39 protein-coding genes are annotated in these 42065 nt (G+C 62.2%); 11 read left to right on the forward strand and 28 right to left on the reverse strand.

Annotation, left to right across the window (positions count from 1 at the left end):
* Positions 1–289: 289 nt before the first annotated feature.
* Positions 290–1879: a calcium-binding protein gene (locus AA309_RS32455; RefSeq protein ID WP_052954958.1), complete on the reverse strand. Its 1590-nt coding sequence runs from the start codon at positions 1877–1879 to the stop codon at positions 290–292.
* Between the two features lie 395 nt (positions 1880–2274).
* Between AA309_RS32455 and uvrA the strand changes: the two genes are divergently transcribed.
* On the forward strand, positions 2275–5244 hold the full coding sequence (uvrA, locus tag AA309_RS24080) for an excinuclease ABC subunit UvrA (protein ID WP_047191575.1): 2970 nt from the start codon (positions 2275–2277) through the stop codon (positions 5242–5244).
* A gap of 134 nt (positions 5245–5378) precedes the next feature.
* Here uvrA and AA309_RS24085 read toward each other — a convergent pair whose 3' ends face one another.
* The 3 genes from AA309_RS24085 to AA309_RS24095 form a co-directional block, all read right to left on the reverse strand.
* Positions 5379–5789 carry a hypothetical protein gene (locus AA309_RS24085; protein ID WP_150117726.1) on the reverse strand — a complete coding sequence of 137 codons (411 nt, stop codon included), beginning with the start codon at positions 5787–5789 and terminating at the stop codon, positions 5379–5381.
* A gap of 290 nt (positions 5790–6079) precedes the next feature.
* Positions 6080–7150: an NAD(P)H-dependent flavin oxidoreductase gene (locus tag AA309_RS24090; protein WP_047191577.1), complete on the reverse strand. Its 1071-nt coding sequence runs from the start codon at positions 7148–7150 to the stop codon at positions 6080–6082.
* A gap of 143 nt (positions 7151–7293) precedes the next feature.
* Positions 7294–8070: a bestrophin-like domain gene (locus tag AA309_RS24095; RefSeq protein ID WP_047191578.1), complete on the reverse strand. Its 777-nt coding sequence runs from the start codon at positions 8068–8070 to the stop codon at positions 7294–7296.
* 345 nt (positions 8071–8415) lie between these two features.
* Between AA309_RS24095 and AA309_RS24100 the strand changes: the two genes are divergently transcribed.
* Positions 8416–9225, forward strand: coding sequence for a class I SAM-dependent methyltransferase (locus AA309_RS24100; protein ID WP_047191607.1), 810 nt, complete (start codon positions 8416–8418; stop codon positions 9223–9225).
* 73 nt (positions 9226–9298) lie between these two features.
* Here AA309_RS24100 and AA309_RS24105 read toward each other — a convergent pair whose 3' ends face one another.
* Together AA309_RS24105 and AA309_RS32460 are read right to left on the reverse strand one after the other, a co-directional pair.
* Positions 9299–10138, reverse strand: coding sequence for a DUF2628 domain-containing protein (locus AA309_RS24105; protein WP_084731583.1), 840 nt, complete (start codon positions 10136–10138; stop codon positions 9299–9301).
* 291 nt (positions 10139–10429) lie between these two features.
* Positions 10430–11290, reverse strand: a complete 861-nt coding sequence (locus AA309_RS32460) for a GGDEF domain-containing protein (RefSeq protein ID WP_160310539.1) — start codon at positions 11288–11290, stop codon at positions 10430–10432.
* 500 nt (positions 11291–11790) lie between these two features.
* Here AA309_RS32460 and AA309_RS24115 point away from each other — a divergent pair, with 500 nt between their 5' ends.
* On the forward strand, positions 11791–12342 hold the full coding sequence (locus AA309_RS24115) for a DUF2231 domain-containing protein (RefSeq protein WP_052954960.1): 552 nt from the start codon (positions 11791–11793) through the stop codon (positions 12340–12342).
* Between the two features lie 43 nt (positions 12343–12385).
* On the forward strand, positions 12386–12670 hold the full coding sequence (locus tag AA309_RS24120; protein ID WP_047191580.1) for a porin: 285 nt from the start codon (positions 12386–12388) through the stop codon (positions 12668–12670).
* A 185-nt stretch (positions 12671–12855) separates the two neighbouring features.
* Here the strand turns inward: AA309_RS24120 and AA309_RS24125 are convergent, their stop codons facing one another.
* Together AA309_RS24125 and AA309_RS24130 are read right to left on the reverse strand one after the other, a co-directional pair.
* On the reverse strand, positions 12856–13170 hold the full coding sequence (locus tag AA309_RS24125) for a hypothetical protein (protein ID WP_047191581.1): 315 nt from the start codon (positions 13168–13170) through the stop codon (positions 12856–12858).
* Between the two features lie 234 nt (positions 13171–13404).
* Positions 13405–14214: a hypothetical protein gene (locus AA309_RS24130; RefSeq protein ID WP_047191582.1), complete on the reverse strand. Its 810-nt coding sequence runs from the start codon at positions 14212–14214 to the stop codon at positions 13405–13407.
* Between the two features lie 248 nt (positions 14215–14462).
* On the opposite strand from AA309_RS24130, the gene AA309_RS24135 reads away from it, so the two are divergent.
* From AA309_RS24135 to AA309_RS33485, 3 genes are all read left to right on the forward strand, one after another.
* Positions 14463–15347, forward strand: coding sequence for a calcium-binding protein (locus AA309_RS24135; protein ID WP_052954961.1), 885 nt, complete (start codon positions 14463–14465; stop codon positions 15345–15347).
* A gap of 204 nt (positions 15348–15551) precedes the next feature.
* Positions 15552–16670 (forward strand): mechanosensitive ion channel family protein, encoded by a 1119-nt coding sequence (locus AA309_RS24140; RefSeq protein WP_047191583.1) that lies wholly within the window; start codon positions 15552–15554, stop codon positions 16668–16670.
* A 150-nt stretch (positions 16671–16820) separates the two neighbouring features.
* Entirely contained in the window at positions 16821–16976 is a 156-nt protein-coding gene (locus tag AA309_RS33485; protein WP_084731585.1) for a DUF1127 domain-containing protein, read from the forward strand.
* Between the two features lie 218 nt (positions 16977–17194).
* On the opposite strand, the gene AA309_RS24145 is transcribed toward AA309_RS33485, so the two are convergent.
* Entirely contained in the window at positions 17195–17953 is a 759-nt protein-coding gene (locus AA309_RS24145) for a glucose 1-dehydrogenase (RefSeq protein ID WP_047191584.1), read from the reverse strand.
* A gap of 85 nt (positions 17954–18038) precedes the next feature.
* Here AA309_RS24145 and trmFO point away from each other — a divergent pair, with 85 nt between their 5' ends.
* Positions 18039–19457, forward strand: coding sequence for a methylenetetrahydrofolate--tRNA-(uracil(54)-C(5))-methyltransferase (FADH(2)-oxidizing) TrmFO (trmFO, locus tag AA309_RS24150; protein ID WP_047191585.1), 1419 nt, complete (start codon positions 18039–18041; stop codon positions 19455–19457).
* Positions 19458–19604: 147 nt separating this feature from the next.
* Here trmFO and AA309_RS24155 read toward each other — a convergent pair whose 3' ends face one another.
* The 5 genes from AA309_RS24155 to yajC form a co-directional block, all read right to left on the reverse strand.
* A complete protein-coding gene (locus AA309_RS24155; protein WP_047191586.1) occupies positions 19605–20447 on the reverse strand; it encodes a phytoene/squalene synthase family protein in 843 nt (280 codons plus the stop codon).
* A 1-nt stretch (position 20448) separates the two neighbouring features.
* Positions 20449–20835, reverse strand: coding sequence for an Mth938-like domain-containing protein (locus AA309_RS24160; RefSeq protein WP_047191587.1), 387 nt, complete (start codon positions 20833–20835; stop codon positions 20449–20451).
* Between the two features lie 4 nt (positions 20836–20839).
* Positions 20840–21778: a protein translocase subunit SecF gene (gene secF / locus AA309_RS24165; protein ID WP_047191588.1), complete on the reverse strand. Its 939-nt coding sequence runs from the start codon at positions 21776–21778 to the stop codon at positions 20840–20842.
* 12 nt (positions 21779–21790) lie between these two features.
* Complete coding sequence (secD, locus tag AA309_RS24170) at positions 21791–23398, reverse strand: protein translocase subunit SecD (protein ID WP_047191589.1); 1608 nt, start codon at positions 23396–23398, stop codon at positions 21791–21793.
* A 91-nt stretch (positions 23399–23489) separates the two neighbouring features.
* Entirely contained in the window at positions 23490–23825 is a 336-nt protein-coding gene (yajC, locus tag AA309_RS24175) for a preprotein translocase subunit YajC (protein WP_244470474.1), read from the reverse strand.
* Between the two features lie 224 nt (positions 23826–24049).
* Between yajC and AA309_RS24180 the strand changes: the two genes are divergently transcribed.
* Positions 24050–24925, forward strand: coding sequence for an ATP-binding protein (locus tag AA309_RS24180; RefSeq protein ID WP_047191591.1), 876 nt, complete (start codon positions 24050–24052; stop codon positions 24923–24925).
* Between the two features lie 96 nt (positions 24926–25021).
* Here the strand turns inward: AA309_RS24180 and AA309_RS24185 are convergent, their stop codons facing one another.
* The 14 genes from AA309_RS24185 to AA309_RS24250 all read right to left on the reverse strand — a co-directional run bounded on the left by AA309_RS24185 (position 25022) and on the right by AA309_RS24250 (position 39262).
* Positions 25022–26056, reverse strand: a complete 1035-nt coding sequence (locus AA309_RS24185; protein ID WP_244470475.1) for a M23 family metallopeptidase — start codon at positions 26054–26056, stop codon at positions 25022–25024.
* 172 nt (positions 26057–26228) lie between these two features.
* On the reverse strand, positions 26229–26909 hold the full coding sequence (locus AA309_RS24190) for a protein-L-isoaspartate O-methyltransferase family protein (protein ID WP_047191593.1): 681 nt from the start codon (positions 26907–26909) through the stop codon (positions 26229–26231).
* 7 nt (positions 26910–26916) lie between these two features.
* Positions 26917–27678, reverse strand: a complete 762-nt coding sequence (gene surE, locus AA309_RS24195; protein WP_047191594.1) for a 5'/3'-nucleotidase SurE — start codon at positions 27676–27678, stop codon at positions 26917–26919.
* 7 nt (positions 27679–27685) lie between these two features.
* Positions 27686–29041: a serine--tRNA ligase gene (gene serS, locus AA309_RS24200; RefSeq protein WP_047191595.1), complete on the reverse strand. Its 1356-nt coding sequence runs from the start codon at positions 29039–29041 to the stop codon at positions 27686–27688.
* Between the two features lie 101 nt (positions 29042–29142).
* Positions 29143–29946, reverse strand: coding sequence for a twin-arginine translocase subunit TatC (gene tatC / locus AA309_RS24205; RefSeq protein WP_047191596.1), 804 nt, complete (start codon positions 29944–29946; stop codon positions 29143–29145).
* Complete coding sequence (gene tatB / locus AA309_RS24210; protein ID WP_047191597.1) at positions 29946–30500, reverse strand: Sec-independent protein translocase protein TatB; 555 nt, start codon at positions 30498–30500, stop codon at positions 29946–29948. The genes tatC and tatB overlap by 1 nt, the downstream gene beginning before the upstream one ends.
* A 62-nt stretch (positions 30501–30562) precedes the next feature.
* The gene (locus AA309_RS24215; protein ID WP_047191598.1) at positions 30563–30802 is read right to left on the reverse strand and encodes a twin-arginine translocase TatA/TatE family subunit; all 240 of its coding nucleotides are present in this window, start codon (positions 30800–30802) and stop codon (positions 30563–30565) included.
* 56 nt (positions 30803–30858) lie between these two features.
* Positions 30859–31983 carry an ABC transporter ATP-binding protein gene (locus tag AA309_RS24220; RefSeq protein ID WP_084731589.1) on the reverse strand — a complete coding sequence of 375 codons (1125 nt, stop codon included), beginning with the start codon at positions 31981–31983 and terminating at the stop codon, positions 30859–30861.
* The gene (gene scpB / locus AA309_RS24225; protein WP_047191612.1) at positions 31980–32711 is read right to left on the reverse strand and encodes an SMC-Scp complex subunit ScpB; all 732 of its coding nucleotides are present in this window, start codon (positions 32709–32711) and stop codon (positions 31980–31982) included. Before scpB ends, AA309_RS24220 begins: the two co-directional genes overlap by 4 nt.
* Complete coding sequence (locus AA309_RS24230; protein WP_047191599.1) at positions 32711–33520, reverse strand: segregation and condensation protein A; 810 nt, start codon at positions 33518–33520, stop codon at positions 32711–32713. Before AA309_RS24230 ends, scpB begins: the two co-directional genes overlap by 1 nt.
* A 39-nt stretch (positions 33521–33559) precedes the next feature.
* On the reverse strand, positions 33560–34579 hold the full coding sequence (gene nagZ, locus AA309_RS24235; protein ID WP_047191600.1) for a beta-N-acetylhexosaminidase: 1020 nt from the start codon (positions 34577–34579) through the stop codon (positions 33560–33562).
* A 58-nt stretch (positions 34580–34637) separates the two neighbouring features.
* Positions 34638–36077 (reverse strand): SPOR domain-containing protein, encoded by a 1440-nt coding sequence (locus AA309_RS24240; RefSeq protein ID WP_047191601.1) that lies wholly within the window; start codon positions 36075–36077, stop codon positions 34638–34640.
* 106 nt (positions 36078–36183) lie between these two features.
* Positions 36184–37944 (reverse strand): arginine--tRNA ligase, encoded by a 1761-nt coding sequence (gene argS / locus AA309_RS24245; RefSeq protein ID WP_047191602.1) that lies wholly within the window; start codon positions 37942–37944, stop codon positions 36184–36186.
* Between the two features lie 109 nt (positions 37945–38053).
* Entirely contained in the window at positions 38054–39262 is a 1209-nt protein-coding gene (locus tag AA309_RS24250) for a deoxyguanosinetriphosphate triphosphohydrolase (protein WP_047191603.1), read from the reverse strand.
* 251 nt (positions 39263–39513) lie between these two features.
* On the opposite strand from AA309_RS24250, the gene erpA reads away from it, so the two are divergent.
* Together erpA and AA309_RS24260 are read left to right on the forward strand one after the other, a co-directional pair.
* A complete protein-coding gene (gene erpA / locus AA309_RS24255) occupies positions 39514–39840 on the forward strand; it encodes an iron-sulfur cluster insertion protein ErpA (RefSeq protein ID WP_047191604.1) in 327 nt (108 codons plus the stop codon).
* A gap of 194 nt (positions 39841–40034) precedes the next feature.
* On the forward strand, positions 40035–41888 hold the full coding sequence (locus AA309_RS24260) for a hypothetical protein (protein ID WP_047191605.1): 1854 nt from the start codon (positions 40035–40037) through the stop codon (positions 41886–41888).
* The last annotated feature ends 177 nt before the right edge of the window (positions 41889–42065 follow it).

Consider the following 42065-nt stretch of genomic DNA (forward strand, 5'->3'; position numbering starts at 1 on the left):
AATATCACCTTGTTCACACTGCCTGCCATCGGGCCCACTCCTGTTCACGTGAGGGCTGTTGTGGATCTGGAGGAAAGGCAGGACAAGCCATGGGCAGGGTTCTGCACAGACCTGTCCCCAGTTTTAGGCCGCACCGCTTGTTCGCCCGCCCTCCGAGAAAATGCCGCTCTTCTTCGAATATCAATGTGACACGGGAGCGATTTGGATCAGATAATGTCGAAAACCGCTCCCTGACTGCATTATGGAGGGCCGCTCGACGCGGCTCTTTCTTCATCCGTCTTATGTCTCATCAGATGATGGTGAACTCCGAGTAGGTGAGAGCGGCCTTGTTGGTGAACTGGGCGATCAGCACCTTCGCGGCCGCGCCCGAGCCGTCGGCATCGTAGTAGAGACAGCCCTTGGCCTTGTCGTAGATCAGGTGATCATCGGCATCCTTCGCCGCGCTGCCGAGCACGAACTTTGCGCTGCTCAGGCGGCCGGCTGCTCCCAGCTTGCTCATGTAGCGGTTGTCGAGCTGGAGCGAGTCATAGGTTCTGTTGTAGTCGGTGATCGTGTCAACGTTGGCGCTGCCGAGCCGGTCCCTGAACACGAAGGTGTCGTTGCCCGCCCCGCCTGTGAGCACGTCCTTGCCATAGCCGCCGTCGAGCGTGTTGTTGCCGGCATTGCCCCTGAGCGTGTTGGCGAGCGTGTTGCCGATGAAACGGTCGTGGCCTGCGCCGCCGGAGAGGTTCTCGATGCCGATCAGGATATCGGAGCCATAGGCGGTGGTCTGGGCAGAGGTGAGCGCGAGACTGATCGTGGCCCCTGCCGAACCGGAGAAGCTCACGGTGTCGATGCCGCTGCCGCCGTCGAGAACGTCGTTGCCGTCATTCTCTTTCTGATTCAGGACATCGTTGCCGGCATTGCCGCTCAACCTGTTCGCGTTGTTGTCTCCGGTGAAGATGTCGTTGCCTGACCCGCCGAATAGGTTCTCGATCCCGATCAGCGTATCGAAACCATAGCCGTGCGTATCCTGCCCTTGGCCTTGCAGCTCCAGGCTCACAACGGCAGCGGCGCTGCCGGTGTAGCGGGCCGTATCCTCGTCGTTGCCACCGTCAAGAATATCGTCCCCAAGCCCTCCCTCGAGGATATCGTTACCTCCGTTGCTCGTCAGCACATTATCCGCATTGCTGCCGATGAGAGTGTCACCCGCGGCTCCAAAACTCGTCACATTCTCGATGTTGATGAGCCGATCAGATCCGGTGGCCGCACTTGTCAGCTGCCAGCCTGTATTGCGAAGATCGACTGTGACAGCCTCGCTTGTGCTGTAAAGCGCCGTATCGATACCTGCGCCGCCATCAAGATAATCATCTCCTGCATCACCGCGGAAAGTTTCGGATCCGGACCCGCCATAGGCTTTGTCATTCCCATTCCCCAGCCGGACCTCGCCGATGATGAGGCCTGCTTCTCCATGATAAATATCCTCTCCGCCGCCGAGACTTAACGCGACAGGAAGAAGGCCATTGCTCTGGATCAAGCCTGAATTAACAATTTCATCATTCCCGGTTCCACCAAAAACAGCTGTCCCATCGGCAATCATAGTACCTGTATTGATGATCTTCAGGCGGTCTGCAGCAGCCACAATGGTGCCCGCCCGGATCGTGCCCGCATTGGTGAGGGTGTTGAGTCCCTCTACAGATGCTACTACAGCAGTTCCGACCGCGCTGATGAGCCCGTCGTTAATGACCTTGTTGCCGCTGCCCTGAAGATGAATGGCCGGCTGACTAACGCTGTGAAGAGTCGCCGACGGTGTCAGCGTAATACTGGAATCCGCATTACATATAATGCCTGCGGATTGCGTAAAAATCGTGCTGCCGATCTCGATATTGTTGTTACCCATAAGAACAATGCCATTATAAGATGTGTAGGCAGCGGAAGATAAATTTAAAGTTGCGCTGCCTGTAAGGAATGCATAGTCAAATGCTTGGATTAAAAGGGCCTCTGAAGCGTTCGCTGGAGGCGTAATGGACTGATCATAGACGAAGTAAGGCATGCGGGTTTCTCTTTGAACTGGAGCTTTCGGACCGACGAGGCATAAGAATCTCTAGGCCTAATGTTCTTAAATAACATAACTTTTAATTTGCGCATGTCCATTGTCATTGCCCTTCGTACCCTCTTTGTTCTAGGATTTGAGACCTGGAATCATCCGCCGCATTGCATCGGCTGGTGCGACATCACATATCGGGAGCCGGCCGCACAGGGCCGGTCCCCTCCTTTTGAAGGCTCGCTTAAGCCATGGCTAAACTCGACGATCTGTTCAACCGCGCCAAGGCGGGCGATCCGAATGCGCGCGTGATCTCCGTGCGCGGCGCGCGGGAGCACAATCTCAAGAACGTCGACCTCATGGTACCGCGCGATAAATTCGTGGTGTTCACGGGGCTGTCGGGCTCAGGAAAATCATCGCTCGCCTTCGACACGATCTATGCCGAGGGGCAGCGGCGCTATGTGGAATCCCTCTCCGCTTACGCCCGCCAGTTCCTGGAGATGATGCAGAAGCCGGATGTGGACCAGATCGACGGCCTCTCGCCTGCCATCTCCATCGAACAGAAGACCACCTCGAAGAACCCGCGCTCGACCGTGGGCACGGTCACCGAAATCTACGACTACATGCGCCTGCTCTGGGCGCGTGTCGGCATTCCCTACTCCCCCGCAACGGGCCTGCCCATCGAAAGCCAGACGGTCAGCCAGATGGTGGACCGGGTGCTGGAGCTGCCGGAGAAGACCCGCCTCTACCTGCTGGCCCCCGTGGTGCGCGGCCGCAAGGGCGAGTACCGCAAGGAGATCGCCGAGTTCCAGAAGAAGGGCTTCCAGCGCCTGAAGATCGACGGTGAGTACTACGCCATCGACGAGGCCCCTGCCCTCGACAAGAAGTTCAAGCACGACATCGACGTGGTGGTGGACCGTATCGTGGTGCGCGCCGACATCGCCGCACGTCTGTCGGAATCCTTCGAAACCGCGCTCGAGCTGACCGACGGCATCGCCGTCATCGAATATGCGGACGAGAAGGACGACAAGGGACAGCCGAAGCGCATCGTCTTCTCCTCCAAGTTCGCTTGCCCGGTCTCCGGCTTCACGATTCCCGAGATCGAGCCGCGCCTGTTCTCGTTCAACAATCCCTTCGGCGCCTGCCCCACCTGCGGCGGCATCGGCCACGAGATGCGCATCGATCCCGCGCTCGTGGTGGACGAAACGCTCTCGTTGAAGCGCGGCGCCATCATGCCCTGGGCAAAATCCACCTCGCCCTATTACGGCCAGACGCTCGAAGCGATCACCAAGCACTACAAGGCTTCCATGACGAAGCCCTGGACGGAGCTTCCGGAAAAGGTGCAGGACGTCATTCTTTACGGCTCGGATGGCGAGTCCATCCGCATGGCCTATGACGACGGGCTTCGCGCCTATGAGGTGAGGAAGCCCTTCGAGGGCGTGATCCCGAACCTGGAGCGCCGCTACAAGGAAACCGAGAGCGACTGGGCCCGCGAGGAGATCGGCCGCTTCATGAGCGAGACGCCTTGCGAAGAGTGCGGCGGCAAGCGCCTGAAGCCCGAGGCTCTTGCAGTAAAGATCGCCGACTTCGACATTGGCGACGCCACGGCGCTTTCCGTGAAAGACGCGCATGAGTGGTTCGGCGGCCTGTCGAAGAAGCTCAATAAGAAGCAGAACGACATCGCGGGCCGTATTCTCAAGGAGATCCGGGATCGCCTCACCTTCCTCGTCGATGTGGGCCTGGAATACCTGACGCTTGCCCGCTCCTCCGGCACGCTCTCCGGCGGCGAGAGCCAACGCATTCGTCTCGCCTCGCAAATCGGCTCAGGACTGACCGGTGTTCTCTACGTGCTCGACGAGCCCTCCATCGGCCTGCACCAGCGCGACAACGAGCGCCTGCTCGTGACCCTCAAGCGCCTGCGCGATCTCGGCAACACTGTGATCGTGGTGGAGCATGACGAAGACGCGATCCTCCACGCCGATTACGTGTTCGATATCGGTCCCGGCGCCGGCATCCACGGCGGCAAGATCGTCGCCGAAGGCACGCCTGACGAGATCATGGCGAACTCGAAATCGCTGACGGGCAAGTATCTCACGGGCGAGATGTCCGTGAAGGTGCCCGCGCAGCGGCGCAAGCGCGATCCGAAGCGCATGCTGAAAGTCGTGGGCGCGAAAGGCAACAATCTTAAAGATGTGACGGCAGAAATCCCGCTCGGCACCTTTACCTGCATTACCGGCGTCTCCGGCGGAGGCAAGTCCACGCTCGTCATCGACACGCTCTACAAGGCGGTGGCGCGCAAGCTCAATGGCGCGCTGGAGCACCCGGCTCCGCATGAGCGCATCGAGGGCCTGGAACATCTCGACAAGGTCATCGACATCGATCAATCGCCCATCGGCCGCACGCCGCGCTCGAACCCGGCGACTTATGTCGGCGCCTTCACGCCGATCCGTGAGTGGTTCGCAGGGCTCCCCGAGGCGAAGGCGCGCGGCTATCAGGCGGGACGCTTCTCCTTCAACGTGAAGGGCGGACGCTGCGAGGCCTGCTCGGGCGACGGCGTGATCAAGATCGAGATGCACTTCCTGCCCGACGTCTACGTCACCTGCGACGTGTGCAAGGGCAAGCGCTACGACCGCGAGACGCTGGAGGTGAAGTATCGCGACAAGTCCATCGCCGACGTTCTCGACATGACGGTGGAGGAAGCCCGCGACCTCTTCAAGGCCGTGCCCTCGATCCGCGAGAAGATGCAGACGCTCGCCCGCGTCGGTCTCGATTACGTGCATGTGGGCCAGCAGGCCACCACGCTCTCCGGCGGTGAGGCGCAGCGCGTGAAGCTCTCGAAGGAGCTCTCCAAGCGCGCGACCGGCCGCACGCTCTACATCCTCGACGAGCCCACCACGGGCCTGCACTTCCACGATGTCGCGAAGCTCCTTGAGGTGCTGCACGAGCTGGTGGACCAGGGCAACACGGTCGTGGTGATCGAGCACAACCTCGAGGTCATCAAGACCGCCGACTGGGTGATCGACATGGGCCCCGAAGGCGGCAGCGGCGGCGGCCAGATCGTGGCGCAGGGCACGCCGGAGGACATCGCCAGGTCCAAGGAAAGCCACACCGGCCGCTTCCTCAAGGAAGTGCTGGAGCGCAGACCTCTGAAGAAAGAATCTTCCGGCAAGGAGGCAACGAAAAAGGCCAAGAAGGTCACGCGTCAGGAGGCGGCGGAGTAACGCGAAGGCCTTGCTGGCGTTCTGTTTCGGCAAAGAGCGTTTGGAACATCCTGCGAGCCCCTGCAGCCTGATATCCACAGAGGCTCGCGACAATCATCCCAGCATCGCTGCCGACACTTCGGACCCTTGCCCGATCAGGGGCAGGAGAACGGCAGTTCGTGCCATTCGACGACAGACCGGCCGCCGACCTTGATGAGGTAGACCCCGTTGGCCGGATAGCCGTCGGAGCACAGCTCACGGGCATAGATCCAGCCGCGCTCGCCCCCAAGGTAGCCGTAATCGCCATTGGCGTAATGAACCGTGCTCCCCGCCGAGCCGCCGCGGATGAAATCGATGTCATGCCGATAGCTGTCCTTCGGAGGCAGCGGGTTGTGGATCGTCGATCCAGGCGACGAAGTGTGTCCGGACGATGCCGGCGCCTTGGGCTCGGACCGGGTTCCGCCCGCGATGGGGCCCTGCACCAAGTTCGTGCCTCCATACCAAACGCCTCCCCCGCCTGAATTGTCGAAGAACTCGTCCATTGCCTGTTGAAGTGAAAACGCCATCTTGACCTCTTTCTGGCTTTGACGCGTGACGTTATTAAATCACGCTAAAGCTTAGGTAGGCGGGCGGATCCCCTTTCAAGCAGAATGGGCAAAATTCTCTATCGCGGATCCTGATCTGAAAAGATCCTTGTGTTCCAACGACATCGCAGATCCGCCCAAGACCCATGCCTGTTCGACAAGGAGACGTCAGGCGCGATAGTGCACACGGAGAGGTAGCCAAATGCCGGTTGCACAGGCGGTACAGGCAGTAATGGTGACATGTCAGTCGGCGGAGCAAGCCTGCTGCAGCCTCAGCGCGACGAGAGGCTTACCAGGACTTCCTGCGCCAGACGCTTCGTGAGCTCGCCAGCAGGAAGCTCGCGGCTCAGCCGCGCCGCTTGGCCTGACCAGAGAGGCATGAAGTCGCCCGACCCGAGCGGCTCGGATTTCTGACGCAGAGGTGCAAGTGCACCGCCAGCGAGCGGGAACGCCGGAGCAAGCTGAGAAATCGGGCCTGCCTCGCGCATGATCCGGTTCACGATGCCTCGTGCGGGACGCCCGGTGAAAAGGTTGGTCAGCGCCGTCTGGTTGTCCTTGGCATTCCGGAGCGCCTGCCTGTGGACCGGCGATATCGTGGCTTCCGGGGTGAACAGATAGGCCGTTCCGATCTGCACCGCCGATGCCCCCAGGGCAAAGGCCGCGACGACGCCGCGCGCATCGGCAATTCCGCCCGCAGCAATGATGGGCACCTTCACTGCGTCAGCCACCTGTGGCACCAGCGCCATGGTGCCGACCTGCGTCGAGAGGTCGTCGGTCAGAAAGATGCCACGATGGCCGCCGGCTTCGAAGCCTTGCGCAATGATGGCATCACACCCCTCGCCCTCGAGCCAGCGCGCTTCGTCGACCGTCGTTGCGGATGACAGCACTTTGGCACCCGTATCCTTCACACGCTTCAGCAGGCTCTGCTGCGGCAGCCCGAAATGGAAGCTCACGACCTCCGGCCTGAACTCCTCCACGAGGCTCAGGAAAGTCTCGTCGAAAGGGGCACGGGTCGAGGGTGGCGTCGGCATGTCCGGGTCGAGCCCGAACTCCAGATAATAATCCTTCAGGCGCTGTTTCCACGCAGCTTCCCGCTCCGCATCGAAAGCCGGCGATCGGTGGCAGAAGAAATTGACGTTGATTGGCTTCGAGGTTTTCTGCCGGATCCTGGACAGTTCTTCCCGGGCCTTGTCGTGGCTCAGCAGCGCGCAAGGCAGCGAACCGAGACCTCCGGCTTCCGAGACGGCGATGACCATGTCGGACAAGTTGGCCCCGGCCATGGGGGCCTGAATGATTGGAATCTCGATTCCCACGAGATCAAGAATTCGCCGGTCTTTCCACATGGCTGCTGCCTTTCCTGCCGTAGGAAGACACGAGTGCTAGAGCATCGGACGAGAAAAGTGGAAACCACTTTTCGGATCACCTGTGCTCCACTCCCCGTATCGTTTGGTACAGAGATCCGGAACCACGTTCTAAACGCACGACGCTAGGGTGTCTTCAGCTCATCTTTCAGCACCATCGTATAAGCCGATGTATCGATAGCGGCCGGGCCTGCATAGGGATGGCTCAAGGCCAGGATGAAATAGAGCGCAAGTCCCGTATAGGCTCCGTAGATGGAGAGAATGACGATGTGCACGGGAGTGACCGGGAACACAAGGAAGCACCCGGCGATAATGCCGAAGCCCGTCAGGGCCATCCACCAGAACAGGCTGGGCAGGCCACGATGGAACAGCGACAACCGCGCCTTGCGGTGGTCCTGGAGGTCGTCCATGTTCGCGATCATGCGGCCGCGAAGGGATTGCTGCTGTGGGGTTTCGGCTTTCAGGTTGAGGATGCCGGCGTCGAGATTGTTATAGGCCCGCGCTGCTTCCCTGCTGCCGCTCAGGCGGGTGGAGGGCTGCCATTCGCTTTGCAGCACGGCCGCGATGTAGGCTGCGAGCTGCTGGCGGAGCGCATCCTCCTCGGACCCGTTCCATTGATCCAGCTGCAGCGCGATGTGCTCGATGGTCGCTACTTCCTTCGAGACGTCCTGCTGCAGACTCGTATGGGCCGACTGCGCCTCCGCGAAGACAAGAGCAAGGATGAGGCCATGGACGGTGCCGATGCGAACGGCGACCGTTTCGACGACATCGCGTGTCCGGGTCGTCAGTTCGTCGCTCAGCCAACCGCGGACTAGGACGAAAGGAAGAACCGAGGCGGCGATGGTGGCGAGCATGGCTAGAATGCCGCCGAGCCAGCCTGGAAGCTGCAAAATCGCTGCCATGCTCTCCTCCTGAAGCACCGGACGTGAAAAGTGGAATCCGCTTCTGGGACCCATCCGATGCTTCCTCTTTCAAGCAGAGCATCGTTCGGTGCGGAAAACCGGGTCCACTTTTCCACACGATGCTCTAGCTCGTGTCCTGTCCCACTCTCGACGCTGCCGGCTCCGCATAGGAGAGCACGTCCTGCTCTGCCACACCACGGCTTTTCAGGTGTATCCGGGCACAGTCCGCCTTCGATCTCCTCAGGATTGCCAGGCAATCAAAGCCGACATCCTACCCTTTTGAGACTATTGCCCGCCCGTGCCATCGGCAGGATGATGGCGCGCTTTTTTGCGGTGGAGGAGACCATGAGCGCCACCGATGCAGCCTTTGCCGGCTCGATCCCTGCCATTTACGAGCATTATCTCGGTCCCCTTCTTTTTGAACCCTTTGCCGAAGACCTGACCGCGCGGCTTGAGGGTGTCACTTCCGGCAGAGTTCTGGAGACGGCGACGGGAACGGGCATTGTCACCCGCGCCATGGTGAAAGTCCTGCCGCCCGAAATCGAGATTGTCGCGACCGATCTCAATCAGGCGATGCTTGATCTGGCGCAGACCAAGCTCCACGCGTCGAATGTGACCTGGTGCCAGACGGACGCGCAGACGCTCCCCTTCGAGGATAGCTCCTTCGATGCCGTTGTGTGCCAGTTCGGCGTCATGTTCTTTCCCGACAAGCCTGCGGCCTATCGGGAAGCGCTGCGCGTGCTCAAGCCCGGGGGGCGCTTTCTGTTCAATGTCTGGGACAGTCTGGACGCGAACCTGACGAGCAAGGTCGTGTCCGACCAAGCGATTGAAATGTTCCCCGAGGACCCGCCCCGGTTCATCGAGCGAACGCCCTTCGGCTATTTCGACGAGGACCGCATCGAGGGCGAACTTCAGTTGGCGGGGTTCGAAAACGTCACCATCGAGCCTGTCGACAAGGTGAGCCATGCCACCTCTGCGCGCCACGTCGCCATAGGCCTGACCCAGGGAACGCCGTTGCGCGGAGAGATCGAAGCCCGTGCGCCGGGCCGTCTCAACGAAGTCACGGACAAGGTGACGCAAACCCTCACGGAACGGTTCGGTGAAGGGAGCTTTGAGAACCGCATGCGGGCGCTTGTCGTTACGGCCCGGCGGTAAATCTGCAGCCAAAAGACAATCCAAAAGACAACGGCCGCTCTCACGGCCGTTGGTTTGGAAGAGCGCCATCACTTTAGAGTGGTCTGACGAAGGTCAAATAGCCCTCGAACCGGTCGTTGATGGACAGGTTCAGAGATGAGCGTTCGCCATCACCCAACTGCCGCAGTGTCCAAACCTGGTTTGCCGTATCCGGCTTCATGAGGATGGTGCGGTCTGCCTTTTCCACTTTCCTGATCTGCACCTGTACGGTCTGCTGTGCAATCGTGATCTGCTTCACCTCATTATCGAGAGAAATCTCTACGATGGTGCCCTCATCATCTCGCCATACACCACTGAACTCAGCCTGAAGATCGCCGCCAGGCAGAATGCCGTCGAAAGAGATGCTGCCCATCTGGAAATTGCTCAGTGCCTTCTCGCCAAGCGTCAGAGTTGCGATCGGCAGAACGAGACAAGCCAGTGCAAAGGTCGCAGCGACCCAAACCTGCCGGAAGGGCCTGAACGGCTCCCACATCGTCACCAGCTTCACCTTGAACATGTAGTAATCGTAAGAGGCGAGCGACGCGCACAGGGCGGCCGTTGGAATGTAATAGAGGAAAGGCGGCAGCGTCTTGTTGATCAGGATCTCGACGAGGGCAAACACAAACGAAAAGAGGAAGCCGGAACCGAGAAGGACGAATCCCTTCTGGTGCATGCCTTTGAAGAAGTAATAGAAAGGCCCGAAGAAGAAGGCGAGGACACTGAAGCCGACACTGAATCTCTCGCTCAAATCGAGCTGGGAACCGTTCCTGTAACCAAAGGCCCCGATATTCCCGGCCTTCTCGATGATGCGAAAGCGCTTCTTCCAAGTCTCGCTGACATTCAGAACGTCGATAGGACCTTTCTCCGACCCCGCACCCATCATTGATGTTGTCATTGTTCAACCCCCGTTGAAGAAGCCGGGACACTGGCACAAAACAGGACAACTGCGAAGCTGCTCCCGCTCTCAACGTCCCTTCCTCAAGCCTGTTTGGATCCAAGGCTGATGCGTTTTTGACAACCGCGTCATCGATGCAACAGCGCACAACCCTTCAGCGCACGCCAGAGCTGAAGCTCTCGCCTCAACTCCCGCTGCAGATGCGGCAGGACATCTTCCTCAAAGGCTGCTCAGGGTTGCGAGGATCAGCCCACACGGGACGATGGCTGCCGCCGGAGAAGCACCTGAAGGCTATTGAGGATTGGTCAAGGAAAAGGCTGAGATGACGACGTTCCTGCCGTGATCCTTCGCCCTGTAGAGGGCAAGGTCCGCCTCCTGAAGCAGAGCCTCTGTGGTTGCGCTGGCTGATGCGGAGCATCCCACACTGACGGTCACTTGTGTCTGAGGGCCGAGCATGGTCTTGCCGGCTTTGGAGAAGGCAGACCTCACGGCTTCGGCGAGCTTTGTGGCCTCCTCCATCTCCATCGGCAGGATGGCCGCGAACTCCTCACCGCCCAATCGGCCAAAGGATTGGTTCGGAAGATGCTTGGCCAGGATCTGCCCGAAGAGGACGAGGATATCGTCGCCCACATCATGGCCGTAGCAATCGTTGATGCTTTTGAAGTTGTCCAAATCGAAGACAAGGCAGCTGACCGACTTGCCGCCCGTGGCCCCGACAAGCCGGGCCGCGTTTTGCATGAAGGCGCGTCGGTTGGGGACGCCCGTCAAAGGATCGATGAAGGCCGCACGCTTATAGCCCAGCTCCACGCTTTCCTTGGCCATGGACAGGAAGATGAACGCCAGGGTCGGAGTATAAACCACCAGGAACAGGGCCATTTCGGAGGACCAGCGGTGGGCGAAAGCATCGATCCACGCAATCGAGGTCAGCGAGATCGCAAGGCCGCCTCGCATGAAATTGAAAAACGCCAGCAGGCACAGGAGGGCAATGGCGAAACGCTGGGAGGCAAGAGGCTGCACGGCATGGCGCCCCAGCTCCCACGCGCAGGCAAGGGAATAAGCACCGGTTGTCAGCGCAACCAGGATCAGCCGGTATTCAGGCTTGTCATAGATGAATGGGAAAGCCGCGACCCAAAGCACGACACCCGTCATCATGAAAGGGACGAATCCCGTACGGCTGTTGAAGGCTCTGCAGCCGGCGTAAAGACTTATGTAAGACAGCAACCCCAGGACATTGCCTAGCAGCAAGGCAGGGTAGGAACCGGCCGTCCTGCCCAGGTTCGCGACGCCGAAGCCCAGCGCGATGAGACAAAAAGCGGCTCCCCACAACGAGAGTGCCCGGACACTTCGATTGATGATCCAGGCAAACAGCAATAGGCAGCCGAGAACAACCGCAAGCAGGATAAAGGCAACATTGAGAGTGGCTGGGTCTAGGGTCATCGAAACGGCGGCAAGAGAGCTCGGCTAATCTGCTGCAGTAGTAAAGGAGCTCTTGCGCAACCCTTACCCAAAGGGAATATTTATCCTTGCTATCTTCGATAAGCCTTCGGATGTCCAGCCCTGTCCTGAATAATGTTAAGGCATGAGAGGATCGGGCCCGGAACGAAGCCCAGGTGGCGGCATTCTCCTTCATATTGTTTCGTCGGGAGGGTCTCATGGGCCGCTATCACCGCCATGGAGTCGAGAGCACGGCCGCCATTGCCGGGCATCCGCTCCACCACATGCTCGTCGTCTTTCCGGTTGCCTTTCTGATCGGTGCTTTAGGGACCGACATCGCCTTTGCAAGCACAAGCAATCCCTTCTGGGCCGAGGCCTCCTATTGGTTGCTGATCGCAGGCATCGTCACCGCTCTGGTCGCAGCGATCCCTGGCCTCATCGACTTCGTGAGCATCGATCGGGTGCGCAACCTCTGGATCTCCTGGACGCACATGATCGCGAACCTGGTGGTCGTCGGCGTCGCCCTTGTGAATGTCGGCGTTCGTCTGGACGATCCCGCAGCGGGCGCTCAGGGTTGGGGCCTCTGGCTCTCAGCCCTTCAAACCCTGCTGCTGCTCTTCAGCGGCTGGCTCGGAGGAGAAATGGCCTACCGCTATCGCATTGGCGCAATCCAGGATGAGAGTCCTCAAGTCGAGCAGTTCCATGTGGAGGTCGACCGCAGCGGAGTCGCTGAATCCTACGACCGCCGCAGCGGCTCTGGCCGTCGGTAATCGTCCTTTTCCTGCGGGCTCCCAAGCGCTACACTGGGAGCCCATGAACCGCACGCTTCTGACCCTCTCTGCTGCCTTAATGGCGATGGGCGGCTCTGCCCTGGCAGCTTCGCCCTGCCCGCCCGGGTTCGCGCAGCTTCAGAATTCGGACACTTGCGTGCGCATCAGCGGCCGTGTCCGGGCGGAGACCATCGTCGGTTCATCCCGCAGCCGTACATCCGACAGCGTGACGAGCCACGCGAGCGGGCGCATTCAGATGGACGTGAGAAAGCAGACGGAATACGGACCACTGCGCGCGGTCATCGCCGTGGACGGGATCGGGCGCTAGAGCATCGGACGAGAAAAGTGGACTCCACTTTTCTCGTCCGATGCTTCCTTCTTGAAGCAGCGCATCGTCTAGAGCGGAAAAACCGGGTTCACTTTTCACTGACGCGGCCCTTCGAGTCCGCACGATGCGCTAGCCTCTCCCGTCCTAATGAAAGGGCGCCAGAAGGCGCCCTGTTTGTTTCCGGATCAGTACCCGTAATCGTAATACTCTTCGCGGTAATAGCTCCGTCTCGGAGCTTCGTAATAGCGGTAGGACGGCTCATACGTGCGATAGGTCGGGCGGGCTGTCGCGCCGAGAACGCCGCCGACAATGGCACCCGTTACACCCGCCGCGATAGCAGCATTGTTATTGCGCCGCCTCACGACATAAGCCTGAGCCTTGCCATTCTTGTAATGGCCATAGGCGTACCCTTTGCTTTTTCCGGGGCGGGCGTCAGCCGCGCCGGAAAAAGACGTGGCCGCCAGAAGCGCCACGCTCATTGCCAACAGAAGCTTCTTCATCAGTCGAACTCCGATATCAAACTGGGAAGGATAAGACCGTTTATCGGCTGCGGTTCCGATTTTGTCTATTGCTGAATTGTGCTGCGGCAGGGTGCAACAGATCGACAGTATTGAACTGGTCAATACGAAAGATGTGCTTTGAATACACTGAGTGACGCCCATCATTGATCTTTTTGGCGCGATCAAAACAAAAGGGGCCGATTTCCGGCCCCTTTCTTTACGCGAAAGAAACGCTTACTGCTGCGTCGAGCTGCTGCCCTGCGTATTGCCCTCGGAAGACGAGCCCCCCTGCTGCGGGATCGGCAGCTTCTTGGTGGACGTCGTCGCATTGCTCCTCTCGGACGACGTGTTGCCGCTCGAGGTGCCTCGCGTCGAGACCGAGCCGGTCGTCGACGGCGAGTTCGAGGTGTTCACGTCGGTCGAGGTGCGGGTGGAACTGCGGCGCTGTTCAACCGAGACGCCGACATCCGGCGACGTATCGCGGGTGCGAACCGTCGTACGGCGGTTCACGGACACGCTCGGCTCGTTCACTTCCTCGTAGCGGCGCACCGTGCGGCGACGAACCTCCACCGGCTCATCGACAACCTGATAGCGGCGCTTCTTCACCGCAACCTTGTTGGTCTTCTTCTTCACCGCCACCTTCTTGCTGGAAGGCTTCTTCTTGATCACCGTGCGGCGAACCTCGGTATCCGGCTCTTCAATGGCCGTCACGCTGCGACGGCGGGTGACGGAGACGCTCGGCTCTTCAACCTCGCGCACGGTACGGGAGCGCACCGACACGCCCGTGCGCTCGCGGGTTTCAACGCCCACGCCGACACGCGTGCTGCCCTGCTCGCGGGTCGTCACGTCGGACTGAGACGACTGTGAAGACCGGGTCGTCGTGCTGCCGGTCGCCTGCTCCCTGTCGCCTGATTGCTGCTTTTTGGGCAGCATCATCTGGGTGTCGGAGGTCGAGGACGAGGAGGTATTCGAGTTCGTTGTCGTCTGCGCGTAAGCCGTGCTGCTCAACAGCAGAAGGGCCGCGCCAAGCGCGATCTTCTTCATGGTTTCATCTCCACTTAACTATAATGTGAAGTGAGAACGCGCACCCTAAATTCCTGTTCCCTATTCTTTCAGTAGTAGAGGAACACAATACTCTCGGTGTCTTTATGAATACCTGTTCATACTGCAACATCCTCTCGTCGGTTACGAAACATTAACGCTGTCGAGCCTTTCGCGAAACTGTGCAGCTTAAATTCAGATTCACTCGTGTAAGCTGAGGTTATTAAGTTACTCAGTGGGGATGCGCCGCCATGGCTATCTTTCAAGCGTTCAATGCCGCCGGTGTTGGCTTCAACATGTCGGGCACCAATCCGTCCGGCTGGTCCTTCGTCAGCGCCAATCCTTATATCGAAACGGTCATGACCTATGACGATGGCTTCGTTGCCGATTTCGATGTGTTCGGCAGCTCCCTGATTGACGCGTATAGCGTCTGGTATGCCAGCAACGGGTACGACATCGTCATCGACGACCTGCTCTACGAGAATTACGGCAACGCCGTTCTGTCGATCAAGAATCTCAACCTATATACGACGGTTGAAGACTTGTACGCCTACGATTGGTATGTCGCTCTCAACCGCGGCCATGACACCTTCTACGGCAACGACTATGCGGATGTGATCCGCGGCGGTTATGGGAATGACCTCATCTACTCCTATGGTGGCCATGACACCCTTTTCGGCGATGCCGGCAACGACAAGCTCTACGGTCTTATCGGAGATGACGATCTCTATGGCGGGACCGGCCGTGACTTGGTGAACGGTGGATCCGGCAGCGATTATCTGAGTGGCGGCCTTGATATCGATACGTTGACTGGCAGCACTGGACGCGACTACTTCGTCTTCGACTCCACCGCCTCGATCTACAACGTCGATACGATCACGGATTTCACCCCCGCCGACGATACGATCATGCTCGACAATGCAATCTTCACCCGCGTCGGGCCGAATGGCTGGCTCTCCGGCGCGGCGTTCCGGGTCGGCAGAGCCGCCGCGGATTCGACGGACCGTATCATCTACAACAAGGAAACGGGCGCCCTGCTCTATGACCAGGACGGCTATGGCGGCTACGGCGCCGTCAAGGTCGCCCAGCTGAAAGCGTGGCTGCCGGTTACGAAGTACGATTTCTACGTCCTCTGAACGCGACGGCATGTTCATGCCTTAAGCCCTGGCCCAATAGCATCGGACCCAAAAGTGGATCTCACTTTTGGGTCCGATGCTCATTTTTCTCAGTCAGCGCATCGTCTGTTGCGGAAAACCGGGTCCACTTTTCCGCAACAGACGATGCGCTAGCCGGGGCTTTTCTTTTGGGGAACACGTCGTCCCGCTTGGCGTTGCGTTCCCATGCAGGACATCACGATCTCTCTCACCAACGCTCTCGAGCGATGGCAGAGCTTGTGGCCGAATTGGTTGGTCACCCTCGCTTTTCTCGCTGTCGCAACCCTTCTCCTTCTCTTTCTTCATTCCCTCCTCCTCAATGCTTTGAGGTTGGCGTTGCGAGGGAGGCTGGCGGAGTTCGGGCGCAAGCTGCTGCGCAGGATCGGCCCACCCACGAGGCTCGGCATGCTGGTGCTTGGCCTTGGTGTCGTGATCCAGGCTCTGCCACGGCGCGGAGCGAGCTATAATCTGATCGAGTGGGGGCTGCTCTTCGGCTTCATCATTTTCCTTGGCTGGAGCGCGATCACCATCGTCAACACGGCCTCGGAGATCTATCTCCGCCGTGCCTTGAAAGGCTCCGAGGACAGCGTGCTGAGCCGCAAGCTGCTGACCCAGGTGCGCCTGCTGCGCCGGACGATCGTGCTCGGCCTCGGCTTTCTCACCCTCTCCGCGATCCTCATGACGATCCCCTCGGTGCGGCAATACGGCGTGAGCCTTTTCGCCTCCGCCGGTGTCGCGGGTTTGGCAGTCGGCCTGGCCGCCCGGCCGGTCCTCTCTAACCTCATCGCGGGCGTGCAGCTTGCCATTGCGCAGCCGATCCGGCTGGGCGACGAGGTGCTGCTGGAGGGCGAATTCGGCACCGTTGAAGAGATTCAGACCACTTATGTGGTGCTCCGCCTCTGGGATTGGCGTCGCATGGTCGTACCCCTCTCCTACTTCATGGAAAAGCCTTTCCAGAACTGGACCCGGCAATCGAGCTCCATCCTCGGCTCGGTGTTCTGGTACCTGGACTACGCGACGCCTATCGACGAGGTCCGGGCCAAGTTCATGGAGATCCTGAGAGGCTCTAAGCTCTGGGACGGTCAGGTCGGCGTGCTGCATGTCACCGATGCCAAGGAAAGCACGCTTGAGATCCGGGGTCTCATGAGCGCCGCCTCCTCGGGCGCCTCATCGGATCTCCGCAACGAGGTCCGCGAAAAGCTCATAGCTTGGCTGCGGGAAACCTATCCCCAGGCGCTCCCCCGCACACGGACCGAGGTTCTCGGCACCTCTCCTGGGGCCATTCCTGGCGCTCAGGTCCATTAACTTGGCCTTAACTTGCTATGCTACTAAAGCATAACTGACCTACATTATTACCGCTCCTCTTTTGCGCCGCACAGGCATATATGCTGCATCGCACACAGCAAGAACAAAGGCCGCCGACCATAGGGGGTCGGCAACTGATAGGAGCTTCCAATGTTCGTGTCCTACATCCTCTCTAAAGTCCGCGCTTATATGCGTTATCGCGAAACCGTCCGCGAGCTCTCCCTGCTTTCGGACCGCGAGCTCGACGATCTCGGCATCTCCCGCTTCCAGATCGAGAGCATCGCCCGCGAGCACGCCGTCGCGTAAAAATGAGCTGCACCGCAGCAAAGGTCTAGCCCGCTTCCAGCGGGCTTTTTCCTTTTCAACTCTAGCGGACCGTGCGGAACCGGGGACCGCGTCAGCGACCCGAAGGCCCACGTCGGTGAAAAGTCGATCCGGTTTTCCGCAAACAACGATGCGCCGCTCTATGAAGCGAGCATCGGATTGATCTCAAAAGTGCAAGTCCACTTTTCTCGTCCGATGCTCTAGCGCCCGCCTGGAACCGGCAGAATGGCCCCGGTGATGTAGGAGGCGGCATCCGACATCAGGAACAGCACCGCTTCCGCGATTTCCTGGGGCTCACCGATCCGCCGCATGGGAATGAAGGGCTTCAGGCGCTCCAGCCGCCCCGGATCCCGGGTACTGCGCTCGTGGATGTCCGTGTCGGTCATGCCCGGCGAGACGGCGTTCACGCGGACGCCATCCGTCGCCAGCTCCCGCGCCAGTCCGATGGTGAGGGAGTCGACGGCTCCCTTCGAGGCGGCGTACCAGACATATTCGTTCGGGCTTCCGAGATGCGCGGCGACGGACGAGATGTTGACGATGGACCCGCCTGCGCCACCTCGGCTCCGCGACAGGCGCCGTGCCGCCTCTCGCGCCACGAAGAGAGCGCCCGTCACGTTGATGTCGATGCATTCGCGCAGCGTCTCGGCGGAAGTCTCGGCGAGCTTGCCTGACTTTCCCGTAACGCCGGCATTGTTTACCACATGGGAAAGCGGGCCGAGCCGCTCCTCCGCTTCGTCGAAGAGGCGCAGCACATCCGCCTCGACGGCAACGTCGCCCTGGAAGGGCAGCGCCTCTGCACCCGCAGCCCGGCAGATTTCGACGATCTCCTCGGCGGCTGCACTTTCAGAACGATAGGTGATGGCCACATCATAGCCACGGGATGCCGCGAGCTGCGCTATCGCCGCACCTATGCCGCGGCTGCCGCCTGTAATAAGGACCACCGGTCGCTGAGATTGCATCGTGCTTCAGACCTTTTTCAAGGCAACCGGCTCAGCTTGACCAAGGCTCCCATGGGAGTCAACAAGACCGCCCAGGAGAATGACCATGAGCAAGATCGAACCCATTCACGTCATCGGCGGCGGCCTCGCAGGCTCCGAAGCCAGCTGGCAGATCGCGCAGGCCGGCGTTCCCGTCATCCTCCACGAGATGCGCCCCGTGCGCGGCACCGACGCGCACAAGACGCAAGGCCTGGCAGAGCTCGTCTGTTCCAACTCCTTCCGCTCGGACGATGCGGAAACGAACGCGGTCGGGCTGCTGCATCAGGAGATGCGCACCCTCGGCTCCCTCATCATGGCCAAGGGCGATGCCAATCAGGTGCCCGCAGGCGGCGCGCTGGCGGTGGACCGCGACGGCTTCTCCGATGCCGTAACGGCCGCGCTTGAAGCGCACCCTCTCGTCACCATCGAGCGCGGCGAAATCACCGGCATTCCGCCGGAGGAATGGTCCTCCGTCATCATCGCCACCGGCCCGCTCACCTCGCCCGCGCTGGCAGAGGCGATCCTCAAGCTCACGGGCGAAACGTCGCTTGCCTTCTTCGACGCCATCGCGCCCATCGTCTATCGCGAGTCCATCAACATGGACATCGCGTGGTTCCAGTCGCGCTACGACAAGGTCGGCCCCGGCGGCACGGGCAAGGACTACATCAACTGCCCCATGACCAAGGAGCAGTACGACGCCTTCGTGGATGCGCTGATAGAGGGCGACAAGACCGAGTTCAAGGAATGGGAGGCCAACACCCCCTATTTCGACGGCTGCCTGCCCATCGAGGTCATGGCCGAGCGCGGTCGCGAAACCCTGCGCCACGGTCCCATGAAGCCCGTCGGTCTCACCGATCCGCGCAATCCCGACGTGAAGCCCTATGCCATCGTGCAGCTGCGCCAGGACAATGCGCTCGGCACGCTGTTCAACATGGTGGGTTTCCAGACCAAGCTGAAATACGGCGCGCAGACCGGCATCCTCCGCATGATCCCGGGCCTGGAGAACGCCGAGTTCGCGCGGCTCGGCGGCATCCACCGCAACACCTATCTCAATTCGCCGAAGCTGCTGGATCCGACGCTGCGCCTGAAGGCGATGCCGCGCCTGCGCTTTGCCGGCCAGATCACCGGCTGTGAGGGCTATGTGGAGAGCGCAGCAGTGGGCCTCATGACCGGCCGCTTCGCGGCAGCCGAGCGGCTAGGTCACCCGATCCAGCCCCTGCCGCACACGACGGGTCTCGGCGCGCTCATCAACCACATCACGGGAGGGCACATCGAGACCATCGACGAGGGTCCGCGCTCGTTCCAGCCCATGAACGTGAACTTCGGCCTCTTCCCGCCGCTCGACCGCGCGCCGAAGGCGGAAGACGGCAAGCGCCTGCGCGGCTCGGCCAAGGCGCTTGCGAAAAAGAAGATGCTTACGGACCGCGCCCGCGCCGATCTCGCGATGTGGCTGGCTGCGGCCACCATGCCGGCGGCTGCGGAGTAAACCTACATCGCCCAGGGCTTTGCGCCTTCCACATCGTCAGGGCCGGACTTGATCCGGCCATCCACGTCTTTCGGCCGTTAGAGGGCGTGGATCCCCGGGTCAAGCCCGGGGATGACGTTAATGGAGGCCCCAAAAGCAGCGCTCTCTCTAAAACGGCCCGCGCCAGAGTGCCCAGATCTTCCGCCAGTGCGGGATATCCACGGGCGTATGCAGCGGGTCGTAGTCACGCTTCTCCATCGCCTTCAGATAGGGCTCGACCAGTGCAAGCTGGCAGAAGGCAGGCTCGGCCGCGGACGAAATCGTGGGGCGCAGGGTTCTCGCCTGATCGAGATGGCGGCGCGCGATGGCGCGCATGTCGGCTAGAGCGCTCTTGAGGCCCGGCCCGCCACGTCCGGAGACGATATCCTCACGCACGACCCCATGACGCGCCAGAATGTCGGCGGGGATGTAGAGCTGCCCCTGGCGAGCATGGATCGGGAAAGCGCGCAGCAGGCCGGTGATGGCATAGGCCACGCCCGCATGGCCCGCGGCATCCGCCGTGCCGGGATCCTTGCCGTCGGCGAGGATGATGCTGGAGAGCTGGATCAGGCTCGACGAGGTTTCGCCGCAATAGCCTTCGAGGTCGTTCAGGCTCGGCATGGGATCGTCGTAGAGATCGAACATGCGGGCATCGATCAGATCGACGAGCGATTGCCGGGGCAGTCTGAACTTGACGATGGCATCATCGAGCGCGGCGGCGACGGGATTGGCCCGCACATCACCCCTCGCCTCGCCCTGCAGCGCATCGCGCCACCATTGCAGGCGGATTTCGCCGAGCATGGGCTCACGCACGGTTTCGCGAACGCGGGCGATCTCGAAATTGAAAGCATGGAGCGCGAAAAGATAGGGCCGCTTCTCCGTAGGCGCGATGAGGTTCGCAAAGTACCGGTCGGGGTCGGCCTCGCGTACGAGCGCCTCGCAATGGGCGAAGTTTGATCGGGGATCGGCCATCTCAAGGTACGGCAATGAGGGCAGCGGCAACCTTACGGTTTTCCGCCAGGAGGATATTGTAGGTGCGCGCGGCTGCCCCGGTCTGCATCACGTCGAGGCCGATCTTCGCCTCGCGGAAGCGCTCACGGAAAGCACCAGGAATGGCGGCGACATCGACACCTGTGCCGAGGAGCAGCAATTCGATCTCCTCGGCCTCGGCGAAGATCGGTTCAAGCACCTCGTCGCTCAGCTCCGCAACGGAGCCGATGGGCCAGGCCCTGATTCCCGAGGGCAGAGCGAGGATCGAACCGCGATGGGACATGTCCGCGAAGCGAAAGCCGCCATTGCCGTAGGCATCGATCTGATGGCGTCCGGGCAGGAAGCCATCGTAGAGGCGGCCATCGCTCATGGTTTTACTCCGCGGCTGCGGCCTTGCCCTCCGGCACCTTCACGGCCTCGGATCCACGCAGGCCGATATAGATCAGCATGGGCGAGGAGATGCAGATCGCCGAGTAGGTGCAGATCACCACGCCATAGAGCATGACCTGGGCGAAACCCTGGATCGCCTGCCCGCCGAAGAGCACGAGGGCCAAGAGCGAGAGCGCCGTGGTTGCCGCCGTCATGATCGTACGCGACATGGTGTGATTGATCGACAGGTTCAACAGTTCTTCCGCCGGCATGGCCTTGTAGCGGCGCATGAGTTCGCGCGTACGGTCGAACACCACCACGGTTTCGTTGAGCGAATAGCCCACGATGGTGAGGATCGCCGCAATCGAGGTCATGTTGAACTCGTGACGGGTGATCACGAAGAAGCCGATGGTGAGCACGATGTCGTGGAGCGTACCGATGATCGACGCCACTGCCAGCTCACGCTCGAAGCGGAACCAGAGATAGAACAGAACCGCGAGCACCGAGAGCACGACGCCGATGGTGCCGGACTGAACGAGCTCGCCCGACACGCGGGGGCCCACCGTCTCGACGCGGCGAAAGTCGTACTCGTTGCTGAACGTGTCGCGCGCCTTCTGCACCACAGCCGTCTGCGCGGCCTCGCCGCCCGGCTGGATCGGAAAGCGCAGCGAGACCTCGCCGGCCGTGCCGAATTCCTGCACCTCCACGTCGCCGAAGCCGAAGCCCTCGGCGGTCTGACGGATCTGGGCGACATTGGCCTGGCCGGACCTGGCCTGGATCTCCATGAGCGTGCCGCCCTTGAAGTCGATGCCGAAGTTGAGGCCGACGGTCATGAGCACGATCGCCGTCGCCACCGAGATCAGCGCCGACAGCGGGAACGAGAAGCGCCTGAAGCGCATGAAGTCGAAGTGGGAGTTTTCGGGCCAGAGGCGAACGAGGCGCACGATACTCACTCCTTAGAACGGAAGAACTTTGGGACGCATCCACTGATACCAGAGCGCGATCATCATGCGCGTCAGGGTGACGGCGGTGATCACCGTCGTGAGGATGCCGAGAATGAACACGACCGCGAAGCCGCGCACGGGACCGGAGCCGAGGAAGAACAGGATCACGGCCGCAATGGCCATGGTGCTGTTCGAGTCCACAATGGTCGCGAACGCCCGGTCGAAGCCGGCCTGGATGCCGGACACGATGGAACGTCCTGCGTGAACCTCTTCGCGGATGCGCTCGTAGATCAGCACGTTGGAGTCCACCGCCGTGCCGATGGTGAGCACGATGCCCGCGATACCCGGCAGGGTGAGCGTGGCTTCGAGCACCGACATGAGACCGAAGATCAGGCCCACGTGCACGAGCAGCGCGATGTTCGCGATGAGGCCGAAGATGCCATAGGTCGCGAACATGAACATGATGACGAAGATGCCGGCCACGTATGTGGCCAACTTGCCGGCCTCGATGGAGTCGCGTCCGAGGCCGGGGCCGACGGTGCGCTCCTCCACGATGGTCAGCTTGGCCGGCAGCGCGCCGGAGCGCAGCATGATCGCCAAGTTGTTCACCTGCTCGATGGTGAAGCTGCCCGAGATCTGGCCCGAGCCCCCGGTGATCGGCGACTGGATCGTGGGGGCGGAGACCACCTCGTTGTCGAGAACGATGGCGAGCTGACGGCCGAGATTCTCGGTCGTCGCCTGTCCGAAGCGCTGCGCGCCGCGGATGTTGAAGCGGAAGTTCACGATAGGCTGGTTGGTCTGCGGATCGAACGCGGCCTGAGCATCGGTGAGGTCGCCGCCTTCCGCGATCACGCGGCGTTCGACGGGAACGCGCTGGCCGCCCGCATCGCGCATGGGGAGCATGTCCACATCCGTCGCACCGGCCTGAGCCAGCAGGCGGAACTCCAGGTTGCCGGTTTCACCCAGAAGCTCTTTCAGCTTCTGCGGATCCTGGAGGCCGGGAACCTGGACGAGGACGCGATCCGCACCCTGGCGCTGAATGCTCGGTTCAGTGGTGCCGCCGAAGTCGACGCGGCGGCGGACGACTTCGATGGACTGATCGACGGCGCGGCGAACCTTTTCGTTGATGCCGGCTTCCGTATAGGTCAGCGCGATCGTGCCGTCTGGCGCGTCGTTGATGGCCACAGCGGCATTGCCGCTCTGGCCGAGCATGGCATTGCCGACCGGCTGGGCCAGCTCGCGCAGGCGCGGCATCAGGCGCTCGCGGTCTGCCGGGTTGGGCACGCGGATCTGCACGCCGCGCGGAACGGTCTGAATGCCGTTCTGAGACACAACGCGTGTGTCGCGCAGGATGCGGCGCACGTCGTCGCGCAGGAGGTTGATCTGGGTGCGCATGAGATCCCCCTCATCCACCTGGAGGAGAACGTGGGAACCTCCCTGCAGGTCGAGGCCGAGAACGATGGCGCGCGAAGGCACGAGCCATGATGGAACCCAGCTCGGCACGGCGCTCAGATATGCCTTGCGCTGCTCAGGGGACATCATGCTCGGAACCGCCAGCAGCAGACCGATGATGATGATCGCCAGGGTGGCGAAGATCTTCGACTTCGAGAAGCGCAGCATCGTCAGCTCAACCTTTCTCAAACGCTTTTGCCGACACGTGGTGCGGCGAACCGGCCCTCAAGGGTTCAAGCCCGAGGACCGGTTTATGATTTTACGCCTTCACCGGCTCGCTCTTGGAGCGGACCTCGGAGATCATGGCGCGAGCCACCTTCACCTTCACGTTGTCGGCGATCTCGACCTCGACGTCAGCAGAATCCTCGAGCACCTTCGTCACCTTGCCGATGATGCCGCCGGATGTGACGACGGTGTCGCCGCGGCGCACGTTCTTGATCATCTCCTGGTGAGCCTTCACCCGGCGCTGCTGCGGACGGATGATCAGGAACCACATGATCACGAAAATCAGGATGAACGGGACGAATTGGATGATGGCATCCATTCCGCCCCCGCCAGCGGGGGCCCCTTGTGCGAAGGCAGGTGAAATGAACAAGCGGCTCTCCATGGATAAAGGCGCGAGGCGGGCACTTCTCTAGGGCCCACCCGCGCCAGACAGGATTGAAAGTGGGCGGACTATACCGATCGACTCCACGAAATCAATGAAGTTGGAGGCCTTTCCCAAGCCTCGTGCGGGCTTTCCAGCCCCTCTTCCATGGACCGAGGGCCGGTTTTTGCGCTAAGCACGGCTTCCTCACCGTTTCTTGATGTCAGAGGCCCATGTCTGCAGATCTCACCTCCCCCGAATCCATGGCTCTCCTGAAGCGCATTGCCGACGCTCTCGAGCGGATAGCCCCTGCAGGCACTCCCCAGGCTGATTTCGCGGCAGCGGACGCTTTCGTGTGGCATGCGGCGGCACGCCGGCTCTCGCCCGTGCCGAAGGTGAACCGGGTCGAGATGACCCTGCTGAGAGGTATCGACCGGGTGCGGGATCAGCTCGCCGAGAACACCGCGCGCTTCGCCAGGGGCCTGCCCGCCAACAACGCCCTGCTCTGGGGCGCACGGGGCATGGGCAAGTCCTCCCTGGTGAAGGCGGTCCACGCGGAGATCAACGCCACGAAGGCGGCAGACGCCCGCGCCCTCAAGCTCATCGAGATCCACCGCGAGGATATCGAGACCCTGCCCGATCTCATGGGCCTTTTGCGCTCCGACCCGCACCGCTTCATCGTCTTCTGCGACGACCTTTCCTTCGATGCGGACGACACCTCCTACAAATCTCTCAAGGCTGTGCTGGAAGGCGGCATCGAGGGCCGACCGGACAACGTGATCTTCTACGCCACGTCGAACCGCCGCCACCTGCTTCCCCGCGACATGATGGAAAACGAGCGTTCGACCGCCATCAATCCTGGCGAGGCCGTGGAGGAGAAGGTGTCGCTGTCCGATCGCTTCGGCCTGTGGCTCGGCTTCCACAAGTGCAGCCAGGACGAATATCTCGATATGGTCTTCGGATATGTGGACCATCTCGGACTCGATGCCGACCGTGATGCCATCCGCGCCGAAGCGCTGGAATGGGCCACCACCCGCGGCGCCCGCTCCGGCCGCACGGCCTGGCAGTTCATCCAGGATCTGGCGGGCCGCCTCGGCAAAGCGATCTGAACGATACAAACGCCAAAGGGACGGTGGCTGAGCTCCACCGTCCCCTCGCTTGATCAGCCTCGGGTCTCGAAAGCCAATCTAAACCTATGATTGGACTTAGTCGGCGAGATGCTTCATCGGGTCGACCGGGGTCGCGCCCTTGCGGATCTCGAAGTGGAGCTGCGGCGAGGTTACGTTGCCGGTCTGGCCGGAGGTGGCGATCACCTGACCGCGCTTCACCTGCTCGCCACGCTTCACGCTGAGCGAGCCATTGTGAGCGTATGCCGAGACGTAGCCGTTGTCGTGGCGGACTAGGACGAGGTTGCCGTAGCCCTTCACCTCGCTGCCCGCATAGGTCACGGTGCCGGCCTCGGCAGCCTTCACCGGCGTACCCTCGGGAACGGCGATGTTGATGCCCTCGTTGCCGCCATTGGCGCCGAAGCCTGCGATGACACGACCGCGGGCCGGCCAGCGGAAGTTGCTGGCTGACAGGCTTGCCGTCTGCTCGGGCTCAGCCACCGGAGCCTTCGCGGCTTCCGGCTGCGGAGCCGGCGTGGGAGCGGGAGCCGGAGGCACTGGCTGCGTGGCAATCGGAGCGGGCTTCAGAGGCTGAGGCTCGATGGCCGCAACCTTCTGAGACTCGACGGGACGTGCAGGCGACACGAGCGGCTCATTCGTGGCCGAGGCGACCTGCTGCACGGGAGCCTGCTTGATGGGAGCCGGAGCGGCAACCGGAGTCTGAGCTTGAGTCTGCATCGGCGTGGACATGCCCGGACGGACGCGCTTGGCGGCAGAAGCCGGAACGGGCTGCTCGTTGACGGCAACCTTGGTCTGATCGACGAGGCGCATCTTCGGCTGGACCGGAGCGGGAGTCATCGCGACGGGACGGGGCTGCTGGACCGGAGTGGCGATGGGGGCCGATGCCATGCGCGAGGGCTGAGACAGCGGCTGAGCCTGCACCGGGGGAAGTGCCTGCGCCTGAACGGGAGAGGTCGGCATCGGAGCCGCCGCATAGGACGGAGTGGATTGAGAAGCCGTAGGCGTGCCGGGCGCGACGCGTTCGCTGTTCGCAAACGGATTGGAGAACGGGTTCTCCGAGAACCGCATGCTCTCGCCACTACAGGCGGCCGCCGCACTGCCGATCAAACTCACCAGAGCGATCCGCGAAGCCGCGACCCAATGCCCAGAACCCATACGCAAACGCATGACTTAATTACCCCAACCGCACGCAACTCGATGGGGCCATTAAAACCCTGTTCAGGTTAAGCAAGAGTTGACGACATGAACAATGTCGTAACCGTGCCGCGAAAATTTTTCGATTCGATCAGAGTGTCGCCGCAATGCCGGTGACGAGCGGGGAAATGCGCAACGGCGCCCCCAAGCTCTGGGTGAGTTCCCCATCCGGCAAACGGTCGATCTGTACGAGGCGCGGCGCGCCTTCCTGTGTCAACGCGCCGACGAGACGCCCGCCGGGACCGAGAAGCGATGTCAGCGTTTGGGGGATTTCCGGCCGCGCGCCGTTGAGCATGATCCGGTCGAACCGCTCGCGCACCCGCACGGCAAGACCGTCGCCGATTTCCATGCGCACCCTGCCCGCTTCTACGATCCTGAGATGCTGGGCTGCACTCGCCGCCAGCGTGTTGAAACGTTCGACCGTCGTTACCTCAGCACCGAGATGCGCCAGGAGCGCCGTCACATAGCCGGTGCCTGTGCCGATTTCGAGAACGCGCTGCCCGGGCGCGACACCCAGTGCCAGCAGCATCGTGGCCACCGTGCCCGGCGCGGTCATGGTCTGGCCGCAGGGAAGCGGCAGAGCCACATCGGTTCGGGAGAGATCACGAAAACGGCGCGGCGCGAATACGTCGCGTGGCACGAGCTCCATGGCGCGCAGCAATGCCGTGTTGCGAATGCCCTTGGCGCGCAGCGACAGGACGAAGGATGCCACGCCGATCGCCTCCTGCTTGCTGCGGGCTTCCGCTCCGGAGAAGAAGGGCTCTCGGCTCATCGTGTCTCTACCCGAAGGCTTGCGCGTAACGCGTGAGCGTCGGCTCGTCTGTCATGTCGATGCGCAAGGGAGTGACCGCGATGCGCTTGTCGGCGAGCGCCCAGAGATCCGTGCCGTTGCCGGGCGTGAACGGGCGACGCTCGAAGGCGATCCAGTAATAAGGATTGCCGCGTCCATCGAGCCTTGCATCGAGACGCAGGAGCTCCTGCGTGCGCTGCCCCTGATTGACCACCGCCGTGCCCTGAACCTCTTCCGGCTCGCAATCCGGAAAGTTCACATTGACGAGAATGCCCTTCTCGATGCCTGCATCGATGATCTTGCGGATGATCTTCGGGCCGTGGTGCTCGGCGCAATGCCAGCGGGGGGCGTTGCGCGTGCCCGGCCCGTAGGCCTGCGAGAGCGCGATGGAAGGAATGCCGAGAAGTGTGCCCTCGATGGCTCCCGCGACCGTGCCGGAATAGGTCACGTCCTCGGCGGCATTCTGCCCGCGATTGACGCCAGAGAGCACGAGATCGGGCTTGTGCTCGCGCATCAGCTCGCGCACGCCCATGATCACGCAATCCGTCGGCGTGCCCTTCACGGCAAAATGCCGGTCGGAAATTTCGCGCAGGCGCAACGGATCGTTGAGCGAGAGCGAATGCGCGACGCCACTCTGGTCCGTCTCGGGTGCCACCACCCACACATCGTCGGAAAGATTGCGGGCAATGGCCTCCAGGGTCTTCAGGCCTGGTGCATGAATGCCGTCATCATTGGTGCAGAGAATGCGCATGTCAGCCTCAGGCCTCGATGCGGGTGAGCCCGCCCATATAGGGCTGCAGTGCTGTCGGGATCGTCACGCTGCCGTCCTCGTTCTGGTAGTTCTCCAGAACCGCGACGAGCGTGCGACCGACGGCAAGGCCCGAACCGTTGAGCGTATGCACGAAGCGCGGCGATTTCTCGGAGGCCGAGCGGTAGCGGGCATTCATGCGGCGCGCCTGGAAGTCCGAGCAGACCGAGCAGCTCGAAATCTCGCGATACATCCCCTGGCCCGGCAGCCAGACCTCGATGTCGTAGGTCTTGGTCGAGGAGAAGCCCATGTCGCCCGTGCAGAGCGTCATGGTACGGAAAGGCAGCTCCAGCTTCTTCAGCACGTTCTCGGCGCAGGTGAGCATGCGCTCATGCTCGTCGGCCGAAGTCTCCGGCGTCGTGACCGAGACGAGTTCGCATTTCACGAACTGGTGCTGGCGGATCATGCCGCGCGTGTCGCGACCGGCAGAGCCTGCCTCGGCGCGGAAGCTCGGCGTGAGCGCGGTAAAGCGCAGGGGCAGCTCCTCTTCCGAGAGGATCTGCTCGCGCACGAGATTGGTGAGCGTGACTTCCGCCGTCGGGATCATGCCGTAGCGGGTGTCCCTGATGATCTTTTGAAGTGCGTCACGCGGCTGACCTTCAAGAGCGGCGGCGACCGCCTGCTCGAGCGACGAGCCAGGGAAGGCCCAGAACTGATCGTCCTCGAACTTCGGCAGCTGCGCCGTGCCGAACATGGCATCGTCGCGCACCAGCAGCGGCGGGTTCACTTCCGTGTAGCCGTGCTCGCTGGTGTGCAGGTCGATCATGAACTGGCCGAGCGCACGCTCGAGGCGGGCGAGCTGGCCTTTCAGGATCACGAAACGAGCACCCGACATCTTGGCGGCGGTCTCGAAATCCATCAGGCCGAGGGCCTCGCCGATTTCGAAATGCTGCCTGGCGTTGTTGATCGTCGGTGGCGCGCCGAAGCGATGGCGCTCCACGTTGCCGTGCTCGTCGGAGCCGACCGGGACGTCCTCTTTCGGAATGTTCGGGATGGCGGCAAGAGCCTCGAACAGAGCCTTGTCGGCGGCGCGCTCGGCCTCCTCCAGCTCCGGCATCGTCTCCTTGATACGGGTGACCTCGGCCATCAGTTCCTGCGCCCGCGCCTCGTCCTTCTTCGCCTTCGCTTGGCCGATCTCCTTGGACATGGCGTTGCGGCGCTCGGTGGCGGCCTGCAGGGCGGAGACCGCAGCTTTGCGGGCATCGTCGAGCACGATCAGGCGCTCGGACAAGGGCTCCATGCCCCGGTTCCGGAGGCCTTTGTCGAAAGCCGCGGGATTCTCGCGGATGGAACGGATGTCGTGCATGGAAGTGACTTTTAGCCTGTTGGTGACGCGGACCTGCCCTTAGCACAGACCGCCCCGTTGTTCACGCCAAGGTTAAACGGCCCAGGAGGCTTTTAAGAGCCTTACCCTTCCGCCGCACGCGCGGCCTCGGCTTCCGCACGCCTCTTCTCCACCATGCGGACGGAGAAGATGGACGCCTCGTAAAGAAGCAAGGTGGGGATCGCAAGGGCGAACTGGCTGATCACGTCCGGGGGTGTCAGAACCGCCGCAATCACGAATACGATCACGATGGCGTAGCGCCGCTTGCTCTTCAGAAACTCCGAATCGATGATCCCGGCGCGGGCCAGCAGGGTCAGGATCACGGGCAGCTGGAAGCAGATGCCGAAGGCGAAGATCAGGGTCATGATCAGCGACAGGTACTCGCTGACCTTCGGCAGGAACTCGATGGCGGGCCCGCTCTCCGTCGCGAGCTGCTGCATGCCGACCGAGAAGCGCATGAGCAGCGGCATGGCGATGAAGTACACGCAGCCCGCACCGATGGCGAAGAGAACAGGCGTCGCAATGAGGTACGGCAGGAAGGCCCGCCGCTCGTTCTTGTAGAGCCCCGGCGCCACGAACTTGTAGATCTGCACCGCAATCACGGGGAAAGCCAGGAAGCCCGCGCCGAAGGCCGCCACCTGAATCTGCGTGAAGAGATATTCGAGGCCGTGCGTGTAGACGAGATGCGCCTTCTCGGGCGAACCGACCGCCAGCACATAGGGCCACACGAGCGCATTGTAGATGTACTTCGCACCGGCAAAGCAGACGAAGAACATGGCGACGAACGCCACCATCGCCTTGATCAGGCGCGAGCGCAGCTCGGTCAGGTGCTCGATCAGAGGCGCGCGCGATGCCTCGACCTCATCCTCTTCAACGGCGGTGGTCATCAGGCTTTCGCGTCCGTTTGTTCTGGAGCCGGTTGGGCTGCGGCAGCTTTCCGGGCCTCGATCTCGGCCTCACGGCGCAGGGACTCGGCAATGGTTTCAGCCGGATCGTCCATGGGCGGGGGCGGCAGATCGATCTGCGGGAGCGGAGCGTCCCGCGCAGGCGCGCGGCCTTCCACGATCGCCTGGATCGACGCGTCACCCCTGGGCTGCTGCGCAGGTGTCTCGGCAGGTGTCTCGGCAGGTGTCTCGGGCGCAACCGCTTCGGGCTTCTCGACAGCGTCCTTCAGCTCATCCCGGATCGTCTGGATGGGGTTGAAATTCGTGTTGAGAGAAGAAACGGAGTCGTTGACGCCCTGAAGCTGCTTCTTGACCTCGTCCAGCTCGGCTTCGCGCATGGCCTCGTTGAACTGGCCCTGAAACTCCGCCGCCATGCGGCGAAGCTTGCTCGTGACCTGTCCAACCGTCCGCAGAGCGCGCGGCAGGTCCTTTGGGCCAATCACGATCAGCGCGACGGCGCCGATCACCATGACCTCACCCCAGCTCATGTCCAACATGGCGTGGCCTCGACCCTGCCTTTACTCACCGCAGCCACGAAAGGTGGCTGCTACCCAAGAACTCAACCGACCTTGTGGTCCGTCGTCGCGGCGTTGGTTTGCGTGCCGGCCTGATGATCGATCGTGCGCACGGGCTCGGAAGGCTGCACCGGCTTAGCGGTATCGTCCTCGCTCATGCCCTTCTTGAAGGCCTTGATGCCCTTGGCAACATCACCCATCAGATCGGAGATCTTGCCGCGTCCGAACAGAAGGACAACGATCAGACCGACAACGATCCAGTGCCAAATACTAGCGCCACCCATGGCAATCCTCCTGCGCCCCGAGGGGCGCGAACGTGGAATATGAACTTGCCGTCAACCTATGCGTCGGCAGCGGCGAAAACAAGGACATCCTTTGGATGAACCTCAATGCCCACATCCTGTCCCTCCCTCACGCCAACGGGATCGTGAACGCGGGCCTGGAGCGGCCGATCGAGTCCCGGGACATCGATATGCACCAGATCGACCTCGCCGAGAAAGCGGCGTGATACCACACGTCCCGGCAGGCAGAAGCCTTGAGGCTTAAGCCTCACCCCTTGCGGCCGGACGCAGACGATGGCCGGGCCATCCTCCAGATGCGGGGCGGGGAACACGCCCACCGGGCAGGTCACCTGCCCCTTTTTAACGGTGCCTTCGATCTCGCTGAAGTCGCAGAAGAACCGGGCTGCAAAGAGATTGACCGGCTTCCGGTAGATCTCCTCGGCAGGCCCCTGCTGGACGATGGTGCCGGCGCTCATCAGAACGATCCGGTCCGCGATCCGCATGGCCTCTTCCGGATCATGCGTGACCACGATGGTCGTAGCGCGGGTTTCTCTCAAGATTGCGACGGTCTCGTCGCGGATCGCATCGCGCATGCGCCGGTCGAGGTTCGAGAACGGCTCGTCCATGAGCAGCACGCCGGGTCTCGGTGCGATGGAACGTGCCAGCGCTACACGCTGCTGCTCCCCGCCGGAGAGCGTATGAGGGAACTCGTTGGCGTAATGCTCGAGGCCCACGCGGGACAGGGCGCGGCGGGCGGCGATATCGGCCTCCGAGGCCGAGAGATCCTTCAAGCCGAACATCACGTTCTGCAGGATCGTCATGTGCGGGAACAGGGCGTAATCCTGAAACATGAGGCCGATGCCGCGCCGCTCCGGCTCCACGAAACTCTTCGGCCCGCTGACCTCGCGACCATCCATCAGGACCCGACCGGATGTGGGAGCCTCGACGCCCGCTGCGATGCGCAGGAGCGTGGTCTTGCCGCAGCCCGAATGACCGAGAAGGCAGACGAGCTCACCCGGCTCGACGGTGACAGACACCCCTTTGAGGACCTCGGTGGAATTGTAGGTCTGAACGATGCTTTCGAAGGAGAGCTGGGCCGGGATGGACGCGCCAGCCGTGCCGCGCTGCCCCCATCGGGGCAGCCGGAAACGGTCGCGGGCGGACACGGCTGGCTTGTCGCTCATTCCTTGCTGGTCTCGCCGGTCTCGGTCTGGTGCATCTCAAGTGGCTCTTGGAAGAGATCGTCGTGATCCAGGGGATCCTCATCCTCGCGCAGCGCCTCCGCATCGGAGGGCACCGGTACCGACATGTCGGAAGGCACGCGCCCTTCGATGAAGCCTGCACCCTTGAGCTCCTCGAGGCCCGGCAGGTCCTCGATGGCATCCAGGCCGAAATGGTCGAGGAAGGCGGGCGTGGTGCCGTAGGTCACGGGGCGACCCGGCGCCTTGCGACGACCGCGCAGGCGAATCCAGCCGGTCTCCAGCAGCAGATCGAGGGTGCCCTTAGAGGTGGCGACACCGCGGATCTCTTCGATTTCGGCGCGGGTCACCGGCTGGTGATAGGCGATGATCGACAGGGTCTCCATGGCGGCGCGGGAGAGCTTGCGCTGCTCCACCACGTCACGGGCAAGCACGAAGGCGAGATCGCTCGCCGTCCGGAAGGCCCACTTGCCGGCCACGCGGACGAGATTGACGCCACGAGGCCCATAAACCTCCTGGAGATCCTCCAGAATTTTCCGGATATCCGCGCCCTCCGGCAGGCGGCCGGCCAGTTCCTCCGCGCTCAGCGGCTCGGCAGAGGCGAACAACAGCGCCTCGGCAATGCGGATCGCTTCGCCATGATCGGGCACGCGGCTCTCGACGGAATTCTCCTCGGGAGCCTCGGCGTCTTGGATTTCGGCTGTTTCATCCATCATGATTGGGCTCCTGTCTCGGCCGGGTCGGCAACGGGTTTGACCCAGACCGGAGCGAAGGCTTCGTCCTGCCTCACAGTGAGCTTGCCCTCGCGGACCATTTCCAGGGTCGCGGACAGGGCGGAGGCCAGAACGGTCGGCCGCATGGATGGCTCGACCATGTATTCCACCAGATAGGTATCGAGCGTCACCCAGTCGCTCAAGTGACCGACGAGACGTTCCAGGGCATCGCGGGCATCGATCAGTGACCAGACGGTACGCTTGTGAAGCGAGACCTTGCTGTTGAACTGCACCTGGCGCTGCTGGGCATAGGCCTTCAGCAGATCATAGAGGCTCGCCTCGTAGCGGGCATCCCGGTTGATCACCACGGGTTCGGGAGCGCCACGGGCGAACACGTCGCGGCCCAGCAGGGAGCGCTCGCCGAGTTTCTTGGCGACCTCACGGATCGCTTCGAGGCGGCGCAGGCGCAGGGCCAGCGCCGTCGCCAGATCCTCCGCGCTCGGCTCCTCGCCTTTCGGCGGCTCGGGCAGCAGGAGGCGGGATTTAAGATAAGCGAGCCAGGCCGCCATCACGAGGTAGTCGGCCGCCAATTCCAGGCGCATGCGGCGCGCCTCTTCGATAAAGGCAATGTATTGCTCGGCCAGAGCCAGGATCGAGATGCGGTGCAGGTCCACCTTCTGGCGGCGGGCCAGCTCCAGCAGAAGGTCGAGCGGGCCTTCAAAGCCGTCCACGTCCACGAGGAGCGCGGGCTCGCTTTCCGCGCGCTCGGCGGCAGGCTCGACATCCTCAAAGGGTAAGGGCTTGGCCATGGACGATACTCAACTGAAGCGGGTTCGACCTTGGGACGCTTAAGACGTCATCGCAAGCGCGGCGTCGAGTCTTGCGCGCGCATCCACAGGATCGAGCGGCTCCGGCTCGTGCCGGATGCGGGCCAAGGCAGCCTCGGCTCGCCTTAGGGAAATCCCTTCAAGGATGGGCGCTCCCTCGGCCACGGCCGACATCTCCTCCATATCGCCATTGCAATGAAGGGCCATGTCGCAGCCAGCCGCAAAGGCAGCTTCGGTCTTTTCCCGGAAGGAACCTGACAGGGCCTTCATGGACAGGTCGTCGGTCATGACGAGGCCGTCATAACCGATATGGCCACGGATGATCTCCTCCATGACGATCGGGGATGTCGTCGCGGGCCGCTCCGGATCGAGCGCGGTGTAGACGACGTGGGCCGTCATCGCGAGGGGCATGTCGGTCAGCATGCGGAAGGGCGCGAAATCGTGGTACTCGAGTTCCTCGCGGGAAGCGTCCACCACCGGCAGGGCCAGATGGCTGTCGGCCCCTGCCCGACCATGGCCCGGCATATGCTTTACGACCGGCAGGACACCGCCCGCCAGAAGCCCTTCGGCGGCGGCCCGGCCGAGGACGGCCACCTTCTCGGGCGTCTTGCCATAGGCCCGGTCGCCGATGACGTCATGTGCGCCCGGCGAGGGCACGTCGAGCACGGGCAGGCAATCGACGGTCACGCCAACCGCGCGCAGATCATGGGCAATCAGCCGCGCCCCCAAACGGGCGAGTTCCCGCTGGACGAGAGGATCATTGGCGTGCAGGGCGCCGTAAGCGGCGCCGGGGGGATATTTCGGCCAGTTCGGCGGGCCCATGCGCTGAACCCGGCCGCCCTCCTGGTCGATCAGGATGGGAGCATCCTCGCGTCCGACCGTTTCCCGCAGGGCGGCGCAGAGCGCCCTCACCTGTTCAGGATTGTCGATATTCCGGCGGAACAGGATGAATCCCCAGGGAGCGGCCTCCTTGAAGAAGGCAACCTCGTCGGGGGTGAGTTCATGGCCGGAACAGCCAGCAATAAAGGCGCGGGTTTTCATGCCCGCGCCTTAAGTCTCTTGGATAGAAGGGTCAAGAAGTCTTGTCGGCCAAGCTAGCTTAGTTCTTGGCTACGAAGCACTGGCCGCCCTGCCCCTGCAGCTTGGAGCAGAGAGTGGAGGCCTCTTCCCGCGACATGGGTCCGACCCGGACGCGGTAGATCGTATTGCCATTCACCTCGGCCTTGCGGATCAGGGAAGGTGCGCCGGCCAAATCAGGATACTTGCGCTGATAGGAGGCAAAGGCCGAAGCCGCCGCATCCTCCGAGTTAGCCAAGCCCAGCTGGACCGCAAAGCCGCCCGTGGTGGTCGTGTCCGCCGTCGCCGCAGGAGCCGCTACCGGAACCGGCTGGGCCGAGGCGACCTTCTGCGGCGCAGGAGTGGCGGCAGGCGTTGCTGCCACCGGCGTCGCGGCTGCAGGCGCGGGCTTCGGCGTCGGAGCCGGAGTTGCAGGAGCCGCCACAGGCGTCGCCGCAGCAGGCCTCGGCTGAGCAGAAGCGGTCTGAACCGCTGCAGGCTGTGCTGCCGCGGCGGCCGGCATGGTCATGGTCGGAGAAGCAGCCGGAGCAGGCTCCGGCGCTCCAACCACGGAACCATCGGGGCGGATCGTGACGGTCCGCACTTTGCGCGGCTCGCCGAGGTTCAGGCTGTTGGGTGCGCTGCGAGCTTGAGCCGGCGCACCAGGAACGGTCGCACCGGTGGCATCCGCCACGGCTCCGCCGGTCGAGCGCACGGCCTGCTTCACATCGACAGGCTGCTCCTCGCGGTTCACAACCTTGGTGTCAGTCTGCTGAGCGCGCTCGTAGATCTGCTTGTTCTGGTTCGGGATCTCGACCCCGCCGGGATTTTGCGGCTGCACCTTCACCGGATCGGTGGTCGCTTGGACCAGGATCGGCTCACCGCTCGTGCCAGTCGGAGAGCTGGTGAAAACATACGCGCCCCCGCCACCAATCACGATGGCGCCGACAACCGCACCGATGGCGATCAGGCCCTTTCGGGACCGGGGCTTCCGGACCGGCGGATAATCCAGTCGTTCGGGCTGTGCGTAAGCATTACCGGCATAGCTGTCCGCGCCGTCGCCGTAATACTCATCTGCGTAGGCGGCCTCGTTGTAGGAAGCCTGCTGCTGAGCCGGGGCGGGCTGCTGGTAGGTATAGGCCTGACCGTTGCTGCGTGGAGCCTCGGCCTGAGGGGCATAGCGGCCGAGATCGAACTCGGTCGAGCGCGCCTGTCCCTGAGCCGGACGGGGAGCCGGCGTCACAGTGTCGCGGGTCACGAAAAGATCGTCGATAGCAGACGGCTGCTGGCGCGGACGCGTGGCACCGTCATTGGCCAGAATGGCCTGGAAAGGGTCGTCCTGGCCCACGATCCGGGCCAATTCGGCCAGCGGATCGTTGCTGCGCGGTGGGGCGGGCTGGACCTGAGGGGAGCCCGCCTGGGCAAGGTGCCGCTCGATCTCGTTGAGGTCGACGGCAAAACGGGGCTTCACTGATTCGCTCATGCGCCGGTTCTCCAGTTACGCGACAGGAGCCCAAACGCTCCGCCGGCACGACGTGACAGCATCCGGCACAAACGTCTCTTAAGCGGTTGAGCCGCTTATGAAAATGTTAGCGCATTTCATCGGGTGCCGTGACGCCCAGGATCGCGAGGCCAGATGCGAGCACACCCTTGAGGGCATGCACGAGAGCGAGCCTCGCTTTTGTTGAATCTTTATCAGTTAGATTAACAAAGCGTAATTGCGGCAAGTCTTTGCCCTTATTCCATAAACTATGGAAGGCGCTGGCGACGTCGTAGAGGTAGAACGCGACTCGGTGCGGCTCGTGCGCCTCAGCGGCGGCCTCCACCGTGCGGGGGAACTGGGCGATGCGGTGGATGAGATCCGTCTCCGACTCATCGCCGAGAATCGTGAAGTCGGCCTTCTCCAGCTGCGCGGCCGAGAAATCCTCGCCCGGATAAACCTCCGCCGCCTGACGGAAGATCGAGGCGCAGCGGGCATGGGCGTACTGCACGTAGAAGACCGGGTTGTCCTTCGACTGCTCGACCACCTTGGCGAGGTCGAAGTCGAGCGGCGCGTCGTTCTTGCGGAAGATCATCATGAAGCGCACCGCATCGCGGCCCACCTCGTCCACCACGTCGCGCAGGGTCACGAAGTCGCCGGAGCGCTTGGACATCTTCACCGGCTCACCCCCGCGCAGGAGCTTCACGAGCTGGCAGAGCTTCACATCAAGGTCGCCCTTGTTGTCCGTGACGGCCTTCACGGCCGCCTGCATGCGCTTCACGTAGCCGCCATGGTCCGCCCCCCACACGTCGATCATGGAGGCGAAGCCGCGTTCGTACTTGGAGCGGTGATAGGCGATGTCGGAGGCGAAATAAGTGTAGGAGCCGTCGGACTTCAGCAGCGGACGATCCACTTCGTCGCCGAAGGCGGTGGCGCGGAACAGAAGTTGCTCGCGATCTTCCCAATCCTCGTCCTTCTGCCCCTTGGGTGGAGGCAGGCGGCCCATATAGACGAGATCGCGGCCGCGCAGATCGGTGATGAGGGCCTTCACCTGATCGACAGGGCCGAGCTGCAGGGAGCGTTCGGAGAAGAACACGTCGTGATGGATGTTGAGCACCGCGAGGTCATCGCGGATCATGTCCATCATCGCGTTGATGGCGGCCTCGCGCACGAGCGGAAGCCACTCGGATTCCGGCTTGTCGATCAGGCTCTGGCCATGCTCCCCGGCAAGGCGCTCGCCGACGGGCTTGAGGTAGTCCCCGGGATAGAGACCTTCGGGGATCTCGCCGATATCGTCGCCCAAGGCCTCCTTGTAGCGGAGATAGGCGGAGCGGGCGAGCACATCGACCTGCGCGCCCGCATCGTTGATGTAATACTCGCGGGTCACCTTGTAGCCGGCGAAGTCGAGAAGTCCGGCGAGCGCATCGCCGAACACCGCGCCACGGCAATGGCCCACATGCATCGGGCCAGTCGGATTGGCGGAGACGTATTCCACGTTGATGGCCTTACCCACTCCCTGCCCGCTGCGGCCAAAGCCTGCGGTATCCACCACGGCGGCGCGCAGCACCTCGTGCAGCACCTGAGGTGCCAAGCGGATGTTGATGAAGCCGGGGCCTGCGATATCCACCTTCGTGACGCGCGGGTCGTTCCGGAGATCGGCCACGAGCAGCTCGGCGAGAACGCGCGGGTTCATGCGCGCTTCCTTCGCCAGCACCATGGCGGCGTTGGTGGCGAGGTCGCCATGGGAGGGATCGCGCGGCGGCTCGACCACGACGCGGCTCACGTCCAACCCCGATGGAATTTTGCCTTCGCCGGCCAGACGGCCAAGCGCATCGGCAACCCGCTTCTCAAACAACCCGAAAATGTTCATGGCACTTCATCTCAATGGGCGACAGGCCCCGGTCACAGCCGACGCAACGCTTCACAAGCCCTCATCCTGAGGAGCCGCTTTGGTAGACTTTCGAAAGACTGAGCCGCGCCTAACGCAAGTCCGGCGTTACGTCAAACAGGCGCCGGTGTTCAAGGATCGCATAACGGTCCGTCATGCCCGCGATGTAATCAGCCACGCGGCGCGCAAGACGCGGCTCGTCGTCCTTGGAAAGGTCCGCCCGCCATTCCTCTGGCATCAGCTCCGGCTCGGCCTTGAAGCGGTTGAAAAGGTCTCGCAGCACCTGATCGGCCTGGGCGCGGACGCGCATCACCTCGGGATGGCGATACATGCGGGCATAGAGGAAGCGCTTGATGGCTGCATCGGCCTCGCGCATCTCCTTGGAGAAGCAGATCACTGTTTCTCCGGCCTTGCGGATATCCTCGGCGCTCTCAGGCGCCAGAGCCGCGAGCCGCCGGTCGCCCTCCGCCACCACGTTTTCCACGAAGCGGGTGATGACCCGCCGGGTCAGCTCGTGGATGCGCCGGGAGAGTTCGAGGTTCGGCCAGCGGCTGTCGATCTCAGCGAGAATCCCGTTGAGGAACGGTACCTCGCGCAGATCGTCGATCTTGAACAGCCCTGCCCTCAGGCCATCGTCGATGTCGTGGGCGTCATAGGCGATGTCGTCGGCAATCGCAGCGGCCTGGGCCTCGCCGCTGGCGAAGGTGGCGAGCTCCAGATCCTGAACGGCATTGTATTCCATGATCGCGAGCGGCACGCCGTGCTCGGCATATCGCAGGGTCGGCTGCCCCTCTGCATCGAGCAGCGGGCCGTTGTGCTTCACCAGCCCTTCCAGGGTCTCCCAGGTGAGGTTCAGGCCATCATAATCGGGATAGCGGCGCTCAAGGCGCGTGACGACCCGCAAGGCCTGGGCATTGTGGTCGAAGCCGCCGCACCGCGCCATGCACTCGTCGAGCGTATCCTCGCCCGTGTGGCCGAAGGGCGTGTGACCAAGGTCGTGGGAGAGCGCCAGGGCCTCCGCCAGATCCTCGTCGAGGCCGAGTGAGCGGGCCAAGGCGCGGGCGATCTGGCTCACCTCGATGGTGTGGGTGAGCCGCGTTCGGAAATGGTCTCCCTCGTGATAGACGAAGACCTGCGTCTTGTGCTTGAGCCGTCGGAAAGCCGAGGAATGGATGATCCGGTCCCGGTCGCGCTGGAAATCGCTGCGGGTCGGCGACACCGCCTCAGGATAAAGCCGACCGCGGCTCGCCCACGGATCGCAGGCGTAAGGGGCTCGCCATCTCTCGCCAAAGGGCCGCACGGATCATCCTCGGGTTGAAGCCTCGTCAGGGCGCACTTACCTTGGTCTTTAGAGCATGATTCACGAAAGGGGCATCCGGTTTCCTGATAAAATCATGCAGATCAAGAGTTTGTCCAAGGTTAGGGTAATTTGCTGCCTTGTAAGAAGCAAATTACCCTGGGATTTATTGAATCAGCGCGTTTTCTGGCGGCGAACCGGGATCTCCTTCGCCTGAAAATGCTCTTATGTCCTTGTGAGGACCGGAAAGACCCATGACTAGAATTTCCCTGACTGAACGCGCCGCCCGCCGCATCAACGAGATCATGGCCTCGGAACCTGAGGGCTCGATGCTGAGAATCAGCGTCAACGGAGGCGGTTGCTCCGGGTTTCAATACGCCTTCGACGTGGACCGGACGCGCCAGAACGACGACCTCGTGATCGAAAAGGATGGGGCGACCGTCGTGGTGGACGAGGTGTCCATCCAGTACATGGACGGCTCGGTCATCGACTTCGTGGACGACCTGATCGGCCAGTCCTTCAAGATCGAGAACCCCCACGCCACCGCTTCGTGCGGCTGCGGCACGTCGTTCTCCTTGTGAAACTCAGCCCCTCGCTTCAGCGCATCGTGCGGAAAAGCGGATCCGGTTTTCCGCGTCCAACGATGCGCTCATGTCAGAGAGGGAGCATCGGACCCAAAAGTGGATTCCACTTTTGGGTCCGATGCTCTAGCCTTCCGCAAAGGTTTTCGGCCTGAAGTCTCTTAAGAGCTTCAGGCCTTCTTCTTCGCGGGGATATGATGAGCTTTCTTCACCGTTCAGGCGTCTGCGCGCTCGCCTTGATGGCCGGCACGGCGGCCATGCAATTCGAGCCGACGGTCCTTCGCGATCTCGCCTTCGGCAACGGCACGCAGCACGTCGCCATCGGGGCCGTGAAGACCGCGCTCTGGAGCGCGGCATTCGCCCAATCCTCCGATAGCTTCGCGCTCGAGAATGTCCGCTTCACCTGGGGCACCTTCACCTATGAGGCGAAGCGGATCGAGTTCACCGGTGCTTCAGTCCCGCGTCAGGAACTCGAGAGCCTGTTTTCCGCCGGCTCTGCCTCCCTTGCGGATCGGCTCGCGAGGATCGACACGAAGCGGGTGATCATTCCTGAGCTCAAGGTCACGCAGAAGCTGGGCAAGGGAACGCAGACGATCCTCTACCGAAACGCCACGCTGTTCGACATCGTCCGAGGCAAGGTGGGCTCGACGGTGGTCGAGACTACAGCCATGGAGGAAACCGGCGAAAAAGGCCCGACCTTGGTCAGCTATGGCCGGACCATTGTCAGCGAGCTCGACCTTCCCACTGTCGTGACGCTCTTCGAGACGAAGGATGCCTCCGCGCCCCTCAGCCGAATTCATGGCGCCTTTTCCATCGAGAAGATCGACATGACAGATGCCGGAGGGAACTACAGCGCCCAGATTGCGCGCATCAATGGCCGGGACCTCATGGCTCGTCCGACGAAGGATTCCTGGAACGGCACCCTCGCTCTCATCAAGGAGCTTTCCGGGAAGGAAAAGACCTCCCCTGAAGAGGAAACCCGCATCCTGCTGACTGCAGCGGATCTTCTCGGCGCGTTCGATGCGGGTGCCGTCGAAGCCACCGGCATCACCTTCAAGGGCGACGGGAAAGAGAACAAGGGAACCGGTTCCATCGCCCGTGCGGCTTATACCGGCACCACCGGCTCGCAGCCCGCCGAAGCGCGCGTGGAGGGCATCGAGTTCAAGGGCACGGATGCCAGCCTGAAGATCGGCTCGATCAGCCTCACCGGGTTTTCCGTTACGCCGACGCTGAACGGCCTGAAGGCTCTCGGAGACAAGCCGCTGAAGGAACTCGACAGCGCCGATGTGAGAAGCCTCATTCCGACCCTGGGGACGCTGCGCATCACGGACATGGATATCGATGCGCCAGCCGAGGAGGATAAGCCCACCGAGCGCGTTCGGGTGACCATGGGCCTCATGGAGGTCACGGCGGACAAGCCGGTGAACGGCATTCCGACGAATATCCGCTTCGAACAGCGCAACGTCTCCACGTCATTGCCGGCCAACAGCGACGACGAACTCGCCCGGGAGCTTCACGAACTCGGCTACAAATCCATCGATGGATCGTTCGTCATGGCTGCCACCTGGAATGAGGCGGCCAACGAGATCGCCATCAAGGAATTCTCGATGGATGGGAAAGAGATGGGAAGCGTGCGCCTTACAGGCCTCATCGGCAATGTCAGCCCGGATCTCTTCAGCCCCGATGAAGCAACCGCTTCAGCCGCTCTGATCGGCGCGAAGGCGAAGTCGGCCAATGTGGTGGTTGAGAATCGGGGATTGGTCGAGCGCTATCTCGCCAAGGTTGCGAAGGAAGAAGGCACGACGCCCGAGGCGCTGCAGAAAATGTATTCGGGCGCTACGCCGCTCGTTCTGTCGAGCATGGTCGGCAATTCGGAACAGTCCCGGACGTTAGGTCAGGCCATTTCCCGCTTCATCGAGAAGCCCGGCAAGCTCATCATCGAAGCCCAGCCGAAAAATCCGTCCGGCTTCGGTGTGATGGACGTGATGCTCGCGTCCGATCCGAAATTGTTGCTGGAGAAGCTGAAGATCACCGCAAAGGCGGAATGAGTTCAATCCACAACGTCATCCCCGGACTTGTTCCGGGGATCCACGCCTCTCATGCGTATCAGTTCTTAAGACATGGATGGCCGGGACGAGCCCGGCCATGACGAAAAATCGAAATATCTCAATCTCAAATCAGCTGCGGCTGATCCTGCTCGGCGGCCTGCGCCTCCACGACGGCGA

Origin of the sequence: Microvirga vignae, assembly GCF_001017175.1 — a bacterium.
In the GTDB taxonomy this organism is placed as follows: Bacteria; Pseudomonadota; Alphaproteobacteria; order Rhizobiales; family Beijerinckiaceae; genus Microvirga; species Microvirga vignae.

What these genes read in the sequence shown, in the direction of transcription:
- AA309_RS32455 (WP_052954958.1), bottom strand. Translation starts at nt 1,879, where the DNA reads ATGGGTAACAACAATATCGAGATCGGCAGCACGATTTTTACGCAATCC.
- uvrA (WP_047191575.1), top strand. Translation starts at nt 2,275, where the DNA reads ATGGCTAAACTCGACGATCTGTTCAACCGCGCCAAGGCGGGCGATCCG.
- AA309_RS24085 (WP_150117726.1), bottom strand. Translation starts at nt 5,789, where the DNA reads ATGGCGTTTTCACTTCAACAGGCAATGGACGAGTTCTTCGACAATTCA.
- AA309_RS24090 (WP_047191577.1), bottom strand. Translation starts at nt 7,150, where the DNA reads ATGTGGAAAGACCGGCGAATTCTTGATCTCGTGGGAATCGAGATTCCA.
- AA309_RS24095 (WP_047191578.1), bottom strand. Translation starts at nt 8,070, where the DNA reads ATGGCAGCGATTTTGCAGCTTCCAGGCTGGCTCGGCGGCATTCTAGCC.
- AA309_RS24100 (WP_047191607.1), top strand. Translation starts at nt 8,416, where the DNA reads ATGAGCGCCACCGATGCAGCCTTTGCCGGCTCGATCCCTGCCATTTAC.
- AA309_RS24105 (WP_084731583.1), bottom strand. Translation starts at nt 10,138, where the DNA reads ATGACAACATCAATGATGGGTGCGGGGTCGGAGAAAGGTCCTATCGAC.
- AA309_RS32460 (WP_160310539.1), bottom strand. Translation starts at nt 11,290, where the DNA reads ATGATGACGGGTGTCGTGCTTTGGGTCGCGGCTTTCCCATTCATCTAT.
- AA309_RS24115 (WP_052954960.1), top strand. Translation starts at nt 11,791, where the DNA reads ATGGGCCGCTATCACCGCCATGGAGTCGAGAGCACGGCCGCCATTGCC.
- AA309_RS24120 (WP_047191580.1), top strand. Translation starts at nt 12,386, where the DNA reads ATGAACCGCACGCTTCTGACCCTCTCTGCTGCCTTAATGGCGATGGGC.
- AA309_RS24125 (WP_047191581.1), bottom strand. Translation starts at nt 13,170, where the DNA reads ATGAAGAAGCTTCTGTTGGCAATGAGCGTGGCGCTTCTGGCGGCCACG.
- AA309_RS24130 (WP_047191582.1), bottom strand. Translation starts at nt 14,214, where the DNA reads ATGAAGAAGATCGCGCTTGGCGCGGCCCTTCTGCTGTTGAGCAGCACG.
- AA309_RS24135 (WP_052954961.1), top strand. Translation starts at nt 14,463, where the DNA reads ATGGCTATCTTTCAAGCGTTCAATGCCGCCGGTGTTGGCTTCAACATG.
- AA309_RS24140 (WP_047191583.1), top strand. Translation starts at nt 15,552, where the DNA reads ATGCAGGACATCACGATCTCTCTCACCAACGCTCTCGAGCGATGGCAG.
- AA309_RS33485 (WP_084731585.1), top strand. Translation starts at nt 16,821, where the DNA reads ATGTTCGTGTCCTACATCCTCTCTAAAGTCCGCGCTTATATGCGTTAT.
- AA309_RS24145 (WP_047191584.1), bottom strand. Translation starts at nt 17,953, where the DNA reads ATGCAATCTCAGCGACCGGTGGTCCTTATTACAGGCGGCAGCCGCGGC.
- trmFO (WP_047191585.1), top strand. Translation starts at nt 18,039, where the DNA reads ATGAGCAAGATCGAACCCATTCACGTCATCGGCGGCGGCCTCGCAGGC.
- AA309_RS24155 (WP_047191586.1), bottom strand. Translation starts at nt 20,447, where the DNA reads ATGGCCGATCCCCGATCAAACTTCGCCCATTGCGAGGCGCTCGTACGC.
- AA309_RS24160 (WP_047191587.1), bottom strand. Translation starts at nt 20,835, where the DNA reads ATGAGCGATGGCCGCCTCTACGATGGCTTCCTGCCCGGACGCCATCAG.
- secD (WP_047191589.1), bottom strand. Translation starts at nt 23,398, where the DNA reads ATGCTGCGCTTCTCGAAGTCGAAGATCTTCGCCACCCTGGCGATCATC.
- AA309_RS24180 (WP_047191591.1), top strand. Translation starts at nt 24,050, where the DNA reads ATGTCTGCAGATCTCACCTCCCCCGAATCCATGGCTCTCCTGAAGCGC.
- AA309_RS24190 (WP_047191593.1), bottom strand. Translation starts at nt 26,909, where the DNA reads ATGAGCCGAGAGCCCTTCTTCTCCGGAGCGGAAGCCCGCAGCAAGCAG.
- surE (WP_047191594.1), bottom strand. Translation starts at nt 27,678, where the DNA reads ATGCGCATTCTCTGCACCAATGATGACGGCATTCATGCACCAGGCCTG.
- serS (WP_047191595.1), bottom strand. Translation starts at nt 29,041, where the DNA reads ATGCACGACATCCGTTCCATCCGCGAGAATCCCGCGGCTTTCGACAAA.
- tatC (WP_047191596.1), bottom strand. Translation starts at nt 29,946, where the DNA reads ATGACCACCGCCGTTGAAGAGGATGAGGTCGAGGCATCGCGCGCGCCT.
- tatB (WP_047191597.1), bottom strand. Translation starts at nt 30,500, where the DNA reads ATGTTGGACATGAGCTGGGGTGAGGTCATGGTGATCGGCGCCGTCGCG.
- AA309_RS24215 (WP_047191598.1), bottom strand. Translation starts at nt 30,802, where the DNA reads ATGGGTGGCGCTAGTATTTGGCACTGGATCGTTGTCGGTCTGATCGTT.
- AA309_RS24220 (WP_084731589.1), bottom strand. Translation starts at nt 31,983, where the DNA reads ATGAGCGACAAGCCAGCCGTGTCCGCCCGCGACCGTTTCCGGCTGCCC.
- scpB (WP_047191612.1), bottom strand. Translation starts at nt 32,711, where the DNA reads ATGGATGAAACAGCCGAAATCCAAGACGCCGAGGCTCCCGAGGAGAAT.
- AA309_RS24230 (WP_047191599.1), bottom strand. Translation starts at nt 33,520, where the DNA reads ATGGCCAAGCCCTTACCCTTTGAGGATGTCGAGCCTGCCGCCGAGCGC.
- nagZ (WP_047191600.1), bottom strand. Translation starts at nt 34,579, where the DNA reads ATGAAAACCCGCGCCTTTATTGCTGGCTGTTCCGGCCATGAACTCACC.
- AA309_RS24240 (WP_047191601.1), bottom strand. Translation starts at nt 36,077, where the DNA reads ATGAGCGAATCAGTGAAGCCCCGTTTTGCCGTCGACCTCAACGAGATC.
- argS (WP_047191602.1), bottom strand. Translation starts at nt 37,944, where the DNA reads ATGAACATTTTCGGGTTGTTTGAGAAGCGGGTTGCCGATGCGCTTGGC.
- erpA (WP_047191604.1), top strand. Translation starts at nt 39,514, where the DNA reads ATGACTAGAATTTCCCTGACTGAACGCGCCGCCCGCCGCATCAACGAG.
- AA309_RS24260 (WP_047191605.1), top strand. Translation starts at nt 40,035, where the DNA reads ATGATGAGCTTTCTTCACCGTTCAGGCGTCTGCGCGCTCGCCTTGATG.